This is a genomic window from Paenibacillus sp. CR_12 (assembly GCF_041953985.1).
GTDB classification, from domain to species: domain Bacteria; phylum Bacillota; class Bacilli; order Paenibacillales; family Paenibacillaceae; genus Paenibacillus_AQ; species Paenibacillus_AQ lautus_A.
In genome coordinates this window covers 346,029-403,699 of sequence record NZ_JAVFHO010000006.1, presented here as the reverse complement: position 1 = coordinate 403,699, position 57,671 = coordinate 346,029, and the positions used below count along the sequence as shown (strand labels likewise).

General features: G+C 53.5%; 51 protein-coding genes (2 of these 51 cut by a window edge). 33 read left to right on the top strand and 18 right to left on the bottom strand.

What is annotated here, in order from left to right; all coding sequences use genetic code 11:
• From RB297_RS23415 to RB297_RS23400, 4 genes are all read right to left on the bottom strand, one after another.
• Positions 1-652: the 5' portion of a spore germination protein gene (locus RB297_RS23415; RefSeq protein WP_375121577.1), read on the bottom strand. 458 nt of this gene lie to the left of the window's left edge; only the first 652 of its 1,110 coding nucleotides appear in the window; the start codon lies at positions 650-652; the stop codon falls past the left edge of the window.
• A gap of 30 nt (positions 653-682) precedes the next feature.
• The gene (locus tag RB297_RS23410; RefSeq protein ID WP_375121576.1) at positions 683-2,350 is read right to left on the bottom strand and encodes a spore germination protein; all 1,668 of its coding nucleotides are present in this window, start codon (positions 2,348-2,350) and stop codon (positions 683-685) included.
• Positions 2,351-2,583: 233 nt separating this feature from the next.
• Positions 2,584-4,776 carry a GH92 family glycosyl hydrolase gene (locus RB297_RS23405; protein WP_375121575.1) on the bottom strand — a complete coding sequence of 731 codons (2,193 nt, stop codon included), beginning with the start codon at positions 4,774-4,776 and terminating at the stop codon, positions 2,584-2,586.
• A 35-nt stretch (positions 4,777-4,811) separates the two neighbouring features.
• Complete coding sequence (locus RB297_RS23400) at positions 4,812-5,906, bottom strand: GntR family transcriptional regulator (protein WP_375121574.1); 1,095 nt, start codon at positions 5,904-5,906, stop codon at positions 4,812-4,814.
• 494 nt (positions 5,907-6,400) lie between these two features.
• Here RB297_RS23400 and RB297_RS23395 point away from each other — a divergent pair, with 494 nt between their 5' ends.
• Complete coding sequence (locus RB297_RS23395; protein ID WP_213580758.1) at positions 6,401-6,880, top strand: MarR family winged helix-turn-helix transcriptional regulator; 480 nt, start codon at positions 6,401-6,403, stop codon at positions 6,878-6,880.
• A gap of 205 nt (positions 6,881-7,085) precedes the next feature.
• The gene (locus RB297_RS23390) at positions 7,086-7,616 is read left to right on the top strand and encodes a cysteine hydrolase family protein (RefSeq protein ID WP_375121573.1); all 531 of its coding nucleotides are present in this window, start codon (positions 7,086-7,088) and stop codon (positions 7,614-7,616) included.
• Positions 7,617-7,637: 21 nt separating this feature from the next.
• Here the strand turns inward: RB297_RS23390 and RB297_RS23385 are convergent, their stop codons facing one another.
• The 3 genes from RB297_RS23385 to RB297_RS23375 are packed head-to-tail and all read right to left on the bottom strand — an operon-like array spanning position 7,638 to position 10,124.
• A complete protein-coding gene (locus RB297_RS23385) occupies positions 7,638-8,441 on the bottom strand; it encodes an alkaline phosphatase family protein (RefSeq protein ID WP_213580756.1) in 804 nt (267 codons plus the stop codon).
• Positions 8,442-8,498: 57 nt separating this feature from the next.
• Entirely contained in the window at positions 8,499-9,350 is an 852-nt protein-coding gene (locus RB297_RS23380; RefSeq protein ID WP_375121572.1) for an SMR family transporter, read from the bottom strand.
• A 3-nt stretch (positions 9,351-9,353) separates the two neighbouring features.
• Positions 9,354-10,124, bottom strand: a complete 771-nt coding sequence (locus tag RB297_RS23375) for a DeoR/GlpR family DNA-binding transcription regulator (protein WP_375121571.1) — start codon at positions 10,122-10,124, stop codon at positions 9,354-9,356.
• A gap of 192 nt (positions 10,125-10,316) precedes the next feature.
• On the opposite strand from RB297_RS23375, the gene RB297_RS23370 reads away from it, so the two are divergent.
• Entirely contained in the window at positions 10,317-11,276 is a 960-nt protein-coding gene (locus tag RB297_RS23370) for a metallophosphoesterase family protein (RefSeq protein WP_375121570.1), read from the top strand.
• Positions 11,277-11,366: 90 nt separating this feature from the next.
• Here RB297_RS23370 and RB297_RS23365 read toward each other — a convergent pair whose 3' ends face one another.
• Entirely contained in the window at positions 11,367-11,972 is a 606-nt protein-coding gene (locus RB297_RS23365) for a TetR/AcrR family transcriptional regulator (RefSeq protein ID WP_096775714.1), read from the bottom strand.
• Positions 11,973-12,031: 59 nt separating this feature from the next.
• On the bottom strand, positions 12,032-13,513 hold the full coding sequence (locus tag RB297_RS23360; protein ID WP_375121569.1) for an NAD(P)/FAD-dependent oxidoreductase: 1,482 nt from the start codon (positions 13,511-13,513) through the stop codon (positions 12,032-12,034).
• A 313-nt stretch (positions 13,514-13,826) separates the two neighbouring features.
• On the opposite strand from RB297_RS23360, the gene rlmN reads away from it, so the two are divergent.
• The 6 genes from rlmN (at position 13,827) to RB297_RS23330 (ending at position 19,623) form a co-directional block, all read left to right on the top strand.
• The gene (gene rlmN / locus RB297_RS23355) at positions 13,827-14,888 is read left to right on the top strand and encodes a dual-specificity RNA methyltransferase RlmN (RefSeq protein WP_375121568.1); all 1,062 of its coding nucleotides are present in this window, start codon (positions 13,827-13,829) and stop codon (positions 14,886-14,888) included.
• Between the two features lie 151 nt (positions 14,889-15,039).
• Entirely contained in the window at positions 15,040-15,510 is a 471-nt protein-coding gene (locus RB297_RS23350; RefSeq protein ID WP_015737927.1) for a hypothetical protein, read from the top strand.
• A 269-nt stretch (positions 15,511-15,779) separates the two neighbouring features.
• Positions 15,780-16,073 carry a DUF6509 family protein gene (locus RB297_RS23345; protein WP_009592692.1) on the top strand — a complete coding sequence of 98 codons (294 nt, stop codon included), beginning with the start codon at positions 15,780-15,782 and terminating at the stop codon, positions 16,071-16,073.
• Between the two features lie 505 nt (positions 16,074-16,578).
• Positions 16,579-17,520: a macrolide 2'-phosphotransferase MphI gene (gene mphI, locus RB297_RS23340; RefSeq protein WP_375121567.1), complete on the top strand. Its 942-nt coding sequence runs from the start codon at positions 16,579-16,581 to the stop codon at positions 17,518-17,520.
• A gap of 297 nt (positions 17,521-17,817) precedes the next feature.
• Positions 17,818-18,354, top strand: coding sequence for a GNAT family N-acetyltransferase (locus RB297_RS23335; RefSeq protein WP_375121566.1), 537 nt, complete (start codon positions 17,818-17,820; stop codon positions 18,352-18,354).
• A gap of 450 nt (positions 18,355-18,804) precedes the next feature.
• Positions 18,805-19,623: a GNAT family N-acetyltransferase gene (locus tag RB297_RS23330; RefSeq protein ID WP_375121565.1), complete on the top strand. Its 819-nt coding sequence runs from the start codon at positions 18,805-18,807 to the stop codon at positions 19,621-19,623.
• Between the two features lie 61 nt (positions 19,624-19,684).
• Here the strand turns inward: RB297_RS23330 and RB297_RS23325 are convergent, their stop codons facing one another.
• A complete protein-coding gene (locus tag RB297_RS23325) occupies positions 19,685-20,575 on the bottom strand; it encodes a LysR family transcriptional regulator (protein WP_096775721.1) in 891 nt (296 codons plus the stop codon).
• A gap of 123 nt (positions 20,576-20,698) precedes the next feature.
• Here RB297_RS23325 and RB297_RS23320 point away from each other — a divergent pair, with 123 nt between their 5' ends.
• The 6 genes from RB297_RS23320 (at position 20,699) to RB297_RS23295 (ending at position 27,738) form a co-directional block, all read left to right on the top strand.
• Complete coding sequence (locus tag RB297_RS23320; protein WP_015737922.1) at positions 20,699-21,775, top strand: branched-chain amino acid aminotransferase; 1,077 nt, start codon at positions 20,699-20,701, stop codon at positions 21,773-21,775.
• A gap of 233 nt (positions 21,776-22,008) precedes the next feature.
• Entirely contained in the window at positions 22,009-22,905 is an 897-nt protein-coding gene (locus tag RB297_RS23315; RefSeq protein WP_096775722.1) for an AraC family transcriptional regulator, read from the top strand.
• A gap of 109 nt (positions 22,906-23,014) precedes the next feature.
• Positions 23,015-23,998 carry an N-acetylglucosamine kinase gene (locus tag RB297_RS23310; protein WP_096775723.1) on the top strand — a complete coding sequence of 328 codons (984 nt, stop codon included), beginning with the start codon at positions 23,015-23,017 and terminating at the stop codon, positions 23,996-23,998.
• 75 nt (positions 23,999-24,073) lie between these two features.
• On the top strand, positions 24,074-25,390 hold the full coding sequence (locus tag RB297_RS23305) for a 6-phospho-beta-glucosidase (RefSeq protein WP_375121564.1): 1,317 nt from the start codon (positions 24,074-24,076) through the stop codon (positions 25,388-25,390).
• 199 nt (positions 25,391-25,589) lie between these two features.
• Complete coding sequence (locus RB297_RS23300; RefSeq protein WP_375121563.1) at positions 25,590-26,888, top strand: phytoene desaturase family protein; 1,299 nt, start codon at positions 25,590-25,592, stop codon at positions 26,886-26,888.
• Entirely contained in the window at positions 26,866-27,738 is an 873-nt protein-coding gene (locus RB297_RS23295) for an RNA polymerase sigma-70 factor (protein ID WP_375121562.1), read from the top strand. Before RB297_RS23300 ends, RB297_RS23295 begins: the two co-directional genes overlap by 23 nt.
• Before the next feature lie 183 nt (positions 27,739-27,921).
• Here RB297_RS23295 and RB297_RS23290 read toward each other — a convergent pair whose 3' ends face one another.
• The 3 genes from RB297_RS23290 to RB297_RS23280 all read right to left on the bottom strand — a co-directional run bounded on the left by RB297_RS23290 (position 27,922) and on the right by RB297_RS23280 (position 30,744).
• Complete coding sequence (locus RB297_RS23290) at positions 27,922-28,857, bottom strand: SDR family oxidoreductase (protein ID WP_096775727.1); 936 nt, start codon at positions 28,855-28,857, stop codon at positions 27,922-27,924.
• Entirely contained in the window at positions 28,854-29,951 is a 1,098-nt protein-coding gene (gene uxuA, locus RB297_RS23285) for a mannonate dehydratase (protein WP_375121561.1), read from the bottom strand. The genes RB297_RS23290 and uxuA overlap by 4 nt, the downstream gene beginning before the upstream one ends.
• Before the next feature lie 115 nt (positions 29,952-30,066).
• Positions 30,067-30,744, bottom strand: coding sequence for a GntR family transcriptional regulator (locus RB297_RS23280; protein WP_009592701.1), 678 nt, complete (start codon positions 30,742-30,744; stop codon positions 30,067-30,069).
• 87 nt (positions 30,745-30,831) lie between these two features.
• Here RB297_RS23280 and uxaC point away from each other — a divergent pair, with 87 nt between their 5' ends.
• The 15 genes from uxaC to RB297_RS23205 all read left to right on the top strand — a co-directional run bounded on the left by uxaC (position 30,832) and on the right by RB297_RS23205 (position 49,969).
• Positions 30,832-32,235, top strand: coding sequence for a glucuronate isomerase (uxaC, locus tag RB297_RS23275; protein ID WP_096775729.1), 1,404 nt, complete (start codon positions 30,832-30,834; stop codon positions 32,233-32,235).
• Positions 32,236-32,345: 110 nt separating this feature from the next.
• A complete protein-coding gene (locus tag RB297_RS23270) occupies positions 32,346-33,947 on the top strand; it encodes a response regulator transcription factor (protein WP_375121560.1) in 1,602 nt (533 codons plus the stop codon).
• Entirely contained in the window at positions 33,944-35,686 is a 1,743-nt protein-coding gene (locus RB297_RS23265) for a sensor histidine kinase (RefSeq protein ID WP_375121559.1), read from the top strand. The genes RB297_RS23270 and RB297_RS23265 overlap by 4 nt, the downstream gene beginning before the upstream one ends.
• A gap of 239 nt (positions 35,687-35,925) precedes the next feature.
• Entirely contained in the window at positions 35,926-37,611 is a 1,686-nt protein-coding gene (locus RB297_RS23260) for an ABC transporter substrate-binding protein (RefSeq protein WP_192570297.1), read from the top strand.
• A 91-nt stretch (positions 37,612-37,702) separates the two neighbouring features.
• Positions 37,703-38,743, top strand: a complete 1,041-nt coding sequence (locus RB297_RS23255; protein ID WP_375121558.1) for an ABC transporter permease — start codon at positions 37,703-37,705, stop codon at positions 38,741-38,743.
• A 52-nt stretch (positions 38,744-38,795) separates the two neighbouring features.
• Complete coding sequence (locus tag RB297_RS23250) at positions 38,796-39,731, top strand: carbohydrate ABC transporter permease (RefSeq protein WP_036659372.1); 936 nt, start codon at positions 38,796-38,798, stop codon at positions 39,729-39,731.
• Positions 39,732-39,893: 162 nt separating this feature from the next.
• Positions 39,894-40,910 carry an endo-1,4-beta-xylanase gene (locus RB297_RS23245; RefSeq protein ID WP_375121556.1) on the top strand — a complete coding sequence of 339 codons (1,017 nt, stop codon included), beginning with the start codon at positions 39,894-39,896 and terminating at the stop codon, positions 40,908-40,910.
• A 193-nt stretch (positions 40,911-41,103) separates the two neighbouring features.
• On the top strand, positions 41,104-43,182 hold the full coding sequence (locus RB297_RS23240) for an alpha-glucuronidase family glycosyl hydrolase (protein WP_375121555.1): 2,079 nt from the start codon (positions 41,104-41,106) through the stop codon (positions 43,180-43,182).
• 247 nt (positions 43,183-43,429) lie between these two features.
• Entirely contained in the window at positions 43,430-43,753 is a 324-nt protein-coding gene (locus RB297_RS23235) for a metal-sensitive transcriptional regulator (protein WP_375121554.1), read from the top strand.
• 285 nt (positions 43,754-44,038) lie between these two features.
• Entirely contained in the window at positions 44,039-44,239 is a 201-nt protein-coding gene (locus RB297_RS23230; RefSeq protein WP_213580740.1) for a cation transporter, read from the top strand.
• A gap of 36 nt (positions 44,240-44,275) precedes the next feature.
• The gene (locus RB297_RS23225) at positions 44,276-46,708 is read left to right on the top strand and encodes a heavy metal translocating P-type ATPase (protein ID WP_375121553.1); all 2,433 of its coding nucleotides are present in this window, start codon (positions 44,276-44,278) and stop codon (positions 46,706-46,708) included.
• Between the two features lie 83 nt (positions 46,709-46,791).
• The gene (locus RB297_RS23220; RefSeq protein WP_375121552.1) at positions 46,792-47,433 is read left to right on the top strand and encodes a nitrite reductase; all 642 of its coding nucleotides are present in this window, start codon (positions 46,792-46,794) and stop codon (positions 47,431-47,433) included.
• 469 nt (positions 47,434-47,902) lie between these two features.
• The gene (locus RB297_RS23215) at positions 47,903-48,334 is read left to right on the top strand and encodes a MarR family winged helix-turn-helix transcriptional regulator (protein WP_375121551.1); all 432 of its coding nucleotides are present in this window, start codon (positions 47,903-47,905) and stop codon (positions 48,332-48,334) included.
• Positions 48,335-48,351: 17 nt separating this feature from the next.
• Positions 48,352-49,104, top strand: a complete 753-nt coding sequence (locus RB297_RS23210; protein ID WP_036659355.1) for an SDR family NAD(P)-dependent oxidoreductase — start codon at positions 48,352-48,354, stop codon at positions 49,102-49,104.
• A gap of 106 nt (positions 49,105-49,210) precedes the next feature.
• On the top strand, positions 49,211-49,969 hold the full coding sequence (locus RB297_RS23205; RefSeq protein ID WP_096775741.1) for an SDR family NAD(P)-dependent oxidoreductase: 759 nt from the start codon (positions 49,211-49,213) through the stop codon (positions 49,967-49,969).
• Between the two features lie 70 nt (positions 49,970-50,039).
• Here the strand turns inward: RB297_RS23205 and RB297_RS23200 are convergent, their stop codons facing one another.
• From RB297_RS23200 to RB297_RS23180, 5 genes are all read right to left on the bottom strand, one after another.
• Entirely contained in the window at positions 50,040-51,077 is a 1,038-nt protein-coding gene (locus tag RB297_RS23200) for an LLM class flavin-dependent oxidoreductase (protein WP_036659353.1), read from the bottom strand.
• A 445-nt stretch (positions 51,078-51,522) separates the two neighbouring features.
• Positions 51,523-52,824 carry a serine--tRNA ligase gene (gene serS, locus RB297_RS23195; protein ID WP_375121550.1) on the bottom strand — a complete coding sequence of 434 codons (1,302 nt, stop codon included), beginning with the start codon at positions 52,822-52,824 and terminating at the stop codon, positions 51,523-51,525.
• Positions 52,825-53,154: 330 nt separating this feature from the next.
• A complete protein-coding gene (locus RB297_RS23190; protein ID WP_375121549.1) occupies positions 53,155-53,925 on the bottom strand; it encodes an ABC transporter permease in 771 nt (256 codons plus the stop codon).
• 24 nt (positions 53,926-53,949) lie between these two features.
• Positions 53,950-54,675 (bottom strand): ABC transporter ATP-binding protein, encoded by a 726-nt coding sequence (locus tag RB297_RS23185; RefSeq protein WP_375121548.1) that lies wholly within the window; start codon positions 54,673-54,675, stop codon positions 53,950-53,952.
• 87 nt (positions 54,676-54,762) lie between these two features.
• Entirely contained in the window at positions 54,763-55,287 is a 525-nt protein-coding gene (locus RB297_RS23180) for a PadR family transcriptional regulator (RefSeq protein ID WP_096775746.1), read from the bottom strand.
• Between the two features lie 210 nt (positions 55,288-55,497).
• Here RB297_RS23180 and RB297_RS23175 point away from each other — a divergent pair, with 210 nt between their 5' ends.
• The 3 genes from RB297_RS23175 to RB297_RS23165 form a co-directional block, all read left to right on the top strand.
• Positions 55,498-56,481, top strand: coding sequence for an aldo/keto reductase (locus RB297_RS23175; RefSeq protein WP_192570306.1), 984 nt, complete (start codon positions 55,498-55,500; stop codon positions 56,479-56,481).
• A gap of 197 nt (positions 56,482-56,678) precedes the next feature.
• A complete protein-coding gene (locus tag RB297_RS23170; RefSeq protein WP_015737894.1) occupies positions 56,679-57,434 on the top strand; it encodes a threonine/serine exporter family protein in 756 nt (251 codons plus the stop codon).
• 23 nt (positions 57,435-57,457) lie between these two features.
• On the top strand, positions 57,458-57,671 hold the 5' end (the start) of the coding sequence (locus RB297_RS23165) for a threonine/serine exporter family protein (RefSeq protein ID WP_009592993.1). 233 nt of this gene lie beyond the right edge of the window; the window shows 214 of its 447 coding nt (coding positions 1-214); its start codon is at positions 57,458-57,460; the stop codon falls past the right edge of the window.

The window sequence follows — 57,671 nt, the reverse complement described above, 5'->3', positions numbered from 1 at the left end:
TCTTGGGCGACTTCATGAACGCCATGGCAACAAACATGATCTCGTAACCGGTGAACGATAACAGTGATGGTTTAATGCCTTGCAGCACGGGCATGATGCCCGATCCAAGCACCGGCCTTAAATTTTTAAAGTCGAATATGCTGCTGCTCAGCATAATTGCAATAATGAAGAACAACAGCGTAATGGGCAAAATGATCTCGTACATTCTGGCGATGCAGTTGATCCCTCCTGTGGTCAAATACAGACCGATCCACATAAACGTCATCACGATGATCCATACGGGTGTGCCCTCAAGCAGGTATAGCCCCGTAACTTCCGCCATCACCCGGATTTCAAAAGCAGAAATGGTAATGAGATAAGCAATGACCAGCAAGCTCAACAGGAAGGCCACCCATTTACCAGTGATCTCGGGCACGAATTGAAAATAGGTTTTTCCCTGAAATCTGCGGCATAGCGTCACGACGATGAATCCGGCCAGCATGATGATCATGCCGGAGATTAGAATGGATATCCATACATCCGGGGTTTTGGCAGCCTCTACCGTCGTTCTCGGGAGCGTGAGAATACCGGCTCCCAGCATGTAGTTAATGATCATGACGGCAGCCTGGGAAGTGGTAATTTGGTCTTTGGGCTGTAAACTGGAGCTGCTCATGTTCCTCACCTCATTTCGTGCTTGGAATGATTAGTTTCGACGATCGGGATCCTGCGGTTTTAACAGTTGGGGGCGTTTCTTCATCACCTTCAAGGGGAAGCGGATGAGGAAATCCTTCAAGTCGTTGATACCGTAAGGTACCATGGGGCTTGCGTAAGGCACGCCAAAACTCTTCAATCTGACCAGATGACTGCACAGCAAAAGGAAGAACATCACGACGCCGAACAAACCGAGCACTGCCGCAAAGAACATCGCGGTAAACCGGAGGACGCGCAGTGTAATGCCGGCACTATAGACCGGGATCGTGAAGGAGGAGATCGCGGTTACAGCTACGACAATAACGAGAAACGGACTGACAATTCCGGCATTTACGGCAGCATCGCCAATAATCAGACCGCCCACGATGCCCATCGCAGGTCCAATGGGTTTCGGAAGCCGGATCCCGGCCTCCCGCAAAATTTCAATGGCGATCTCCATGATGAGCGCTTCGATGATCGAGGGAAAGGGCACGCCCTGCCTCGTCTCGATAATAGTCAACGCCAGCTTGGTGGGTATCAGCCCGGGATTAAACGAAATAAACGAAATGTACAGTGCGGGTGCCAGCAGCGCCAGAAGGGCGGAGAGAAAGCGCAATAAGCGGACAAAGGAGCCCGAGATCCATCTCTCGTAATAGTCTTCAGGCGATTGGAGCAGCATGCTGAACGTGACCGGCATGATTAACGCGTAGGGCGTGCCGTCAAGAAGGATGGCTACCCGCCCCTCCAGCAAAGCGCCGATGACCCTGTCCGGTCTCTCGGTATTTTGGATTTGCTGAAAAGGACTCATGACGTTTTCTTCAATCAATTGCTCGATGTATCCCGATTCCAGCGGGTCGTCGATTTCAATTTTCCGGATGCGCGTAACGACTTCATCCACCAGATTGGGGTCGGCGATGTCCTTCATGTAAGCGACGACCAGATCTTTTTTTACCCGGTTTCCGACCTCGGATCGGGTGAGCTGAAGACTTTCATTTTTTCCATGAAGCCTAAGCAGGCCTGTATTGTCTGACAATCTTTCGGTAAATCCGATACGGGGACCTCGAAGAAGGGCTTCCGATAGAGGCTCTTCTACGTTTCGGCTTTTTCCCTTCGCCGACCCCACCAAAAAGGCTCCTTGCATTCCATCCACCAATAAACAGGGCGTGCCTGCAAGAACGGCTTGTACAAGGTCCAATAATTGACGAACATGCTTAATCTCACATACCGGCAGCATCTGGCTGCTGATGTAGGCTATGATGGCATCGCTCGAATCATTAAAGTTGTCGTGCTCCGTTTCCGGAACCCCCTCCAGCATCAGGGGTCTTATAAGATGGGTGTCGATGAGGTCGCTATCCAGCAATCCGTCCACATATACGACGACCGCCCGCGTTCGCGTGCCCCGTATCGTAAATTCTCTGATTTCCACGTCCGCATTGTCACCGATCGCTTGGCGAACCGACGTGATATCCGTGTCGTAAAGTCCCGTTAGGGAAGCGTCTGGCGAAACGCTATCCTCCCTCACGGGTGAAGAGGGGATGTTGGGCTTTAGGGAAAAGCTTGAGTTGATTGACTTGTGAAACCATTTGGAGAACATCAGCATCACGACGGGGACAAAAAAGAGCAGAAAGGCTTGGAAAAATATCGTCCACTTCGGAATATAAGACGCAATGACGGACCACACCGATAATCACCCCGCAGTTTCTTAGCAATTGGGTCATAATGCGAATCATGTGTATTGTTACCCGAGGCGATCTTGAAAATTCCTGTATTTTCAATATTAGAGAAGGGGACCCACGGGTCTGCCTTCCAATGATGACGAATGGGCGCTGGAAAACTGGATACACAAAAAAAAGGCATCCCCCAGGCCGCTGTACCTGATGGGATGTCCTTATGATGCGAGTTAAGCTGAAGCTCTTACTTCTTCGATATCGAGAACGGCAGTTCCTCCGCACTGTAATGTCGGTAGCTTGGAGCCAATCCAAGACGGAAATCGAGGGATTTGCCTGCCAGAATATCCTCATGCGTAATGTACAGTTTAGTGTAATCCTGTCCCTCCAATTGCACGTTCGCCACGAAATTGGACTGCGGATTGTTGTTGTCGGTATGAATCAACATCTGTTTGCCGTTTGGCAGCTCAATGCTCACGCTGTCGAACAGCGGGATGCCGAGCACATACTCATTGCTGCCCGGACATACCGGATAGAAGCCCATGGAGCTGAACACATACCAGCCGGACATGCTGCCGTTATCCTCGTCGCCCGGGAAGCCGTCAAAGCCGCTGTTGAACAGGTTCGACATCAGCTGTTTGAGGATCACCTGGGATGATGCGGGCTGCCCTACATAGTTGAACAGATAAGGAATATGGAAGCTAGGCTGGTTGGAAATCGCCAGCTGGCCATAATCGATGGCGGCCATCTCGCTCATCTCATGAATTTCAAAGCCGTAGCCCCGGACGTCGAAGTCTGGCGCTTTGTTGCACAATTCGGTAATTTTGTCGAAAAAGCGTTCTTTCGAACCATACGCTTCGATCAAGCCTTGGAAATCCTGGAATACGGCAAAGCTGGTTTGCCAAGCGCTTCCCTCGGCATAATCGAGTCCCCAGCTCGTGTCGTTGAAATTCGGACGGAACTGACCGTTCTGATCTTTGGCCCGCATGAAGCCGGTCTCCGCATCAAATATATTCTGATAGTTGAGCGCGCTTTGTCTGTACTGCGCGGCTATGTCCGACCGGCCCAACACATCGGCCACGCGGCTGATGCAGTAGTCGCTGTATGCGTAATCCAGGGTGTGGTTTACGCTCTCATGATAGCTGCTCGGAACGTAACCGTACTTGATGTAGTCCAGCGTTCCTTGACGTCCATAACAATTCTGTCCGCTCTGCGTGGTGGCTGCGGTCAGCATGGCCTCCAGCAGTTCCGGGAGCAGATGCTGGGCGAGTCCCTTAGCCGCCGCATCCGCGATGACCGCGTCAATAAGCGTGCCCGGCATCAGTCCGCGCTCATCCGGGGACAGCCATTTTGGCAGGAAGCCGGTCTCGCGGTAAGAATTCAGGAAACCTTCCAGCATTTCCTCGTATTCCTTCGGCGCGATGATGGAATAGAGCGGATATACGGTCTTGTAAGTATCCCAGAAGCCGTTATTGGTATAGAGCACGCCCTTCTTGACGGATCGGGCCGTTGTGTCGTAATGAACCGGCTCCATATCGGCATCGAGCTCATAGAACTTCTGCGGGAACAAGAACATGCGGTAAAGGCAGGTATAGAAAGTGCGCATATATTCCTCGTTCGGGTGAGTGACCCGGATTTTGTTCAGGTAATGATTCCAGGCTTCCGCCGCCAATTCTTTCTGTTCGTCCAAGGTTGTGTCGAGCTCGCGAGTCAGATTAAGCTCCGCTTGCTCCTGGCTGATGAAAGAGGTCGCCAGCTTAACATCCAGGGTGCCCTTTTCACAGTCCTTGAAGCGAATGACGACATGCTGGTCCGCATTGACGAAAGCGACCTCCGGGAAGAACTGGCCTTCGGCGTCGTAGTAACCGGTCGCAGAGAGATCCATGTCCTTGCTGAAGCTCATGGCCACGTACATGCGGAATCCTTTATCGTGACAGTCTGCGAAGTTGCTGACATAACCGGTCATTTTGCGCTGGGCAGCATCCACCCGGAACTCGCTTTGGCTTTGGACGTTTAGCACAAGGCCAGCCTGCTGCCCGGAATTGTATTTCATGCGCAGCGACGCGCCATAGCAGCTCGGTACCAGCTCCGTGGTGATGTTGTAGCGCTGCTGCTTCACTTTTAGATAATGAGGCTTGAATATCGCTTCCTCCGGCCGGTACGAGCTTTGGCAGGTGAAGACGGAACCCCTGATTTTGTCGTCTGCGATCGGAGTCATCAGGAAGTGGGCAAAGTCGCCCATCCACGGACTCGGCTGGTGCGTCAGGCGAATGCCTTGGAAGATGCGGTCATTGGGGTTGAAGAACCAGCTTCCTTCGTTTTTGGTCTGCACGACATAGTGGTTCATACCGAACGGCACACCCGTGTAAGGGAGTGCATTCCCGTTGGAAAAGGTATATTGGTTGTTGGTGCCCTGTCTGGTATCGACATAGTTCAGCATGTAAAAGTCTCCTTTGTTATTGAGGAATAGGCGGATTATAACTTCTTCACGGTCTGGCGTTCCATGAGCCGAACGGGAATCACCACATTCTCAAGAGGGTGTTCCAGAGGGTGCTCTATGAGGGATATGAGGTTCCGTGCAGCCTGATATCCCATCTGTCCAAAGTCCTGCGATATGGTGGTCAGCTTGGGTTCAACGAAGCTCGCGAGATGAATGTCGTCAAAACCGACCACGGAGAAATCGTCCGGAACGGACAAGCCCAACTCCTTGGCGATTTGAATGATTTCGATCGCAATGAGGTCATTCTCTGCCACAATCCCCGTAATTCCTTGGTTCACGACGGACTGAATAAACTGAATATAGTATTCTCTGCCGTTGTCGTGGTCATGGGTTAAGTAACGGTCGGTCAAGTCATTGACGCTGTAATCGATCAGGCTGTAATCATACAGAGCCTTCAAGTAACCGAAATACCGCTCCCGGATGGAAGAGGAATTCTCTACCTTCAAGGAGGAGATAAAGGCGATTTTTTTGTGATTGTTCTCGATCAGATGTTTGGAGGCTTGGTATCCGCCGCCAAAGTTATCGGAGACGACCGACAGGAAGGGGATGCCTTCAATGCACTTGTCGATCGTCACAAGCGGGTACTTTGCCAGGTGATATTGATACAGAATGCCAAGGTCCGAGATGCTGCTGATCGGGTAGAGGATCAATCCGGAATGGGCGCTTTGAAGCGCAGACTCCAACAGCTTGCGCTGCCCGACAATCGTGTTGGACTGAATGTTCAAGCTATAGTCGGTCGTTGCGAGATATTCATTGATGCCTTTCTCGTAATCGCCTAGTCCCGGATTATGGGCGAACGGGAGAATCAGCAGAATCTCTTTGCCGGTCTTGCTCAATGGTCGGTGATCAACCTTAGCGTCGCTTACGAAGCTCCCCTTGCCCTGGATCCGGTAAATCAGCTTGGCATTCTCCAGCTCGTTCAGCGCTCTCTTCGATGTAATCCGACTGACCTTATATTCCTTGGAAATCTCGGCTTCGGTCGGAAGCTGGTCTCCAGCCTGAAGCTCCCCGGATTCAATCTTGGCTGTTAGAGCGTTGACGATATGTTGATATAGTGGAATTTGTTCCATATGAGATCACCTCGCTAAATTTGATATATCATTTTTCAGGGGGGATGTCAAAGTTTAAAGATGCATTTGAATAAGATGATACGGTTGTTATGGTTGAGCATACGGAAAGGCTGGATTGGAAATTCCCGATATGTGTCAGACGGGATTATTAAAGTATGGTTGTTATTATAAGGATAGTCTCCCTGGTTATACTTCGGAATGAAACGTCCGCCGAGCCGCTAAATAGAGAAGATGAGCACTGAAATATCGATTAAATGGTATGTCATTTGATCAAAAATCAGGGATATTTGATATATCAAATTTAAGCTGTATGTATCAGCGGGTAGGACCTGCATCCGGCACATTTATTATTCCCATAATCATGCTGACCCTTGGCATATTGCATCTTGGCAGCCTTGATGCTGGCTGGTATCAGCTTTATGTACATGATTTGACAGCATATCATTTGAGTGATAAATTGACTGTGATTACGATAGAGGAGGTCAATGGAATCAATGAAGCAATTGGGATTTCATCAGGAGAACCGGTTAGCCATGCTGTCATGGATTCGGATCACCCGGTTTCAGCAGATCGGCAATCACATCTCGAATGAGTTTTTGCAGCCTTTCTGCATTACCGTTGCCCAATTCGACGTGCTGATCCAGGTCATGGCCCACCAACCTCTATCTCAGCAGGAGCTGGCCGAATATCTGTCCATCAGCGGCGGCGGCGTTTCCCACATGGTGAAACGGCTGGAGAAGCTGGGCCTCATTGTCCGCAAGCAGGATTGGAAGGTGAAGTACATCTCGCTAACCGAGAAGGGACAAGCCTTGCTGGAAGAAATTATCCCGCTGCTGTCGGATTTTCAAACCTCCATGTTTGATGTTTTGGATGACCAAGAATTACAGCAGCTTTACAAGACCATGAGAAAGCTCCATCAGTATAACTTAAAGAAGAAGTCGGCAAACCCTCGGATTCGCGTCGAAGAAGAGTAGCGGAGAGGAACCATCACTGCTCTTATAGCGATACCCGGATGGGCGATCAGCCATGATAAGGAGTCCCCTTAAGAGCGGATTCCTTTTTTTGCGTGGAAGGGAACTCCCTCCTTAAGAATGAGACACAAATTTTGATATACAAGTCGGGAACAAACGTTCTATAATGGAAAGGGATGATTATGATCTGTACGGGAGGTTGTTATAGTTGAAGAAGAGCGCGCTGTTGGTCATTGATGTGCAGAATGAGATGTTTCAAGTAAATGATCCGGTGTACGAAGGAGATCGATTGCTCCACAATCTCAAGCAGCTGATCGCAAAAGCCAGAAGCGGCGGCATTCCTGTTATTTACATCCAGCATAATGACGAAGGGTTGAAGGCAGGTTCGGAGGCGTGGAAGATTAATCCTGAGATCACGCCTGCGATGTCGGATACCGTCATTCAGAAGACAAGACCGGATTCCTTCTACCATACGACGCTTGAGGAGGAATTGAAGAGGCAGGGCATCGAGCATGTAATCCTTGCGGGCATGCAAAGCGAATTATGCGTGGATACCACCTGCCGGAGAGCATCCAGTTTGGGCTATGATGTCACGCTGGTGTCCGATGCCCACAGCACCTGGAACAATTCGGCTTTAACGGCGCAGCAGATCATCGATCACGAGAATGCAACGCTAAGATGGTTTGCGGACATCAAGACAACGGAAGAAGCCCTTTGTACAGAAGAAGCCGGCGCGTAAACGCCGGCTTTTTATTTGGAGTTAGAGTATGCCTTCGGGCACTTTTCCCTCCCAGCAAGGCTGAGCGGGCAGTCCCAGGACGTGACCGATGACGACGGTCGTGTCCATGATGCCGATCGGTGCTTCGATAAGGCCGGGCTTTACGCCTGGGCCCGTAATTCCCCAAGTAATGGTCATATCCATGGGGTGATCACTTCCGTGATCGTTAGGATGTGCGCCTCCTCCGCCGTGATCCGTGACCGTAAGGATCCAGGTGTCTTCCAGCAGCTGCTGATCTTTGAGTGCTTTGACTATCATGCCTACGTACTGATCGGTTACGGCAATTTGCTCCAGCTGCAGATCCGTACCGAATCCGTGCTTGTGGCCGGCGCCGTCGGGGTGATCCAGCTGAATGAACATCAGCTTGAAATCGGGCTGTTGATGAATATAATCGACGATGGCCTCCGCCAGCTCGGGGTCCGGTTTGGATTCCATATGAACGTTAATCGTATTCTCAATGATTCCCGTGTTGATCGGTGCCCAGCAGCTGAATGCAGACAAGGGGGCATCCGGCCATTGCCGGCGAGCCAGCTTGAACAGCGAGGCATAGGGGAAGTCCTCCGGAATCCTGCCGTGGATCGCCCGGTCATTATCAAGACCATGTCGATCCGGTTTTACGCCGTATAAAAGCGAGCCCCAACATTCGGCACTAATGCTCGGATATACGGTCTGAGCATCGTAAGAGTATGCTCCTGCCTTCAGCAGAGCGTGAATATGCGGAGCATCCGCGTTTTGAATGAACCCGCCTGCTCCATCAATTCCAAGAATAACGACACGGTTAGCCATCGATAGATCCTCCTCGGTATGAACATTTTGATCTTCGTGAATTCATGCAGCCGATTCCTACCCCCATAGGGCAATCGTGATGATGCCTATCGTGATGAGCGCTGACATGACGATTCGCCGCCAGCCTTGCTGTTCGCGCAGCACGATGATGCCCAGAACGGTGCCGAACACCGTGCTGATTTCACGGACCGGGGCAATGTGCGCAAGCGGGGTGAGCCGCATGGCAAACAGGAACAGCAAGTACGAACCCGGTGCCAGGATGGAGCCCAGCAGAATCGTGCGCCAGTTCACCGACCATTCCCGTTTCAGCTGCCTGGACAGCGCCACGGGAACGACCAGGGCGACGAAGTAACTGATGTTGGATAACTGGATCAGCGAGACGGGGGAGACCCCTGCATCCAGAATGGCTTTGTCGGTCAGGGTATATCCGGAAATGCAAAGCCCGACCAGACAAACATATAGCAAGGCTTTGGGGTTTACGCTGGATTGGCCCCTGAGCCTCAAACCCGATAAAGCGAACAGCGAAAAAATGATAAGACTCAGCCCCATATAGCCTGCCGTGCTTAATTGTTCATGAAACAGCACGAGGCTGCACAGCGAAGTCAACATGGCGCCAAGCCCCCGCATGAAAGGATACACTTGAGACATGTCGCCATGGGTATAGGCTTTGGAGAGCAGCGTGATATAGCAGCCTTGAATGGTCATGGACAGCAGCATAAGACCGTAAACGGGCAGTTCCAGCCGCAGCCCCGACATCTCCACGATAAAATAAGGCATCAGAAAGACCAACGTGACGGAGTGGATGCACCACAGAAATACCGATTTATGAATGCTTCGCTTCGTAAACAGATTCCAAAGGGCATGGGTCAGTCCGGAAGACAGCACCAGCAGCAGTGACAGCAGCTCCATCGGCTATTGTCCTATGAGCACTTCGATGCCGCGGGCGGACAGATTATCCATCCATTCCCGTGAGCATCCTTGATCCGTGATGACCATGGAGATATCATCCAGCTTGGCGAGCTTCGAGAACGTGGTTACCCCAAGCTTCGTATGGTCCGCGAGAACGATGCCTTCCTCCGCACGTGCAAGCATTTTTCGCGAGATATAAGCTTCGTCCAGATCATAATCGGTAATGCCATCGGTTAACGAGATCCCGCCAACCGAGATAAACGCTTTATTCACCTTGAACTGCTCCAGCAGCATTTCGGTAAGAGGTCCGGTTGACGCTTGCTTGGTCCGGTCCATATCTCCGCCGATAAAAATAATCCTCCCCTGAAACATCTCCATCGCGAGGTTCATTATAGGCAGCGAATGGGTGATGACCGTGACATCAGGCCGGTCTTTAAGATAGCGCATGACCTCAATCGTGGTCGTCCCGTTATCGAGCAAAACGGTTTCGCCATCCTTGACAAGGGAGGCGGCGAGTTTGCCGATCGCGGCTTTTTCTTCCGCGCATGTCTGGGAACGGCTGGTGAAGGACGGCTCGATATGCCCGGATCGCGATTTGACGGCGCCGCCGTAAACCTTGCGCAGTTGGCCTTCTTTTTCTAACCGGTCCAAATCCCTCCGGATCGTTTCGGCGGATACCTCCAGCTGTTCTGCCAAGGCGTGGACCTTCACCTTGCCTTCAAGCTCCAATTGATTCAAAATCTTCCCTCTGCGCTCCTCATAGGTTACGGACATAAATGCATTCGCCTCCATGTGATATATGACTGATGATGACCGAAGTTGTGGATTCGATCTTATATTAGGATGGATAATTGACAATGTCAACAAAAATCATTGACTTCGGGGCGTTTTCTCCTCTAATATACACATAAAACCACAACAACCAACATGAAAACCACATGTCCAAGTAAAAGGAGGCAATGTGCGATGAAGCCGATTCTTCGATTCGGAGACGATCATACCTTCAAGATCGTGCAGTTTACAGATATTCATTGGAAGAATGGGGAGCCGGAGGATCAGATGAGCCGGCGCTGCATGGAGACGGTGCTCGACCTGGAGCAGCCCGATCTGGTGGTGTTTACGGGCGATCTTATTTATTCCGGCGAAGCCGACACCGGTTATAGAAAGTGCCAGGATCCGGCGCAGGCCTTCAAGGATGCCGTGTCTGCGGTGGAGTCCCGCGGAATCCGCTGGGCCTTCGTATTCGGGAACCACGATACGGAGGGCGAGGTCACGCGCGAAGAGCTGATGGATGTCGCCATGCAGCACGCTTATAATTGCGCAGAGCACGGCTCGCCGGATATTCATGGCGTAGGGAATTATACGCTGCCTTTATACGGCAGCAACGGGGAAGAGACGGCGGCCGTTTTGTACTTCTTCGACTCAGGGAGAGAGTCCGAACACCCTGCCGTTCCGGGGTACGATTGGATCCGGCGCGACCAGATCCGGTGGTATGAAATGGCGTCCCGGGCATACAGCGCCAAGCATCAGGGGAACCCGCTGCCGTCATTGGCTTTTTTCCATATCCCGCTGCCGGAGTATCGCGAGGTGTGGGAGCGGAAGACGTGTTATGGCAGCAAGTTTGAGAGGGTGTGTTGCCCGGAGGTGAATACCGGGCTGTTCGCGGCGATGCTCGAGCAAGGGGATGTGATGGGCACGTTCGCAGGACATGATCACATCAATGATTATTGGGGCGAACTGCACGGCATCCGCCTCTGCTACGGCAGAGCGACCGGGTATGGCACATATGGCCGCGAAGGCATGCTCCGGGGGGCAAGGGTCATTCGCCTGCATGAAGGACAGCGGCAGTTCGACACCTGGATCACGCTGAGCGACGGCTCGCAGATCCGGGAGCAGGAGAAGCATGAACCAGGGACGTCTGACTGATACACAACGCGCACGGCAGTAACAAACACACCTCTTATGAACATGGCGGTTATGAACCCGACCACTTCATGAGAGGTGTGTTTGTTTGCGTTATTTTCCCTGTCCGTTCGTAAGCATGCGCAGCAGCAGCTCCGCTCTAGGAGGCGCATAGCTCGGATCCTCCTGGGATTTCAGCGTCATTAATCCCGACAGCACGGATAAATAACAGGCCGCCAGTTCTCTCAGATCGCCAGCCGCGATCTCTCCTGCCTGCTGTCCGGCTTCGAACAGCGGCATGAGCTGATCCACGAAGGCATGGATGGAATAGCTCTCGATAATCCGTTTGGCCTCTTCCGGCACGCCATCCGAAGTGCGTGCTTGCTGAATCAGCATGAAGTGCGAATTATCGTCCTCTTGAAGAATCATGGAGGTCAGCAATGTAATTTTCTCAAGAGGGGTACCGGGCACGTCATAGATGTCGGAGAGCGCGTGCCGTGCCTCATCCATTGACCATTGTACGAGCGTAATGAACAACTCGTCTTTGGACTTGAAGTAATGATAAAGCAGGCCGTGACTGACCCCGGCTTCGCCGGCGATCATGCTCATTTTGGTTCCGAAAATACCTCTTTTTGAGAATACTTTGATGGCTGCTCGCATGATTTGTTCTTTTCGTTCGTCGCGTATTTGATGCAGTTGTTCTTCATTTAACGGGGCCATTTCTTGTCAATCCCTCACCATGGTATTCTCTTGCTGATATCCACAATAACGCATTTGGATTATTCGGGCAATCCCATGGTTAAAGGCAGGAATTCCGTATTAAAAGCGGGGATGATCTGCTCCAATAGCTCCTCCAGCGGCATGCCGGCCTCTTCCAGCACTTGATGGAGCCAAGCGTTGCCCTGTCCGGAACAATCCGCATTCACGATGGCGGCGATGCTTTTAGCATTAAACAGATCATTAGGCGAAGCGAACAGGCCGGTGACCATCATGTACTGCTCAAATACGGCCATGTCGTGGTGGCTGTAAGCCAGTTCCTGGCATATGTCGAACAGCCTCTGGGCAAAAGAAAACCCTTGGGCGGACAGTCGGCCTTCGTATTTCACGCCTGCCCATCTTAGATCGGCCGCTGCACTAAGCCACCATGCAGGTTCTATGGCGGATTGAATCTCCTGAAGTGCCGAACGCTCGAATCCCTGTTCAAGCAGGACTCCTTCCTGCTTAGACTGCAAGCAGCGGTCCAGCGTGTCTGCCTGGATAGCCGCCACCGTCATGCCTTGGCCGAATATCGGATCGAAGCTGCAGAAGGCATCGCCAAGCACTAGAAGACCGGAGGGCCAGTCCTCCATCTCCTCGAAATGCTGTCTCACGCACTCTTCGATCCGGTAGCCTCGCGGACTCGAGACAGGCTCCAGCTGCTCAAGCAAGTTTCCGATGGCGGGTCCGAATAGATCTTGGGCTTCCTGATTGTACAGGTCGCTTTCGGTTGTCGGATAAGATGCCCCTCCCGCTCGATACAGCACGATCTCCGCAAGCTGATTCTCGATCGGATTGAAGACGGCCGTGCCGATGCCGAGAGCGGGGTCTCCTTCGTTCACGATGGTGCTCCACGCCGCATGGATTTCCTCAGGCACCTTATAATGCCGCGTGCTGTAGCCGAGAGAGATGTGCAGCCGTTCAGCCTCCGGTATCGCGTAACCGAGGTCCTGCAGCCAATCAGCCAGCTTGGACCCGCGACCGCTTGCATCCACGACGATATCCGCATTCATATGAAGGAGCGCCGGCTCCTTGACGTTCCTGTCCCGGAACACAACGCCGGTAACGGCCTTCTTGCCGGCGTCAAACAGCAATTGTTGCGCCGTCAGTTTCGGTAAGAGAGTAACGTTTGGCAGTGTAGCCACTCTGTTGCGAAGGGTCCACTCCAGCAGGGATCGGCTGCATCCCGCATTAGGCTCATCGGGCAGTTCCAGCGTGCCGAAACGGTTGGTCATTTTAACGGACTTTTGCGCTCGGGGGTGAGCACCCTGCTGAAGCAGTTCCTCGGTTATGCCGGGGAACCATCGTTCAACGATCATTTTGCCGCGTTCAAGAAAACGGTGGGGATGATAAGCCTGCGGCGTACCGGCTCGATTCTCCGGACCTGCGGGAAATTCATCCCGATCGGCGATGACCACCTCCTCATAATGCCTCGATAACACGTTGGCGGCGAATAGTCCGGCTATGCCTCCACCAAGAATCAGCGCTTTTCCTTTGGAATCCATTTGATTACCTCCAATGTAGATTGATTTAATCAGTCAATCTTAAACAAAAAAACAATCTGGTTTTCTGATTTTCTGATTTGGACGAAGGTGACGGACTGACTGGGAGTGAGCTCCCTAAGGGGAAGTTGTAGTTCTTTCCGTCTCCCTAAATTATGATTGATTAAGTCAGTCAATAATAAGATAAAGGGATTTCCTGGATATGTCAATCCCGTTTTGTGTCAAAGAAGCGTGAATTGCCTATAACTCCCCTTGTGTTCCCCTCGGAATTTTGGGACAATAAGGAGTGGACTATGAATAGAAAGAGGACCAATCAATGAACAAACCATCCATTTATGGATTAACATTAGATCAGTTGACGTCTTATCTAGGCGAGCGTGGACATAAAAAATTTCGGGCAACGCAGGTGTGGGAATGGCTGTATCGGAAGCGGGTAACGTCTTTTTCCGATATGACGGATGTGCATCCGGAATGTCTGCAGCTGCTCGAGGAACATTATACGATCCTGACCTTGGAAGAGCATACCAAGCAGGAGTCTCTGGACGGCACGGTTAAGTTTCTGTTCAAGCTGGTGGACGGCAACCTGATTGAGACCGTATTGATGCGGCATAAATTCGGATTGTCGGTGTGCGTGACCACACAGGTCGGGTGCAATATCGGCTGCAGCTTCTGTGCCAGCGGGTTGCTGAAGAAGAGCCGGGATTTGTCCGCAGCGGAAATCGTGGAGCAGGTCATGCAGGTTCAGCTTCACTTGGATCGGAGAGGCAGCAGCGAGCGGGTCAGCCATCTCGTCGTAATGGGGATCGGGGAGCCTTTTGACAATTATGAGAACATGTCAGATTTCATTCGCGTGATCAAGGATCATAAAGGGCTTGCGATTGGCCCGCGTCATATTACGGTATCGACCAGCGGGCTGGCTAACAAAATCGTCGAGTTCGCGGACAGCGATCTGGGCGTGAACCTCGCCATTTCCCTGCATGCGCCGAACGACGAGATCCGGACCCGCATCATGAAGATCAACAAAGCGATTCCGATCGAGAAGCTGATGGCAGCGATTGATTACTATTTGGAAAAAACGAATCGCCGCATCACGCTGGAGTACATTCTGCTGAAGGATGTGAACGATCAGCGGGAGCATGCGCTCGAGCTGGCCGAGCTCGTGGGCGAGCGCCGCAATCTGGCGAACGTGAACCTCATTCCGTACAACCCGGTGGATGAGCACAGCCAGTACCAGCGCAGCACCAAAGAATCGATCACCGCATTTTACGATACCTTAAAGAAACAGGGCATCAGCTGCAGCGTGCGGCTGGAGCATGGCACGGATATCGACGCAGCCTGCGGACAGCTGCGCAGCAAGCAGATCAAGAAGGCTCAGTAACAAGCAGGCAACGGGCATCCCCTTGGAGGCATTACCAACGCACCATGGGTTGCCGAGAAGTAAGGGCGTATCCATTCGTATGGGTATGCTCTTCTTAAATTGGGGCAGGTAGGTGGCCTATACGAATCCATCGCGAGAGGAATGAGCAGAAATGCCGGAGATTCATCCAATCATCAAAAAGCTGCAGTACAAGGACCTCGGCCAGCCGGTTCTGATGCTTAACGCACCGCAGGCCTATCAAGAGGTCATCAGTTCCCTGCAGGGAGATGTTCATACGGAGCCTGTGCAAGCACCTTACGACTTCGTGCAGGCCTTTGGGACAAGCAATGAAGAATTACGGCGGCTGGCCGAGATTGCAGCCGGCTCCGTGGCAGATAACGGCCTGCTCTGGCTGTGTTACCCCAAGAAAACGTCCAAGACGTACAAGAACTCCGATTGCAGCCGGGAGAGCGTTACGGGCATCCTTGCCGACGAAGGCTATGAGCCCGTTCGGCAGATCGCCATCGACGAGGATTGGTCCGCCTTGCGTTACCGCAAAGCGGAGCTGATCAAGACGATGACCCGATCGTTCGCCGCAACCGCGAAGGGGAAGGAACGGACCGGTCAAGAGGACGGCAAGTGATCGGCTTCAGGGATATTTTTATAACCCGAATCAGCAAAATGACCCCTGCGAGGGTCATTTTGTCTTCTTAATACTGCTCTTCTTTGGTGGTCTTCTTTTTTACCGTAAGTGAGTTCGGTGCGGCTCGTTAAAGGTATGCGCTGATAGAATCGTAAATTGGGGAACGGCGCTGATTTTTCCGGCAGAGGCAGCCTTTGAGCAAATAGAAAGAGTGTAAGGATGGGCGCCCTCTTGTGTATAATAAGCAGAGTGATAGAAAGGGTGGGAATATGTTAACGATCAAAGAATACAGCGTCGAGCTGGTGAAGGACCCGTTTGGAATCCTGACCGGCAAACGCTTTGAGTTTGTATGCGATTTGGACGTGCCGGAGGATGACGAGCTCTATTCGGAGCATGGCGTCTACCTGCGAGTGATCTACCTGGATGATGAGGATGCTTCGCGTATCGTCAAATACGATTTCTATGAGCGCACAACGGATCAGTATCTGGATTTTGATATGGAGCCCGAGGAAGAGGAAGAACTCACGGCTTTTTGCAGGGAGCATTTGCAGGAAGAAGCCTAAGGCATGATGATGCGGTTAGAAAAGCGTCATTGAGGGCTTCATTGCTCATCCCGTGTGAACTTGCGTGTTATGCGTCGCCTTAAAAAGGCAGCAAACTGCTCAAGAAGTTCTTGCAAAGATTTCGTGGTTTTGGTAAAGTTATACACAACTTAGGATGAACGGAGGGTTACGTATGTTGGATTATTCCCGATTGAGATCTTTTCGCGGCTAATGAAATAGCGCTAAAGAGACCTGCACAGTTGCAGGGTAATCGGGATGGGTCCGTCATTTTTACGCAACCCATTTTTATGATATGTCTATAGGAGTGCATGTTTTTTCATGTGCGGGATAAGAGGTGTCTTCACCTTCCCATATTTGAACGTGTATTCGAGTAGGCATTTCCAGGAACGGTGGACGGTAAGGTCCCGTTTCGGTTACCCAGCACAGGCAGCTCGTTGCCTGTGCTTTTTTGTTGTGATAACGGCCTATTACGATATCAATGAAATATGGAAGGGATGGATTCCTTATGACAATAGCTAAGCCCAATGACGATTATACGCAAGTGATCCAAGAGATGCTGGAGATAGCCGGTAAGCACGGGGTGGATTTGAATCCCGAAGGCATTGAGATGAATGAATCCGGGATGGACTTTCTCGTTGGATTTGCGGAGGAGGCCAAGACCGGGGCAAGGTGGATCCTGCGGAAGCCGAGAAGAACGGATGTGCTGGACAGGGCGGATAATGAGGCGCGGGTCCTGAAGCTGATCCAGTCCCATCTGCCGGTCGACGTGCCGGATTGGCGCATATATACGCCGGAGCTCATCGCCTACCCGTTGCTCGGCGGGCAGCCTGCCGCTTCCGTCAGCATGGAAGGATATGCATTTAATATGGATGCCGAGAATCCGGGTGAGCCGTTCGTTCACTCCCTGGCTGAGGCACTGGTCGCCCTGCACGGAATCGACCACGATGCAGCCCGAGCCGCAGGCCTGCGGGTAAAAAGCCCCCAAGAAGTTCGCGAGGAGACTGCCCGAAACATGGACGACATCAAGGACCGCCTAGGCGTTTCCGAAACGCTCTGGGAGAGGTGGCAGAAGTGGCTGGGAGACGATTCTTACTGGCCAACGCATTCCGCGCTGATCCACGGAGATCTTCATCCGCCGCATATCCTGATTGATGAGCGCGTGCGGGTTACCGGGCTGCTGGATTGGACGGAGTCGGAGGTAGCCAGTCCCGCCAAAGATTTCGTGCTGTATTACGCCATATACGGCGAGCCTAATCTTCGTGTCCTGTTGGATCGGTATGAACAAGCGGGAGGAACGGTATGGCCGCGCATGTTCGACCATATTGTCGAGCAGCATGCGGCTTATCCCGTGCTGATCGCCCAGTTCGCGCTCCTTACGGGTCAGGAAGAATATATGACGATGGCGCGGAATGCGCTGGGCTTGACGGAGCAAGCTGGTTCGAATTAAGAGGACGGGGACGGGCGAGGTGCCCGATCCGATCCACCCTGATTCCGCAGAAATTAAGGAGCCAACCGACGCATACATTCGGTTGGCTCTTTGCATGATATAAATAACAGAATTCAACATAATTTTGGATGAGCCGTAGGACATATAATGAAATCGTGGTGAAATAAGGAGTAGGTTTAACGTATTTTACTCCATTTCGTAACGCAATTTACATACCTGTAAACCTCTTGGAAGAGTAAATATGTTATCCTAGACATACTAAACTTACATACATCATTCATTAAGGAGGGATTGACCGTGAATATTGAGGTACGTTTATGCCCGAAGGAACAGTCATTTATTCTGCATAACATATATCCGCTGTACTTGCATGACATTGCTGAGATATGGGGGGTCCGTCCTAACCAATTCGGTGTATTTGAAAAAGAGGATGTGCCGACCTTAAGCGAGCAGAGCAAGCAGCTCGATGTGTGGTGGGAGCAGCCGTCGGTTCTTTTTCCTTATCTGATATCCGTAGATGGCATTGCGGCAGGGTTGGCCCTGGTGGCGACCACGCCCTATATTCCATCGCCGAATATCCAGTACTACTTGAATGATTTTTTTGTGCTTCGGACTTTTCGAAGACAAGGTGTAGCCCAACGAGCGGCTGAGCTTGTGTTCGATCAGTTCCAAGGCGCATGGGAGCTTCAGACGAATCCGACCGAGCGCAATATGAGCACCCAGATTTTTTGGCGCAAAACGTTAAACACGTACACGGGCGGACGGTATACGGAGCATGATGGCGTCCATCCGGAGAAGGGGGATATGCTGGTCTTCCGTTTTAATAACAAATAAGACGGGGACTTAAGCATCCTAGTTGGAATAGGGCTTGACAGCCGGATGATGCCGGGATAAACTGAGTTAAATTTTTCGGAAAATGCTTGGATGAGGACGCCAAGATCGCAAAGGACGCTGAATCAGAGAACTGCTGGGCGGTGCGAAGCAGTCAGCGGCGATGAATTGGCCATCACCTCGGAGCAGATCCGCCGATTTATGTTGAGGCGTATCCGGGTTTACCCAGCCGTTACCATGGGGCATCATTGATGGATGATGACAAGAGTGCGTGCCCGGCTAGCCGGCACGAATCAGGGTGGTAACGCGGAGACAAGGCTCCGTCCCTACAGGGGACGGGGCTTTTTTGTGTTCTCTGGGATCCCGGAGACGCCAAAAGGCGGCGGGGCCGTGCCGATCGGTCCACCACTTGGGTCGGCAGGGAAAGATCATGGGAAGAGAGAGGGATGAATCATGTTAACGAAGCTGATGCCACAGGACGAGGCGCTGTGCCGGGAAGAATTTATTCGGGATGAGGTATCGTACAACCTGATCCATCTCATTGCGGGGTCGCCGCAGCGCATAGGCCTGAAATCGCCGGACGGACGCATGATCTATGCGCAGTCGCCCCGCGGGAACGCCTGGTTATGGATATCCCGGGACGTTGCCATGGATCGGCGGCAGCTTCTGCTTCGAGAATTGGTCAGCGAGCTGGGGGAAGCAGCCCTGCCGGGCGTAACGGGAGAACCGGGCGTGGCCGAGCAGTTCGCCAGCTGCTACGCAGAGGAGCGCCATGGGGCCTACCGTCATCAGATGACGATGGAGTCTTACCATGCCCCCGCCGTCAAGAGCCCTTTAGGCGTCGAGGGGAGGTTCAGACGGGCCGCTAAGGAAGATACGCAGCAGGTGGCCCGGTTTCTGGTCGGATTCTCGGAGGATGCTTATGGGGTCCGAGCGAATGCGGCAAGCCAGGTCGAGACCGCCCAACGACTCATTCAGCAGGGCGGGTTATATGTATGGATGGCCGGCGGCCACACGGTGTCGATGGCCAACATTGCGCACCGGTCGCCAAGGCACGGCCGCATCAACGCGGTGTACACGCCCAAGGAGGAACGAAAAAAAGGGTATGCCAGCGCATTGGTTGCAGACCTTGGATCTATCCTGCTGCAGGAAGGATTGGTTCCCATGCTGTACGCCGACCAGGCCAACCCGGACTCCAACCGGCTGTATCAACATATCGGATTTACCCGATGCGGGACGATTAGCGACCTCAAGTTTGTCCACAATGGATAACGAAGACCCGATGCGGCAAGGCTTGGACAAAGCTGGGGAAGACGAGGGGCCTCAACAAGTGTTATTCTATAAAGGTAGCTAAAAAATGCCGGGCCCGATTGGACAGGACATGATCCCTGAGCCAAACAATGCCCACGTCCGATTGGAAATCAGCGCTTGTAATGGACAGCGTCCGGATGTTAGGAATCGCGAAGGAGGACATGACCGACTCGGGCAAAATGGTGGCGCCAATGCCTTCGGCTACCAAAGCGACGATAATGGCAACGCTGGAGCATTCGCATATGACGCGCGGCTCAAGCTCGCCACGTTTGAATTCTTGAATGACCCGCTCATGCATCCCGATCGTCTGATCGGTTTTTAAGGACAGGAACGGATATTCCGCCAGCTCGCGCATCGAGATTTCCGAATGGGAGGCAATGCTCTCCCAGCTGCTTGGAATGACCGCGACGAACGGGTCGGAGGGCAGGGGCTGAACGGCATAACGCTCGGGCCCGAAGCTGGATTCGAACGGAAGCCGGGTCACTGCGAGCTCGATATTACGCTTGTCGAGCTGATCGGCCAGCAGGGAGTGGTCGCCTTCCCGAATCTTGAAGGTGACCTCGGGATATTGCTGCCGGAAGATATGGATGCGCTGAGGCAGGAGCGAAATGCAGGAGACGACGGCACCGATGGAGAGCATGCCGCGGACTCCCGCGTGGATCTCTTTCACCTCGGTCAGCGTTTCATTGAACTGGTTCAGCAGGGAGGCGGCCCTGCTCTGCAGCAGCTCGCCTGCATGGGTGAGCTGAAGCTGCTTGCCGCTGCGTTCAAACAGTAGGACGCCGAGTTCTTCCTCCATCAGCTTCAGCTGACGGCTTAATGGAGGCTGCTCCATGTTAAGCTGTTTAGCCGCACGCGTGATCTGTCCTTCCTGGGCGATCGTCAGGAAATAACGCAGCTGCCGAATGTCCATTTTTCATACCTCCTCTCCATACCTTAAAGGTATGGTATCCCTATAAATCAGATATTTTTAATATAGGGCATCGATTGATATGATTCAACTAATAACGTTTGCAAAATAAGGAGATGTGTGCACATGACTTACGCGATATCCGTGGAATTAACGACCACCCCGAAGGAGAAGCCGAGCCATCATAAACAGGCTTTCGGCACGGTATTTACGGATCATATGTTTATTCTGGACTACGATGCCGGCAAAGGCTGGCACGACCCGCGCGTCGTCCCGTACCAGCCGATCGAGCTTGATCCTGCCGCCAAAGTATTTCACTACGGCCAGACCGTATTCGAAGGCTTGAAGGCTTACCTGACGGAAGATCAGCGGATCCTCATGTTCCGTCCGAACAAAAATATTCAGCGGCTGAACCTGTCCAACCAGCGCCTGAGCATTCCGACATTGGACGAAGGGCTTGTGATGGAAGCGCTCAAGCAGCTCGTGCTCGTGGATCGCGACTGGATTCCTTCCGAGCCGGGCACATCGCTCTATATCCGTCCGTTTGTCATCGCAACCGAGCCCGTGCTCGGCGTAGCGCCGTCGCTGCAATACAAGTTCATGATCATCCTGTCGGTGGTCGGTTCGTATTATGCGGAAGGCATCAATCCGGTCAGCATCTACGTGGAGCCGAAATACGTGCGTGCCGTTGCCGGGGGCGTGGGCAATGCCAAGACGGCCGGCAACTATGCGGCAGGTTTGAAGGCGCAGGATGAAGCCACCCTAAAAGGATATTCGCAGGTGCTGTGGCTCGATGGCGTGCACCGCAAATATATCGAGGAAGTCGGCAGCATGAACGTGTTCTTCAAGATCGGCGATAAGGTGATAACGCCTGCGCTGAACGGAAGCATCCTGGATGGGGTTACCCGGAACTCCGTCATCCAGCTGCTGCAGCATTGGAACATCCCCGTGGAGGAGCGGGCCCTTTCCATCGATGAAATCGTGGAGGCTCACCGCAGCGGCTTGTTGACCGAGGCTTTCGGCACCGGCACGGCAGCGGTGATATCGCCGATCGGTTCACTGGAATGGCAGGAGGAGCAATTGGTGATTGGCGAGGGAGCGACCGGCGAGCTTTCCAAACGCGTTTATGATGCCATCACGGGCATCCAGCTCGGAACCGTTGAGGATCCGTTCGGCTGGACGGTTGAACTTCCATTATCTTAATGCACCTGTAAGGATCCGCCCCAGGCATACTTGGGGGCGGGTCCTTTTTTTTTTCACGGGCAAGAATAAGGTTTCCGTGGTTTACCTTCGATCTCGCCAAGAAAGGCCCCGCAGCTTGCGGTTTATCATATGAGCGTAAACGTCGATCCATGTTTTTCTTAAGAGAGGCGCTCATGTTACGATGTGAGTACATCGTTGACACGTTATTTACGAGGCATGGAGGTGCAATTGAAGTGAATCGTCCGCAAAGCGTCGTTCCGGACGCCATAGATTTTACGAACGCTGCCTTTCCGTTTACCGCGTCGACCACGCACGGCATATTCGCCGGAGCCCAGCGCCTGCATTGGCATCATGCGTTGGAGCTTAACTATATTCAAGGCGGAACCGGTTTTATTCTGATCAACGGGATGAAGCTCCCGTTTCGGCAGGGGGATATCATATTCATCAACAGCAATGATTTGCACCGCGCGTATGAGACCGAGAACCTGGTCATGGACGTCATTATGTTCGAGCCTTCCCTGCTGTCCATCGATCTCAAGTTCGATCCGGACCTGATGGCTCCCTTCCGCTCGCTCGGAAACGTAGACAGGCAATCTCCGGTGCACGATGAACTGGCCCGGCTGCTTCGGCGCATGATGGAGGAGTATGAAGCCCGGGGGACCTCTTATATGAGCCTGATCCGTTCGGATCTCATTCGTTTCCTGAGCTTGGCGAACCGTCATCTGTCGTCTCCGGCTCAGGAGCACAGGCCGATCAAGGGCAGGGGGATGCACGCGTTAAAAGAAGTCCTGCGCACGATGGAGCTTCATCTTGACTACGGCTGGACGCTGCAGGAGCTGTCGGATTTAACGCATCTGAGCCCTTCCCGGTTCAGCGCCCTGTTCCAGCAGGCGGTCGGAACCTCACCGCATCATTATCTGATTCAGCTGCGCTTGACCCATGCGGTGCACCTGCTGGAGACGACGGACCAGAAGATTATCGAGATCGCGGAAACCTGCGGGTTCCGGAATCTGTCCAATTTCAATCGTCTGTTCAAGCAGCATGTCGGGTCTTCGCCAAGCGAGATCCGGGAGCGCGCTTATGCAGGCAGTCCCATGATCCCCTCCGCCACGAGTTCCAAGAAACAGTAAGATAGTATCACTCCTTGATCGTATAACAGTAGATGGCAACCTGTGGAAGCGGTATCTTAAACATATACCACCACATGACGCCGCCGTTAGGCGGGTAGGAGTGAAGTCCATGAGTTTGTATCTGGGTGTGGATGCCGGCGGCAGCAAAACACACGCCGTCATCTGCGATGAACAAGGGAACATCCTTGGCAAGGGAGCGTCCGGCAACGGCAATCACCAAATTCACCGTGAGCATGCGGCCCGTAACATTGAGGAGGCCTGCAACCGGGCGCTTCAAGAGGCTGGAGCTGCCAAGGAAGATATCAGTTATGCCTATTTCGGCCTGGCCGGAGCCGATCGGGAAGCCGATTACGAGATCCTGCGCCCGATGATCGGGGCGCTCGGATATCCGAGACATGCTATCGCATGCGATACCATCATCGGGATGAGGGCGGGAACGAGCCGTCCGTATGGCGCCGCATTGATCTGCGGTACGGGCTTCAACAGCGCCGCCCGTAACCGTGCGGGGGAAGAGCTGCAGTATGGCGGCTTCGGTTTCTTGTACGGAGATGGATATGCAGGCGGATCAGGGTTTGCAACCCTGGCCTTCCGGGCGGTTATTCGAGCCTGGGATGAGCGGGGACCGGCAACCTTGTTGACGTCGCTCGTTCTGGAGCAGATGGGATATACGTCCGTCGAACCGATGTATGAGGATGTCCTCTACGGCAGGACGAAGGTTCCGCCAAGTCTGGTGAAGACGCTGTTTCAGGCGGCTGAAGCGGGCGACGAGGTGGCTACCTGGATTCTCGAGAACGAAGGCGAGGAGCTGGCCAATGCGGTATGCACGCTGATCCGGCGGCTGGACATGGCGGACGAAGCCTTCGACATCGTTTACATCGGCAGCGTGCTGAACAGGCCGAACAGCTCGATCCTGACGGATGCAATCGAACGGATCGTTGCGGTCCGGGCACCCCATGCATCCTGCGTAAGGCTGACATCCGATCCGGTTTCCGGCGCGCTGCTGTGCGCGATGGATGCCGACGGTCATGCCGTTGATGTTGAGACGGAGGCCAAACTGAAAGCATTTACGTTTGAGCAGGCAACCACAGTCTGATCAGCAGATTGTGGTAAAAGAGCGCAATAGATCCGGATCGAAACGGATTGATATCATACCTTGGAGGCGATTAACGTGGCAGCAGGATTGAAGATAGCGGTCATCGGGGGAGGTTCCTCCTATACCCCGGAAATTGTAGAAGGTTTCATTCGCAATTATGAGCAAATGCCGATTCGCGAACTATGGTTCGTTGATATTGAAGAAGGTAAGCATAAGCTGGAGATCGTGGGCAATTTGGCCAAACGCATGGTCAAGGAATCGGGTCTGCCGATCGAGGTTCACCTGACGCTGGATCGGAGGCAGGCGATTGCGGGTGCCGATTTCGTGACGACCCAGATGCGCGTCGGCTTGCTGGCGGCACGCAAGCAGGATGAGCATATTCCGATTAAACACGGCGTCATCGGCCAGGAGACGACGGGTCCGGGAGGCATGCTGAAGGCGCTGCGAACGGTACCGGTGATTCTGGACATTTGCCGCGATATCGAAGAGCTGGCACCGAATGCGTGGATGCTGAACTTCACGAATCCGGCAGGCATCGTCACCGAGGCGGTTGCGAAGCACAGCAAGGTCAAATCCGTCGGTCTGTGCAACTCCCCGATTAACTTTCAGAAGTTCCTGGCGGCGGAGTACGGCGTGTCGGAGAGGGACGTTCTGGCCGAGTTTGTCGGGATCAACCATCTCCATTGGGTGACGTCGGCGATCGTCAACGGCGAAGAGAAAATGCCGGAGCTGCTGGACGGCGGGAAATCGTATACGGCGAAGAACGTGCCGACCTTCGGCTGGGACGCGGATTTTATCCGTTCGCTTGGGGCGATTCCGACCTATTATCTTAAATATTTCTACATGACCGATACGATGTTCGCGGACATGAAGGCCTCGCTGGAGAAGGACGGAACCCGGGCGGACGTGGTCAGCCGGGTAGAGGAGGAGCTGTTCGAGCTCTACAAGGACGAGAATTTGGCCGTGAAGCCGAAGCAGCTGGAGCAGCGCGGCGGCGCATATTATTCCGAAGCGGCCGTCAACCTGATGACGTCCATTTATAATGACCGCCATGATATCCAGACATTGAATGTCGCAAACGGCAATATCTACGACTTCCTGCCTGCGGATGCCAGCATCGAGATCAACTGCGTGGTTACGGGCCAAGGGCCAATACCGTTGGCGCCGCAAAAGGTTCCTTCCCATGTGAAGGGACTGATGCATGCGGTGAAAGTGTACGAACAATTGACGATCGAAGCTGCCATTACCGGTGATCGCGGCATTGCGCTGCAGGCGCTGGTGCATCATCCGCTGGTGCCGTCCGTGACCGTAGCGAAGCAGCTGCTCGATGAAATGCTGGAGGTGAACAAAAAGTACTTGCCGGCTTTTTTTAAGCCGGAGGCTGTGCTGTAAGGCGGAATGAAATCAAACGTGCGGTTATGATATAACAGCCATGCAAACCCCTCTTCGTAATTGAAGAGGGGTTTTATTCGTAGGAGTTCCGAAATCGAATCATGGATAATATGAATGTTCGGATGGGATCTTCCTTCTTGTCACATCTCGATGCCCTCGCCCGTCATACCCGTATAAAACGAAAAAGGGATGATGACGGATGCTACAATATGACGTTGCCGTTGTAGGTGGAGGCGTAGCGGGTTTAACAGCAGCAATCTATGCGGCTAGAGCCGGAAAGCAAACGATACTCGTTGAAAAGCAGGAACGTTTGGGGGGGCGGGCCATGACCCATAAGAAGAAGGGAGCCTACTTCAATCTGGGCGGGCATGCCTTATATCATGGAGATGCCCTTTTAACCTTTCGCGAATTAGGGCTCCAATTGCCGGGGGGTCGACCTTCGGTTGACGGGTACGGGATTTGGAAAGGGAAACTAAGTCCGTTACCCATGGGCGTGAAATCTCTATTCACCACCCCTCTATTATCCTGGAGGGGCAAGATGGAGCTCGGTGCTTGGCTTGCGAAATTAGGTAAACTGGATACGCAGCTGTACGACAACATGAGTGTGCGCGAATGGATTGAAGGCAACGTGCAGGATCCCATGGTACGAAATTTATTCTATTCGCTATTGCGTACGGCGAGTTATGTGGTAGCCCCTGACCTGCAGGCGGCCGGTCCCGTACTGCAGCAGCTTAAGCACGCGCTGAAGGGGGTATTGTATCTGGATCGGGGCTGGGGGGCCATGGTCGATGAATTAAAACAAAAGGCTCTGGAGCAGGGAGTTCAAATCGTAACGAAGAATAAAGTCATTTCGGTTGATCATCACGAGGGAAAGGTACGGCACGTCCTTTGCGGCGATGGCATGAAAATAGAAGCCAATCATATTATTCTTGCCACGCCTCCAGCTGTCGCCCACGAACTGGTGCCCCATGCAGAAGAAACCGCTCTGCATACGTGGAAGGAGCAGGCGGTCGAAGTGACAGCGGCTTGCTTGGATGTAGCCCTGCGTCGTCTTCCGGAGCCGAAGCAGCAGTTTGTGTACGGCCTCGATCAAACCGTATTTCTCTCGAATCAATCCCGAGCGGCTTACCTGAGCGAAGATGGCGCGCAAGTCATAACCTTGCTTAAGTATCAGGGCAAGGAGAAGGATGCAAGAAGGGATCTGCAGGAGTTAGAAGAAACCTTAGACTTGGTGCAGCCGGGTTGGCGCAACGAGCTCGTTGAGAAACAATACCTTCCTAACATCACGGTTTGCCATGATTTTATGCATCTGAAACGCCAGGAGAACCCGGGTCCAGCCGTCCCTGAAATCATCGGGTTGTATGTAGCGGGAGAATGGGCAGCGCATGGCGAACTCTTGGTTGATGCTGCAACTGCAAGCGCCAAGCGGGCCGTACAGCATATACTCTCGCTTGAAAGTGAGGAAAGGACCCCGAATGAGCACAGAGTCATTGTATGAAAGCTATCGATCCGCTCTTTTCTCGTTAGCTTACCGGATGCTGGGAAGTGTGATGGATGCGGAAGATATCGTGCAGGAGGCCTTCATCAGCTATAACCAATTGCCCCATCCGGAGGACATTCGCAATGAGAGAGCGTTTCTGTACAAAATCGTAACGAATCGCTGCTTGGATTTGCTGCGCTCTTCTGCCAAAAAGCGCGAGCTGTACGTCGGTCCCTGGCTGCCGGAACCCCTGATCGAGAATATGGCGTCAGAGACGGACCCTTCTCTTATCGTAGAGCAGCAAGAGTCCATTTCTACAGCATACCTGCTGCTGCTTCAGCAGCTTAACGCGGTGGAAAGAGCCGTTTTTCTTCTCCGCGAGATTTTCCATTATTCCTATGACGAAATTGCTGAAATCCTGGGAAAAAGCAGTGCAAATTGCCGTCAAATCTTCCGCCGTGCTAAGGGCAGCATTCATTTTGATCCTGATCAGAGACCATCGATCTCGGTGGCGGAGGCGCAGATCAAGGATTTTGTGGATTCCCTTTTACAGGGAAACACGAATAAGCTGCTGGAGCTGTTAAGCGAAAATGTCGTGCTCTACTCGGACGGCGGCGGTAAAGTCAGAGCGGCGCAAATACCTGTGGTTGGAGTCCATAAAGTGATCCAATTGCATCTGAACCTGCTTAAAATGTATGAAGGACAATATGTGTACTCTTATCTTACCGTCAATGGTCTGCCGGGAATACGGATCCGGTTGGATCACGGTGTCCAATTTATTTATTCTTTTGCTTTTAAAAACAATCGAATCGAGACGATGTATACCGTGGCAAATCCGGATAAACTCAGACATATACAGTTGCCGTGATACAAAAAGCAGGGCTGATTTAAGATCATAGGATCTTAGTCGGCCCTGCTGCTGTATAAGGCTGAGGAATTCTCAGGAGATACGCCTCGCGGAGTCACTCCAGCATTTCATCTGCTTACGCATCATGGTCCAGCCAGTCAAGCTTATGACTGACAGGCTGCTGCTCTGCAGCATAGTACTCCGTTATACGCCTGAATATGCCATGAAGCCGCCGTCCACGGGAATTACCGTTCCCGTGACGAAGCCGGAGGTCTGATCGTCCACGAGCCAGAGCAGGGTGCCCAGCAGATCCTCCGGCACGCCGAAACGCCTCATGGGGGTATGGGAGATGATTTTATGAGAGCGCTCGGTTAATGTACCGTCGCTATGAGTCAGCAAATTGCGGTTTTGCTCGGTCAGGAAGAAGCCCGGCGCAATCGCGTTCACGCGAATGCCCGATTCCGCAAGATGAACGGACAGCCACTGCGTGAAGTTGTTGATGGCCGCTTTGGCTGCGCTGTAAGCCGGCACCTTGGTCATCGGGCTGGGTGCGCTCATGGACGAGACATTCAGCACGACGGCCCCGGGACGCCCCAGCATCCCTTCCGCGAAGACTTGCGTCGGTATCAGCGTGCCGATGAAGTTCAAATCGAACACGCTGCGGAAGCCCGGCACGCTTAACCCGAAGAAGGTTGTCACATCGGGCTGCCCCACATCCTCCGGACGGAAAATCTCGTTGGTTGTATTCGCGTCTTTCCGGTTGCCGCCGGCTCCGTTAATCAGGATATCGCAGGGTCCGAAAGACTCGCGCACAGCTTTTTCCGCTTGCCGGACGCTTTCCACATCCGTTACATCGCAGGGAACGGCAATCGCCGTACCGCCGGCAGCCGTAATTTCATCGGCCACCTGCTGCCCTTTCTCGGCCGTACGGTTCAAGACGGCCACCTTGGCACCTTGCCGCCCCAGCTCAAGAGCCATCGCCCGGCACAATACGCCGGAGCCGCCCGTAATGACAACCGTCTTCCCGTTTAATGACGGATGAATGGGAAGGGATGGCGTCGCTTGCGGTGCGGATTCAACAGAAGCTCCGCTTGATCCGGCTTCGGATGTACCTGCTGCATGGATATTTACCTCACTCATTGTACGGCCTCCTTCAGCTCGGCTGGACTTCCCGCGCGCTCCCGGCTGTAAGCGTCCCACAGCCCCCAGAGATACATAATGCCCAAGGCGCGGTCATACAGGCCGTAACCCGGACGGCACTGCTCCCCCCAGATATGCCGCCCGTGATCGGGCCTTACGTATCCGGTGAAACCGTTGTCATGATAGGCCTGCACAATGCCGGAAATATCGACGGTGCCGTCCTCGGTACGATGGGACGTTTCGATGAAATCGCCGTTCTCGTAGACGCGTACGTTCCGGATATGCGCAAACGGAATTCGGTCGTGGAATTCATGGATCATGGAGACGATGTCATTGTCCGGATTGGCGCCAAGCGAGCCGCTGCACAGGGTCAGGCTGTTCGCTGGGCTATCGTACAGCTGCAGGAATCTCCGGAGATTTTCCTGGCTGGTGATGACCCGCGGCAGGCCGAAGATCGGCCAAGGCGGATCATCCGGGTGAATGGCCATTCGGATGCCGTTCTTCTCGGCAGCCGGGATGACGGCGCTCAAGAAATATTCGAGGTTGCTCCACAAGTCCTCCTCGGTAACGCCGCTGTACGCTTCGAACAGGGAGGTCAGATGCGCCAAACGCTCCGGCTCCCAGCCCGGCATGGTAAGCGCGCTGTTCCGGTTGATCGTCTGAACCAGCTCCATCGGATCGATGCCGTGGATTTTGGCCTTCTCGAAGAAGAGGGCCGTCGAACCATCGGGGGTCTGTTTATGAAGATCGGTTCTAGCCCAATCGAACACCGGCATGAAATTGTAGCAGATGACTTTGACGCCGACCTGGCCCAATTTCTCAATCGTCCGGATGTAGTTGGCTATGTATTGATCCCGGGAGGGAAGGCCGAGTTTGATGTCCTCGTGCACATTCACGCTTTCCACGACGTCAATATGAAGCCCGTACGCTTTGGCCTGGTCCGCAATTTCCTCAATTCGCTCCATCGGCCATTCCTCGCCGACAGGAATATCGTGAAGTGCCCATACGATGCCCTCCACGCCGGGGATTTGTCTAATCTGATCCAGCGAGACCGTATCGTTGCCCTCGCCGAACCATCTGAATACCATGCGCATTTCTTCACCGTCCTTTACAAGTTTAAGGAGTTAACGCACTGCTGGGAATTTTGCAGTTACGAGTGTAACGCCAAGATGAAGCCGTGACGAATAAGGGTCTTTCGCGGGTAACGGCTTATTTGAAATAATCGGGATGCTTCTCTTTCAGCACGGCCAGATTGGAGATAATCAGGCTCAGATGCTGCTGCATTTCACGTTCGGCATGATCGGCGTCATGACGCGAAATCGCGTCCGCGATCTCCCGATGCTGCTCGTACAGGTTGGTCCAATTCGGATCGGCAGACAGCCATAACATTCGGCTCCGGTTCAGATGAGCGTTCATCTGCTGCAGCACGTTCCATGTGCCGACCTTGCGGCAGCCTTCAAACAGAATACGGTGGAAGGCCTCATCCAGCTCAAACATGTGCTTGCCGTCATGCTTCTCGATGCTCTCGCGCTGCTCGGACAGATTTCGCTCCAGCTCGGCGAATTTCTCCTCGGGGAAGCTTTCGCAGGCAAGCCGGACGACGGCCTTCTCGAGCTGCTCGCGCATGAAGCGCGCTTCTTCGACCAGCTCCGAATCGATGAGCGAGACGCGCGTGCCGCGCTGGGGAAGCACGACCACAAGGTCTTCCTGGGCCAGGCGGACGAAGCTTTCCCGCACCGGCGTCCGGCTGACTTCGAAGGAAAGGGAAACCTCCTTCTCGGACAGAGCCGTTCCCGGGGGCAGCTCGAGACTGACAATCTGCTGCTTCAGCCGGGAGTACACGATATGTCCGGCCGATCCTGGCTGTAATCGCAAAGATTCTACCACTGCATCACCTCCTAATGTATTCCATACTACCATACTTGTATGGTAGTATGGAACTGAAAATCGAAATAAGAATCGGAGGGGAACCACATGAGCCGTTTGGACACGGAGAATCTGCTGCTGAACAGCAACAGCGCGAAGAAACTTTATTATGATTATGCGGAAGGGATGCCGATATTCGATTACCACAACCATCTGAACCCGAAGGATATTGCCATCAACCGGCAGTTCGATAACCTGACGGAGCTATGGCTGGAGGGGGACCATTACAAATGGAGGGCGATGCGCTGGCTTGGCGTCGACGAAGAGCTGATTACAGGCAGCGCCAGTCCTGAAGCGAAGTTCATGGCCTGGGCGGCATGCGTTCCGCGATTGGTCGGCAATCCGCTCTATCACTGGACCCATCTGGAGCTGACCCGCTATTTCGGGATTCAAGAGCGGTTGACCGCGGAGAATGCCAAGGAGATCTGGGACGCTTGCAATGAGCAGCTGAAGGCTCCTGCCTTGCGGGCAGGCGGAATTTTGGAAAAATTCAAGGTCAACGTGGCCTGCACGACGGATGATCCCGTCGATTCGCTGGAGTTTCACCGGGCAATTCGGGATCAAGGGGAATTGTCCACCGTCGTGGCCCCTGCATTTCGGCCGGACCGGGTACTGGATATCGCGAACGCGGACTTTCCCTCCTATGCACGGACGCTGGGAACAACGGCCGGTATAACCGTGGACACCTATCAGGGATTGCTGGATGCCCTGCAGGAGCGGATCCAATATTTCCATGACCATGGCTGCCGCCTGTCGGATCACGGCTTTGGCGCTTTTCCTTATGAACAGGCAGACGTTAAAGAAGTTGCGGACATTTACGGCAAAGCCATCGACGGAGGCAGCTTAACCCCGCTCGAGGAACGGAAATACCGCACCCATACCCTGCTCAAGCTGGGGGAGATGTATCATGCCAAGGGCTGGACCATGCAGCTGCACATTGGGGCGATTCGGAACAATAATGCGCGCATGTTCGCGAAGATCGGCAAGGACAGCGGGTATGACTCGATTCTCGATTTCCATCTGGCGGAAAGCCTGAACGGATTCCTGAGCAGTCTCGACAGGAATGATCAGCTGCCGAAAACCATTGTGTACAGCCTGTATTCCTCGCATTACGAAATGATCGCTACCACGATCGGGAATTTCCAGTCGGCCGGTGTCGAGGGCAAGCTTCAGCTCGGTTCCGCTTGGTGGTTCCACGACCAGAAGGAAGGGATGCTGAAGCAGCTCACCGCGCTGTCTTCCATGGGGTTGATCAGCACCTTTGTGGGCATGCTGACCGATTCCAGGAGCTTTATGTCGTTCCCGCGGCATGAATATTTTCGGAGAGTGCTGTGCCGTCTGTTCGGAGATTGGATCAAGGAAGGGGAACTGCCCGCGGATTATGAATATATCGGTGCCATCATCCAGGATATTTGCTACCACAATGCCGAGCGTTATTTTCAAATTCATTGACAATTGCGTACAGAGCATGAACAATAGATTTACTATATGAAAGCGTTTGCTGATGAACAGATAAGATCTGTGACAAGCAGATGTGCGCGAAAAGGCGAGGGGGACATACCGTGCAAGGGAACCGGGCGATATTGGTGGATGACGAGGTGTTTACGCGCAAAGGGCTTCTGAAGCTGATTGATTGGGAAGCCTGCGGCTTTCACATTGTGGATGAGGCGGATAACGGGGAAGACGCGCTGGAACTGATTGAACGGCTTCGGCCGGATGTGGTCATCACCGATATCCGCATGCCGGTGCTGGATGGACTCGAGCTGATCCGACGCGTCGTCACGGACGATATCGTGAAGCCGTATTTCATTATTGTAAGCGGATACGATGACTTCAACTATGCCCAGCAGGCTGTCCGTTACGGGGTGCATGATTTCATTCTGAAACCGATTGACGAGACGGAATTCAGTCAGGCGCTGGTCCGGCTCAGCGAAAGGCTGGAGTCGGACCGCGAGGCACGCTCGCGGGAAGAGAAGCTGTTGTCGGGCGCCTTGATGGAATCGCTCATTATAGGGGAGGCGGATGAGAGTCTGCTGCAGGAATGGGAGCGGCGTCTTGAACTCCGGCCGGAAGACCGTCTGTTCTATGTTTTTGTCGAACGGAACGACCATCCGCCGGCTTCGGCTAACGACAATGACGGAGGCGACTTCAAGGACAGGGTGGAATCGGCGCTTCTTGCGATCTCGAATGGAGAACAGCCCTTCTATCTGCATGAGCACCGCAACCGGATCGGCATCATCGTTCCGGGAAGCATCCTGCAATCGTTCCAGGGGTGTCGGCGGGGATTTGCTAGGCGCCTTCAGCAATCGCTCGCCGATTCGAAGCATGAAAGAATCTTCGTCTATTTTGGCCGGCCGGTTTCACGTCTGTCCCTCGTTCAGGATGCCTACGAAACGGCCAAGCAATCCCTCCTATACAAGTACATCTACGATGAGAGCGGCATCGTGATCCATGAAGAAGCCGCGGTGCATGATCTGCAATACATCGGACTGGAGGAGCGTCTTTACCAGCAGCTGCTGGAGCAGATCGAGGAGCTGCATTTCGAGAAGCTGGAGGAGACGATTCGTTCGCTGTTCGAATCCTTCCAGGAGAAGCTGTATGCTCCCGAAGCGGTGAAGACGGCGATCAACCAATGCGTGCTGGGCGTGGTCCGTGTGCTCAGCAGCATGGACGGGGATCAAAGCCGGCTGTCCAGTCTCGAGCCGATGACCGAGTGGCATGACCGCAACTTGTCGCTTCAGGGGCTGAAGCGGCTGTTCACGGATTTTGCGATTGAGAGCGCGAACTATATCGGACAGCTGCGCAAGGAACAGCACAAAGGCGGAATCCAGAAGATCCGGGCTTATATCGAGGCCCATTATCATGAGAATATCAGTCTGAAGGGCATCGCCGGGAAGTTTTACATGAACCCGGTTTATCTGGGTCAGCTGTTCAAAAAAGCGTACGGCATGTATTTTAATGATTTTTTGCTCCAGCTGCGCGTGAACGAAGCCAAGCGTTTGCTGCGCCAGACGGATCTGCGCATCTATGAGGTGGCGGAGCGGGTCGGCTTCGGCAATCCGGACTATTTCGTGACGCAATTCGAGAAGATTGAGCGGATGACGCCAAGCGAGTACCGGAACCGCTTGATGAAGGAGGCAGCGTCCGAAGGGACGAATGCATGAAGCCGAGCCTGAATAATGTCCGTCTGCGGGACAAGATGCTGCTGCTTTATTTCCTGGCCGTCTTTTTGCCGATCCTGATTACCAACCTCATCTTCTACAATGTGACGTCCGGCAGCGTAAGGGAGCAGCGGATCCAGGATATTACCGTAGCGCTTGAACAGATGAAGAACGAGTTCCGCCGTGAAGTCGAGGACGCCCTGGAGATCTCCTCGGTCTTCTATACGGACGTTCAATTGAACGAGATCGTGGAAACGGTGTACGATCATCCAGCCGATTATATCGAGGCGTATGATACTTATCTCCGCCGCATATTGAATTCGGGCAGCGCCGTATACAATTCGGTCAGCGAAATTGCGGTATATGTCGACAATCCGACCCTGCTGTATTCCGGCGGCATCAATTATATCGATGGCCAGGTGAAGGAAGAGGCTTGGTACAAGGCGATTGCGGGCAAGAACGTAACCCAGCCGATCGTGATGCGTACGGGCAAGAACGGCCAATTGGACAGCTTTAGCATCATCCGGAGCATGAATTATTTCAGCTCCCAGGATGACCACACCAAGTATCTCAAGATCGATATGCGGATGCCTTCGATCCGCCAGATCATGAGCAATCTGAATGTGCAGGGCAAAGTGTATCTGCTGAGCGGGGCAGGAAATATCGAATACACCACGGATCCGAAGGTCGATGTCACGCAGGGCGCTGTACCGTACAGCAGCATCGCGCATGGCGACAGGTTTCTGGAGTTTCATACCGATACGTTCACGACCAACAATTTGAACACCTGGACGATCATGGCGGTGACGCCGGAGGATGTGGTGCTGCGCGACGTGCATCAGTCCTTGCGGTTCGTCATTGTGCTGACCTGCCTGAATTTTCTGCTTCCGAGCCTGGTGATTGTTTGGATCAGCCGTTCCCTTAACGTACGACTTGTACGGATTCTCAAACATATGAAGAAGGTGAAGAACCAGAATTACGACACCATCCAAGAGGCTGAGGCACGTGACGAGATCGGTCAGCTGACGGGTGAATTCAACCGGATGACCTTGCAGCTCAAGAGTCTGATCAATGACGTGTACGTGGCGGATATCCAGAAGAAGAATTTGGAGCTGCAGCGGCGGCACGCGCAATTGAATGCGCTGCAGAGCCAGATTAATCCGCACTTCCTCTTTAATGCCCTGGAGACGATCCGCATGCGCAGCCTGATGAAGGATGAGGATGAGACGGCAAGGATCATTCATAATATGGCGAAGATCTTCCGCAATTCGCTCGTTTGGAAAAAAGACATGGTGACGCTCAAGGAGGAAGTGGAGTTCATCCATTGTTTCCTTGAAATCCAGAAATACCGATTTGGCGACAAAATCGATTATTCGGTTCATGCTCCAGCCGAAGAGGGTCACCTGCAAATACCGAAAATGGCCATCGTCACGTTTGTGGAGAATGCCAGCATTCACGGCATCGAGCCGCTCAAGCACGGGGGGCGCATTGAAGTTCGGGTTGTGCGCGAGGGCCAATCCCTGATCTGTACCATTCAGGATAACGGGGCAGGCATGCCCGCGGAGAAGGTGGAACGCATCTACCGTTATCTCGAGACCGAGGACGAGATGGGAGAGCGGATCGGCATTCAGAATGTGATTTACAGGTTAAAGCTGTACTACGGCAGCCGGTTCCGGTTTGAAATTGACAGCTCGCCTGGACAGGGCACACGGGTCAAACTGTCCATTCCCATTGAAATATAAGGACGGCAAATCCTGCTGTGGCATTCCGAATCGGAGTGACCCTAGCAGGATTTGTTCGTTAGTCGGCGGAAGTGCAGGGGAGAATCCTGGCTGCGGAGCTGCCATTTTTCACGGCTAAGGATAGGGTTCTATAGTTTTCAAAGTATCACCTAAAGATTGACGGGTGAAAATCGTCCCAGAGCTCTCTTATAATGAAAGTGCTTACAAACTAACGAGACCGAAAGGGGTAGGTCAAGAGCATGAACAAGAAATTTTGGCTGAGCTGTCTGACCGTGGTTATGATGGTATCGCTTCTGGCAGCATGCGGCGGCAGTAAAGAGGCAGCGGATAATACACCGGCAGCCGGCGGCGAAGGCGAGAAGAAAGAAGAGAAGGTCACCTTCACCTATTTCAACGCGGCAGCCGGTAAAGACAAAAATACGAACGAAACTACCATCGGTAAAATTTTCGAAGACCAAACCGGCGTGAATTTTAAAATGGAGCATTTGGTAGGAGACGAGAACACCAAGGTCGGAACCTTCATTGCCAGTAACGACTATCCCGATGTGATTGTGCCGGGGAGCTCAATCGATAAGCTGGTCGGGGCGGGCGCCTTCATTCCGCTCAATGACCTGATCGATAAGTACGGCCCTAACATCAAGCGGGTGTACGAGCCTTATTACAACCTGATGAAAGCCGAGGACGGCAACATCTACTTTCTGCCGCTGAGTGCGGTTGTTGGAGAGTACACGTCGGCTCCGAATATCGAGCAAGGAGCATTCTGGATTCAACGCCGCGTCCTGAAGGAAGCGGGTTATCCGAAAATCAAGACCTTCGACGAGTACCTGGCCCTGATTCGCGACTACGTGAAGAAACATCCGGAGGAAGGCTTGACCGGATATCTGGCACTGACGACGCAGGATAAATTTTTTGCCCTGACCAATGCCCCGATGCACTTGGCCGGCTATCCGAACGACGGCGGCATCATCATCGACATGGAGACTCACGTAGCGAATGATTACGCGGACGACGACATTACGAAGCGGTACCTGCAGGAGCTGAACAAGCTGAATGCGGAAGGCCTGTTCGATAAATCCTCTTTCGTGGACAACTATGATCAATACCTTGCCAAACTGACTTCCGGTAAGGTGCTTGGCTTCTTCGATTATCGATGGCAGGTAGGCCAAGCGATGAACAATCTGCGCGAAACAGCCAGTAAATCGGGTAACGACGATCTCGAATATATGGCGCTGCCGATCGTATACGATGAGAATACCAAGGATCAGTATCTGGATCCGCCATCCTTTGTGAACAACCGCGGCGTCGGGATCTCCGTCAGCGCGAAGGATCCGGAGCGCATTGTGAAGTATTTCAACAACCTGCTGACGGACGAGAACCAGATTCTGTCGAACTGGGGCATCAAGGACGAGACGTATTCCGTCGATGAGAACGGCCGCTTCTACCGTACGGAAGAGCAGATTGCACAGACCAATACGGAAGCCTTCCGCGAATCGTTCGGTTTCAAGTACTTTGAATACAACTGGCCTCGTTACGGCAACGGATCTACGCTTCCTGACGGTAATTCCGTGGGTGCGGGACGCCAGCCTGAGGTTGCCAAAATGTCCTACTCCGAACCGGACAAGAAATTGCTTGAAGCATACGACATCGATTCCTTCTCGCAATTGTTTGCGGCACCGGACGACCGTCCTTGGTACCCGGCTTGGAGCATTCCGATCGATCAGGGCTCGCCGGCCCAAATCTTCACGCAGAAGAAAAGCGATTTGCAGCGTAAATACTTCCCGAAACTGGTTCTTGCCAGCCCTGCAGAGTTTGACGGCATCTGGAACGAATACGTGGGCGAGTTCGGCAAGCTGGACGTGAAGGGATACGAGGATCTGATCACCGAGGAAGTAGCCAAGAAAATCGCAAATGCCCAAGGACAATAATAGATGAAGGAGAGGCGAACAAGGGCGGACCGCCGAAATGGCCCAGATCCGTCCCTCCTCTTCTAGGGCTGGATAGGAAGGAGAAGAAACCGTGGATAAGGCGAACCCGATTGGACCTGCAGAGACCACGGCGCTACGTGAAACGCCGGCGGTATCGAAAGGTTTCTTCAATAAACAACGAAAAAACGATACTGGTTTGAATCATGAACGGCCATCAGGCGAAAAAAGCTTCTTCCGGAAGCTGCTGCAGCAGAAGGCGCTGGTCTTCATGTCGATTCCTTTTTTGATATGGTTGTTTGTCTTTAAGTACATGCCGCTGTGGGGCTGGACCATCGCGTTTCAGGATTTTAAACCGGCGAAGAAGATATTCGATCAGGAATGGGTAGGCCTGCAGCATTTTACCTTCCTGTTTCAGGACGAACACTTCCTCCGGGTCATGCGCAACACGCTCGCCATGAGTTTCATCAACCTCGTCTTAGGGTTCGTGACGGCGATTGTGTTAGCGATTCTGCTTAATGAACTGCGTAATTTGATGTTCAAACGGGTCGTGCAGACGATCAGTTATTTGCCCCATTTCATCTCTTGGGTTGTGGCTGCGAGCATTATTTCGACGGCCTTGTCCGCAGACGGCGGGATTATCAATGAACTCCTCATGTGGTTCGGGATCATTAAGGAGCCGATCCTATGGCTTGGGGAAGGAGAATATTTCTGGGGAATACTCGGTGTTTCGGAAGTATGGAAGAATGTCGGCTGGAACACCATTATATATTTGGCGGCCATGACGATGATCGACCCCTCGCAGTACGAGGCGGCGGAAATCGATGGCGCCGGGCGCTTTCAACGGATCTGGAACATCACCTTGCCGGGTCTGAAGCCGGTATTCATCATCCTGCTAATCATGAATATCGGCAACCTGCTCGAATCCGGTTTTGAACCGCAATACTTGCTTGGCAACGGCATGAACGTGGATTATTCCGAGAACCTGGATATTTTCGTGCTGAAATACGGTATTCAGATGGGCAACTTCTCGCTCTCGATTGCAGCCGGCATGTTCAAGACGGCCGTCAGCTTCATACTCTTGTTCACGGCTAACCATATCGCGAAGAGACTGGGCGAAGACCGATTGTTCTAAGCGAAAGCTTGCGAGAACCGTTCTCTATCAGAAAACGTACAGGAGGATTCATATGGCGAAGATTTCAGATGCACCGCGAGCCCATGCCCGGTTCAAGTCTCCCGCGGACCGGTTATTCGATACCTTTAATATAGTCTTCATGATCTGTCTCATGATTGTCACGCTGTACCCGTTCATCAATACGCTCGCGGTTTCCTTCAACAATGCGACGGATTCGGTGAAAGGCGGCATTTATTTATGGCCGCGGGATTTCACGTGGGAGAATTATAAATATGTATTTAACGAAGCCACGATATTCCACGCTACCTTCATCTCGGTTCTGCGTACGCTGATCGGTACGATCACTTCCGTATTCTGCTGTGCCATGGTGGCCTACACGATCAGCCGTCCGGAATACGTGCTGCGCAAATTCGTGTCGATCGCCTTCATTTTGACCATGTATTTCAGCGGCGGTTTGATTCCGAACTTCCTGCTGATTCGCGAATTGGGCATGCTGGGCACCTTCTCGGTGTATATCATTCCGGGCCTGATCGGCGTATTCAACGTCATCGTCATCCGCTCCTTCATCGAGGGATTGCCTGAGGGGATCCTGGAATCGGCCCGGATCGACGGCGCCGGCGAATTCACGACCTTCCTGAAGATCGTGCTTCCGCTGTGCGTGCCCGTGCTTGCCACGGTATCGCTGTTTACGGCAGTATCCCAATGGAACTCCTGGTTCGACGTATTCTTGTACAACTCCTCGTACGGCGAGCTTAGCACCCTGCAATACGAGCTGATGAAGATACTCCAGAATTCCAACTCCTCGCTGAATTCGGGCAACGATTATGCAAGCCAGTTTGCAAGCTCGGAAAGCGGCGCGAATCAGGTCACGCCGACCTCCATTCGGGCGACGATGACCATAGTGGCCAGCGTGCCGATCATTCTGGTGTACCCGTTCCTGCAAAAATACTTCGTGCAAGGGATGACCCTTGGCGGGGTGAAAGGTTAAGCTGCGGGAACCGCTAAAGATGCGCCGTGCGCACTGCTCCATGGTGCACACGGTGCGTGGTCCGCGGCATGTCTGGATGTCCGTCGACCAACGGATGCCGCCGCATCACGATCATCAACGATCAATTTTGCTATTATCTTTAATTCTAAGGAGGGATTGGATATGTCCAATACGCAGCGAAGTGAACCCAGGCTTAAGGAGATGTTCGCGGATGACTTTCTCATCGGAGCGGCCGTGAACCCGAGGACGATCGAAACGCAGGAGGAATTGCTAGCGTACCATTTCAACAGCATTACGGCGGAAAATGAAATGAAGTTTGTCAGCGTGCACCCGGCGGAGGATACGTACACGTTCGAGGACGCGGACCGGCTTGCCGCTTTCGCCCGGAAGCATGGCATGAAGATGCGCGGCCATACGCTGGTATGGCATAACCAAACGACCGACTGGCTGTTCGAGGACAAGAACGGGGGCCTGGTGGATAAAGACACGCTGTACGAACGGCTTAAGTCGCATACCGACACGGTCGTGAAGCGGTACAAGGACGATATTTACGCCTGGGACGTCGTGAATGAGGTAATCGCCGATGAAAGCGCCGAACTTCTTCGTTCGTCCAAATGGCTGGACATTGCGGGCCCCGACTTTATCTCCAAGGCATTCGAGTATGCGCATGAAGCCGATCCGTCGGCCCTCTTGTTCTATAACGATTACAATGAGTCCCACCCGAATAAACGGGACAAAATCTACACGCTGGTCAAGTCTTTGCTGGATCAAGGAACTCCTGTTCACGGCGTTGGCTTGCAGGCCCACTGGAATCTGTACGATCCGGATCTTGACGATATCCGGGCGGCGATCGAGAAGTACGCGTCGCTCGGCCTGCAGCTTCAACTCACGGAGCTCGATGTGTCGATGTTCCGGTTCGACGACAAGCGGAAGGATCTGACCGAGGCGCCGGAGGAGCTGCTGGAGGCTCAAGCGAAGCGGTATGAGGCGATGTTCGGCATATTGAAGGAATACCGGGATTATATTACGTCCGTGACCTTCTGGGGTGCTGCCGACGATTACACCTGGCTGGACAATTTCCCGGTACGGGGGCGGAAGAATTGGCCTTTCCTGTTCGATGAGCGGCATCAGCCGAAACTGGCGTTTCATCGCTTGGTGGAGCGTATGGTCAAAGTGTAAGGATTTTAGGGGGTTGAACCCATCATTTTAGATAACGACAGCAATAATATAGGCGGCTGAAGCGCCATCAGCTTGTCATCTAGCCGGTCCTTGTGACCGGCGTCTGCATGTTAGCCCTTAAGGAAGCAGGAGTCGAAAACAGTGAGATGCTGGGGAGAAACGTTAACCTTGGCCCAAGAAAGGGGAAATTACGTTGAACAGCGCTTTATATCAAGCGTGGCTGCAGTATGCGCCCATTAAGGACGAGGAGCTTGCTGCCGCGTACAGCCGGCTGTTAGGCACCGTGGTTGCGGATTTGCAGCAGTCGCGGGTGGCAAACGCTGCGATCCAGGAACTGAGGAATGCATGTCGATCCATGCTCGGCATCGTACCGTCCATCACATCCGAGGCCAAGGCTTCATCCTATTTCGAGGTGCGTATTCATGCGGCAGACGCCGAAGAGGGCACGGAACAGATTGGGGAAGATTCGATGGGCGCGGGGAAAGCCCGGCTGGGTGCAGAGGGTTTTCGGCTGGAGCATTCAGGCCATGGGCAGCAGGAGAAGCTGATCCTGACCGGCGGAGCCGGGAAAGGCGTGTTATACGGGGTGTTCCATTTATTGAGATTGCTGGCATCCCACCAGCCGTTGACCGGTTTGAACATAATCGAGCAGCCTGTGAACGGAGTGCGGATGATCAATCAATGGGATAATGCCGACGGCTCGGTTGAACGGGGGTACTCGGGCAACTCGATTTTTTACGAAAACGGACGGTTCACCGAAAATTGGGATCGCGTAAGAGACTACGCCCGTCTGTTGGCTTCCGTGGCCCTGAATGCCATCTCCATTAATAACGTCAATGTGCATGAAATCGAGACGAAGTTCATTACCGCGGAATATTTGCCGACGATTGCAAAGATCGCGGATATCTTCCGGGAATACGGCATTACGCTGTACCTGAGCATAAACTTCGCCGCTCCGCTGCATATCGGCGGCGTACCCACGTCGGACCCGCTAGATCAAGAGGTTCGGCAGTGGTGGAAGGATACGGCGGATGAGATCTACGATCATATACCGGACTTCGGCGGCTTTGTGGTCAAGGCGGATTCGGAGCACCGTCCGGGCCCGTTCGCCTATGGCAGAGACCACGCCGATGGCGCCAATATGCTGGCCGAAGCAGTGGAACCGCATGGCGGGCTTGTCATCTGGCGCTGCTTCGTCTACAACTGCATGCAGGATTGGCGGGACCGCAGCACGGACCGCGCACGGGCGGCCTATGATCATTTTACCCCGCTGGACGGACGGTTTAAGGACAATGTGCTGCTGCAGATCAAGAACGGTCCGATGGACTTCCAAGTAAGGGAGCCGGTATCCCCGCTGTTCGGCAGCATGAAAGAGACCAATCAGGTGCTGGAGTTCCAGATCGCCCAGGAATATACCGGACAGCAGCGCCACGTATGCTATTTGGTGCCGCAGTGGAAAGAGGTGCTGGATTTCGATACCTACGCGAACGGAACGGGGTCCGAGGTTAAGAAGATCGTGGACGGTTCGCTGCACGGCATGAGATACAGCGGGATCGCCGCCGTTTCCAACATCGGGAATGATGAGAACTGGACGGGTCACACCTTGGCGCAGGCGAATCTGTATGGATTCGGCCGGCTGGTCTGGAATCCGGATATGTCCGCCGAAGGGATCGCGGAGGAATGGACGAGGCTGACCTTTGGCAATGATGAGACGGTGGTCGCCGTGGTGTGCGGCATGCTGATGCAATCGTGGCCGATCTATGAAAGCTACACGTCGCCGCTCGGGGTGGGCTGGATGATTACGCCGCATACGCATTACGGACCGGATGTGGACGGTTATGAATATTCAAGATGGGGCACCTACCATTTCGCGGATCGGGACGGTATTGGGGTGGACCGCACGGTGGCGACGGGCACGGGGTACACCGCACAGTATTTCGAGCCGAATGCAGCCCGATATGATTCGCTGGAGGATTGTCCTGACGAGCTGCTGCTGTTCTTCCATCATGTGCCGTACTCGCATGTGCTGAAATCCGGTAAAACGGTGATTCAGCATATCTATGACACGCACTTCGAAGGTGCGGAAGCTGCGGCCGGGCTCCTGAAAGCCTGGACATCGCTCGAAGGCAAGGTCGATCTGGAGCGTTTAACCCAAGTCACCGAACGGTTAGCTGACCAGGCCGAGCATGCCAAGCACTGGCGGGATGTGATCAATACGTATTTTTACCGGAAATCCGGCGTGCCGGATGCGCAGGGGCGGACGATTTATTAAGGGAGCTCAGGTTTTTCCGTATGCGGAAATATAGGGGGGTGCCCCATCAGGCTGCTGGCCTGATGGGGCACCTTTTTTCATAGGCCGAAAATTATCGCGGGTACAAGCATATACTGTAGATGACATGTCCCCACGGCAAAATGTTCCGCAATCTCATTCCATAAGCCGGGCTTTATAGGGTGGGGGGCTATATGATATACTAAGGTTAGAATTAAGAAGAAGTAACGTGATCAAGGGGGGAATGGGTATGACAACCGAGAACCATGTACATGATGCATGCGCAGTAACCGGTGAACGGAAGAGCCATCATTCGGACAAAACGAAAAACAATCTCATCAGCCGGTTGAACCGAATTGAAGGGCAGATCCGCGGCGTGAAGGGTTTAATTGAGAAGGATACGTACTGTGACGATGTGTTAAACCAGATCTCCTCGATTCAGTCGGCCTTGAACGGCGTCAGCAAATTGCTGCTCGAGCATCATATGAAGAGCTGCGTGGTGGAGCGCCTCCAGGAAGGCGACGATGAGGTCATTACCGAGCTGTTAACCACCATGAACAAGCTGATGAAGTAACGAAGGTTTCCTGCTGGGGCTATCCGATTACGAGGAATATCCATGGAGCTGCCGCCTTTGGAAGGTGGCAGCAATTGTTTGTTGAAGTTGATAAATACCGCACGGTTATGCGGTTTAATCATAGCGCGGCCATGTTTTTCAAAAAAAATGAGAAAACCCATTGACTAATTATAGGGTAGGGGGGTATACTAACATCAAGAAATGAGAACAACGAGTTTGATAACTTATTCGGGCTTGGCTGTAACAGAGCCCTAATAAATCCAATACCTAAAGGAGAGATTGATTATGGAACAGGTAACAATAAAAGTAGAAGGCATGTCCTGCATGCATTGCGTGAATTCCATCGAAGGAGCTTTAAAGAATGAGAACATCGAGGGACATGTGGATTTGAAGGCAGGCACGGTCTCCGTGAAATATGACGCAGCCAAAGTCAATTTGGATCAAATCAAAGAAATTATCGAGGAACAAGGATATAACGTAGTTTAACCAAACGGCACGAGGATGAAGAGGGGTGAGGAGAAGATGGGAGCAGAAGCAACAATGGAACAGAAGAAAACGTCGCTGCAGTTAACGGGTATGACATGTGCCGCCTGTGCGAATCGGATTGAGAAGGGTCTTAGCAAAATGGAGGGCGTCCAGGAAGCGAATGTGAATTTTGCGCTGGAAAAAGCGTCGGTTACATTTGATCCGAGTGTGGTTACCGTCCAGCAGATGGAAGAGAAAATCGAAAAGCTGGGTTACGGAACAGCAAAGGAAACGGTGGACCTTCAGCTGATTGGCATGTACTGCGCGGCCTGTGCTACGAAAATCGAAAAAGTGGTTAGCCGGATGCCAGGTGTTAATCAGGCCAATGTCAATTTTGCACTGGAGACGGCCCGGGTGGAATTCAATCCCGCCGAGGTCAGCCTTAGCGATATTCAACAGCGCGTGGAGAAGCTCGGGTATCAGGCGGTTTCCAAACAGGAGACGCTTGATCAGGAAGGTCACCGCAAGGAGGCCATCACCAAGCAAAAGCGGAAGCTGCTCCTGTCAGCGATTCTGTCGCTGCCGCTGCTCTGGGCCATGGTAAGCCATTTCTCCTTCACCTCCTGGATCTGGATGCCCGATCTGTTCATGAACCCTTGGTTCCAGCTGATCCTGGCAACGCCGGTACAGTTTTTTATCGGGAAACAGTTCTATGTGGGAGCTTATAAGGCTCTCCGCAACAAAAGCGCCAATATGGACGTTCTGGTCGCACTCGGTACCTCGGCAGCCTATTTCTACAGCCTGTATTTAACGATCGATTGGGCCGCTGCCGGAGCAAACGCTCACCATGGGCCTGAAATGTACTATGAAACGAGTGCGGTGCTGATCACGCTGGTCATTATGGGGAAACTGTTCGAATCCCTGGCCAAAGGCCGTACCTCGGAGGCCATTAAAACCCTGATGGGTCTTCAAGCCAAAACGGCGCTGGTCGTTCGTGACGGTCAGGAGATGACCATCCCGGTGGAACAGGTCCTGGTGGGTGATTTAGTACTGGTAAAGCCGGGTGAGAAAATTCCGGTGGACGGTAAAGTCGTGGAGGGCACGTCGGCGGTAGACGAGTCGATGCTGACCGGTGAGAGCATTCCGGTTGAGAAAAAAGCGGGCGATGCCGTCATCGGCGCCACGATTAACAAGAACGGACGCTTGACGCTTGAAGCGACGAAGGTGGGCAAAGAGACAGCTCTAGCCCAAATTATCAAGGTGGTTGAGGAGGCGCAGGGCTCCAAGGCCCCGATTCAGCGGGTGGCCGATGTCATCTCCGGCATTTTCGTTCCGATCGTGGTCGGGATTGCGATTGTTGCTTTCCTCGTATGGTACTTCTGGGTAACGCCTGGTAATTTCGCGCAATCGTTAGAAATTGCCATTGCGATCCTGGTTATTGCATGTCCGTGTGCGCTGGGTCTGGCTACGCCGACCTCGATCATGGCGGGTTCGGGCCGTGCCGCAGAGCTGGGCGTTCTGTTCAAGGGCGGGGAGCATCTGGAGTCCACGCACAAAATCGACGCGATTATTCTGGACAAAACAGGAACGGTCACGAAAGGCAAGCCTGAACTGACCGATGTGGAAGTCGATAACATCGATCAGGAGCTGTTCCTGCGTTTGGTCGGAGCTGCCGAGAAGAGCTCCGAGCATCCGCTTGCCGAAGCGATCGTGGCCGGGATTGAGGCGAGAGGGACGAAGCTTCCGACTGCCGAGCATTTTGAGGCGATTCCGGGCTACGGCATCCAGGCCAGCGTGGAAGGACACGAAGTTCTGGTCGGTACTCGCAAGCTGATGGCACTGCATAACGTGCCGATCGATGCGGTCCTGGCCAGAATGTCGGAGCTGGAAACCGAGGGTAAGACTGCTATGCTTACCGCGGTAGACGGCCGATATGCCGGTCTTGTGGCCGTAGCGGATACCATCAAGGAGACGTCTAAGGCTGCTGTAGCACGGCTGAAGCAAATGGGTATCGAAGTGATCATGATTACCGGCGACAACGAACGCACGGCTCAGGCCATCGCCAAGCAGGTTGGCATTGACCATGTGCTTGCCGAGGTACTGCCGGAGGGCAAAGCGGATGAAGTGAAGAAACTCCAGCAGCAGGGCAAGAAGGTCGCCATGGTCGGCGACGGCATTAACGATGCCCCGGCCCTTGCGGTTGCCGATATCGGGATGGCCATCGGCACAGGTACGGATGTGGCCATGGAAGCCGCCGACGTTACGCTGATGAAGGGCGACCTGAACAGCATTCCGGACGCCATCTACATGAGCCGCAAGACGATGAGCAACATCCGTCAGAACCTGTTCTGGGCCTTGGGTTATAACTCGCTCGGCATTCCGATTGCCGCCATCGGGCTTCTGGCGCCTTGGGTGGCCGGGGCTGCCATGGCACTTAGCTCCGTATCGGTCGTGCTGAATGCCCTTCGTCTGCAGCGGATGAAGGTATAACGGGAAGCAGGCCTTTTATATAGAGTATGTTGGTAACCAAGCAAGAAAACGATATTAGGGTGACTTGATGGGAGTGTAGACATTTGGCCATGCAAAAATTTGCTGTGACCCCCGGCTTTGAAGTGGGCGGAACGCTGTTCCGCCCGGATCAGCTGGCCGTATTGGGGTCCATCGTAGGCGATGATGCCCGCATCGAGATGACAACCTTCAAGCAGCTGTACGTGGAGATGGATGAAGAGCGGGTGGAGGAAGCCAAGGCGAAGCTGGAAGCCGCCGGACTGGAGGTACATCCCGCCGGCTTCGTCTCCAAGAGCCTGATTACCTGCAACTTTTGCCGGGGGGCGGAGGATTCGGGACTGGATGTTGCCAAGATGCTGGATGAAGCTATCGCCGACCATACCGTACCCAATCCGCTAAAGATCGGGTACGCAGGCTGCGCGCTCGGCACCAGCGAGCCGCTGCTGAAGGATATTGCCGTTATTAAGATGCGAAATACCTACGATATCTATGTAGGCGGGGAGCCGAGAGGCTTGAAGGCTTCGCTGGCGAAGCAGCTGCATGCGGATTTAACGCCGGATCAGCTGGCCCCGATCATTCTGAAGCTGATCGCCATCTACCAGGAGCACGGCAAGAAAAAAGAGAAGTTCTCGCGTTTCGTTGAGCGCATGACACTGGATCATCTCCGCCAATCCACGCTGGATGCGCGGATGGATACGGCAGGATGAACGAAGGACAATGAAAGGCATCACCTCAGGGTGGTGCTTTTTTTGTCGGTGGAGGCTGGACGCTGGAGTTCTTCCCATCCGTCGGAGTCCAGTTGGGCGCCACCATGACATCTTCTTTATTCCTCAAGGTAACATGTGTAGTTTAGAGGGTTACTCCGAAGCAACGATGGATATACTTTCAAGAGCACCTGCGGGTGCTCTTTTTCTATTTGGCAGATTTGTAGTGCAGCAGCATCTTTGCCCAGCTTGGCCAATTCGAATCATTTTTAATATAGACGGGTTTCCATCGGGCGTAAATGTGGGAATAACCACCAAATCGGGCATTTTATCGTGGTTGACGAGCAATGTGAAAGGGTATACAATTTTAATTGTTAAAAGCTTTTAACTATTTAAATTCGTAATATATAAGTGTGGGACTTCGTTAAGCATCGAGGTGATGAAACTGGATAAGCGGGAGCATTTATCTAACATGGTAGCCCGTCAGATGATGACGCTTGTGGCGAACTATGCCAAGATTCTGGACAATGATTTGACCGGCCCCCAGTATTACGTGCTTCAGACCTTGGCGTATGAGGGGCAGCAGACCAGCTCGTATTTTGCCAATGCCCTGAATGTTACGCTGTCGGCTGTCACCAACTTGAGCAACAAGCTGGTGAGCAAGGGTTATATTGAACGGGTAGCGTCGAGCGAGGACAGGCGTCAAGTCTATCTTAGGATCACGGAGCAGGGATGCGAGGTGGAAGCCCGGATGATTGCGAAGTACCGTGAATTGAATGAAGGCTTATGGTCGGATTTCTCGGATCAGGAGATGGATGTCTTGATCGCTTCGTACGAGAAGATGATCGAGCATTTGCAGCTTAAGATCGGGCAGTCCCATATGGACAGCCAATCCAACGACTAACATTAGGAGGTATTTATATGGGAAGATTAGACAATAAAGTAGCGATTATTACGGGTGCGGCTGGAGGCATGGGTAAAGCTGACGCTCTTTTGTTTGCGCAAGAGGGGGCCAAGGTTGCGATTACGGACCTTCAGGAGGACAAAATCAAAGACGTCGTCGCTGAGATTGAAGCGCTCGGCGGCGAAGCACTGGGAATCAAGCATAACGTTGCTTCCGAAGAAGATTGGGTCCGCGTCGTGGACGAGACGGTTCAAAAATTCGGCAAAATCGATATTCTGGTCAACAATGCCGGTGTCTCCAATGCAACGCCGTTCATGGATTTGACGGTCGAAGGCTGGGAGAAGACGATGTCGATCAACGTCACGAGCATATTCCTCGGCCAAAAATATGTCATTCCGCACATGATCGAAGCCGGCGGCGGCTCCATCGTCAACATCTCCTCCATTGCCGGCCTGACGGGCGGAAGCGGCGCCGGTCCTTACACGGCAAGCAAAGGCGCGGTACGCATGCTGACCAAAGCCACGGCCGTTGACTTTGCGAAGCATAACATCCGCTGCAACTCGGTTCACCCGGGCTACATCGAAACGCCAATGACCGTGGATCTCTTCAAGGACGAAAAAATGATGCAGTGGTTCCAATCCCAGACGCCGTTGCCACGACTCGGCAAAGCGGAAGATATCGCGCGCGGCGTGCTGTTCCTGGCATCCGACGAGTCCTCTTATATTACGGGCGTCGAGTTGCCGATCGACGGCGGATATTTCGCGAAGTAAGCCGGACATTCATTCAGCTTGTTCATAAGCTGTCGATGTTTTGAATCATAAGGACACAAGCTCAGTCAGACGTTATATTTATTTTCATCAAGGGGAGTGTTGTTTCATGTCCGATAACCAACAGATTGCTGTCATTACCGGCGCGGCCAGCGGGATCGGCAGAGCCGCCAGCCTGAAATTGGCAGAGAGCGGTGCCGCGGTTGTGCTCGTGGATTTCAACAAGGAAGCCGGCGAAGAGACGCTGCGATTGATTAAGGAGCAGGGCGGAGAGGGAATCTTCGTACAGGCGGATGTGACAAAAACCGAGGATGTACAGAACTATGTGAACAAGGCGGTTGAAGCTTACGGCCGAGTCGATTTCTTCTTCAATAATGCAGGTATCGTGCAGAAGTTCTCCATGCTGGACGATATCGACGAGAACGAATTTGACCGTCAAATGTCCGTGAATGTGAAGGGCGCTTTCCTTGGCATGAAGTATGTTTTGAAGGTCATGAAGGAACAGGGCAGCGGACATATCGTGAACACGGCTTCCACGGCGGGCATCCGCAGCGAACACAGTGCCGCCGCATATTCGGCAAGCAAGCATGCGGTTGTGGGCTTGACCAAGGCGGCTGCCTTGGAATACGTGAAGCAGGGCATTCGCGTGAACGCCATCTGCCCGGGCGGCGTTCAGACGCCGCTGACCGCAGCGGTGGCCAAGTCCTTCATGGAAGGCGGCTACGTGCCTGAGGAAGTGGGCAACATGCGGATGGGCCGTCCGGCTGAGGCGGACGAAATCGCAAACGTGGTTGCCTTCCTGGCTTCCCCGGGCTCCAGCTACATGACGGGCTCGCTGGTTACGATTGATGGCGGGCTGACGCTGTAATATCCGGATTGAAAAAAAGACCAGTCAGGCACCGGAGTTTCGGGCTTGACTGGTCTTTTTGGCATGACGTTTATTTAATGCCGACGACTTCCGCCAGCAGCTCATAAGAACGGAGGCGCGCTTGATGATCATAGATCGCGGCCGCGACAATGATTTCGTCCGCGTCCGTCGACTGCTGGAACTGCTCCAGTTGCGCGCGGACGGTTGCGGGACTGCCGATGGCGGAAAAACTGAGCTGGCGCTTCACGATGGCCTGCTCCTGCAGGTTCCACAGATCATCCATGCTGTCCACCGGCGGACTCAGCTGGCCGGTGCGGCCCCGGATGATGTTCAGGAACTGCTGGTAGGGCGAGGTAGCCAGGCGCTGCGCTTCCTCATCCGTGTCGGCGCAGATCACGTTCACGCCGATCATGGCATACGGCTTGCTTAGCTCGGATGAAGGGCGGAAGCTGGTCCGGTACAGATCGAGCGCAGCCATTAGATAGTCCGGAGCAAAGTGGCTCGCAAAAGAGAACGGAAGCCCCAGCTGACCCGCAAGCTGCGCACTGAAACCGCTGGAGCCGAGCAGCCAGATCGGAACATGCAGGCCTTCCCCCGGAATCGCCCGGATGCGCATGGACGAGCCGGAGGTAGGCTGGAAGTAATTCCGCAGCTCGCCGAGGCGGTCCGGGAAGTCCTGGCCGTCGCTGCCCGGGCCGCGGCGGAGCGCCCGGGAGGTTAGCTGATCCGAACCCGGCGCACGGCCAAGACCTAGATCGATCCGGCCGGGATACAAGGATTCTAGGGTGCCGAACTGCTCGGCAATGACAAGCGGAGCATGGTTCGGCAGCATAATGCCGCCGGATCCGACGCGGATCTTGCTGGTGCCTCCGGCCACATGGCCTATGACCACCGAAGTGGCCGAGCTGGCGATCCCCGGCATGTTGTGATGTTCGGCAAGCCAGTAGCGGTTATAGCCCCACTTCTCGGCATGCTGAGCCAGATCAAGCGTATTCCGCAGCGACTGTGCAGCTGTGCTGCCCGCTGTAATCGGCGCCAGATCGAGGATGGAAATCGGGATATCGCGAAGCGTTTTGGACGCTGTATGGTCAAGATTTGCTTCTGTCATACGGTATGACCTCCTTATTCGTGCACGGCACGGTAAGTATTCTATATAGAGACGGGCACCCGGTTGAACGGACGCCGGACATGAAATCCATCTATCGAAAAATGGTATCTCTATATAACGAACATTATATACCTACTTAATCCATAAGAAAAATGTACATCGATGTCTTTCACAGAAGCCAGACCGCGTTTAGCGGAAATTTTTCTTGCGATGATCGAAAGGTCCGGCTTTGCTGAAAGCTATTAGATTCGAAATCGGCATGCAGCTCATCCATATAGTATATGCTTTTTAAGCTGGTCTAAGTATCGCTAAACCCTATTCATGCATTTTTAATGAAGGAGTTTCGATGCACAGCTTCTCACATAATATGAGTTTAAAAAAACCAAACAACGCAGCCATCAAATGGCTGCGTTGTTGAACGTTAGATAATAAGCTGATGGTGTCCTTATTCCGCTCCGTTGGGCAGCTCAATCCGCTCCATCCCGTTCATGTAAGGCCTGAGCGCCTTCGGAATGAGGATCGAACCGTCGGGCTGCTGGTGGTTCTCCAGCAGCGGGATGAGAATTCGCGGCGAAGCCACGGCCGTATTGTTCAGGGTGTGACAGTAGCGCAGCTTGCCTTCCGCGTCCCGGTAGCGGATGTTCGAGCGGCGCGCCTGGAAGTCGAGCAGATTCGACGACGAGTGGGTCTCCCCATAAGCTCCGCGGCTTGGCATCCATGTCTCGATGTCGTATTGTTTGTATGTTTTCTGCGACATGTCCCCGGTACAGACGGCAACGACCCGGTAAGGCAATTCGAGCTTCTGCAGCAGTTCCTCGGCATTGGCCGTAATCTCTTGCAGAAGCTGCTCCGAGGCCTCCGTGCTGGCTTCGCAGAGAACGACCTGTTCCACCTTCGCGAACTGGTGCACCCGATAGAGGCCGTGGACGTCCCGGCCGCCCGAGCCAACCTCGCTCCGGAAACAGAGCGATGCTGCTGCCAGGCGAATCGGCTCCGCTACATCGACGATTTCCCCGCTGTAGAACGATACCAACGGCACCTCCGAGGTACCGACGAGCCATTTATCTTGCTCCGTAATTTGAAAGGCCTGATCCTGACCGAGCGGGAAGAAGGCGGTATTCTGCATGGCCTCCGTCCTTACGGTTAACGGTACGTCCATAAGGGTGAAACCCTTGGCTACCAGCATATCCACCGCCAGCTGCTGAACGGCCCGATGGAGCATTGCGCCGATGCCTGTCAGGTAGTAGCTGCGCGTGCCAGCGGTTTTGACGCCGCGGGGAATGTCGACCATGCGGTGCAGTTCCCCGAGCGTGACATGGTCCCTGAATTGATAATCAAACACGGGGAGCTCGCCTACTCGTCTGATCTCCACGTTGTCCTCATCCGAGGCTCCCACAGGCGTGTCCGGCGACACGATATTCGGTACGAGTATAAGCAGCTCGCTATAAGCTTCGTTAACCTCCCGGTATAACGTTTCCTGCTGGTCTAGTTCCTCGTTGATGGTTTTGACCTGCTGTTTTTGCCGTTCCGCTTCATCCGGTTTGCCTTGCCGCACCAGGGCACTGATCTCCTGCGAGATGGCATTACGCTGCTGACGCAATGCTTCCACGGCCAACAGCAGCGTACGCCGCTGGTCATCCAGCCGGACAAGCTCGGCAACCGAAAGGGCGATGCCTTTCCGGTCAGCCACCTGCTGCAATTCTTCCTGATGATCCGCGCTCTCCCGGATCCATTTCATATCTAACATAATCACCGCGCTCCTTTGCCCTAAAAAAATAAAAAAGCGTCCTAGTCCATATGGGACGAGGGACGCTTATGCGCTCGCGGTGCCACCCAAATTGATTGAACCGTAACCTGACCAAGGAACATGTCGGCCTGCGTTCAATCCACTTTGATTCCGCGGTAACGGGCGGGTCCGGTTAACTTAGGGGGACGGTTGATCGGGTATAGATCGAATCCCCTTGACGAGAACGCCTCAGAGTTGGAAGCTCATCATCGGCCTGATACTGATATTGTTGTTCAGTATACCGCATGAGATGTCTTTTATACAAGGGGTTAACCGGATTTTTGTACGCCGTTACGTCGACGCCGCTTTCTTCGCGGATCCCTGCCTCCACCTGACAGGCTGCTCTGCGTCCCAGCGGAAGGTCCACGCCGCCGCTCCGAGAATGAGGATCGTAAAGCCGGTCAGGATGAGGAGCGGCATCCATATGCCGACGAAATCTCCCTGCGGATGGACTGCGATCGCCATGGCATCGACCAGATGGTGAAACGGCTGCAGCTGCCCCAGGGTGACGACCCATGATGGGGCATGTTCCAAGGAGTAGAAGGCCTCGCTGGTCAGCAGCATCGGAAAGCTCATCAAGTTCGAGATCATGTTGACATTGCCTTCGTCCCTGGACAGATTGGCAGCCAGAAAACCGAGCGCGGTAAAACAGACGGAGCCGATCAGCAGTACGAGCAGCATCAGCGCCAGTCCCGTGAGGCTCAACTGCACCCCAAGCAGAAGCAGGCTCATGAGAATCACGCAGGCGCTGACGAGCAGTGCCAGCACGGTTCGTGCCCCTGTCATTGCGGCAATGAAGTAGACGGTTCGAAAGGGCGTCGCCCGCAGCAGCTTGTAGATGCCCCGGTTGCGCTGGGCCATGACGTTAAAAGCGGTGACCATAGTGGCCCCGAACAGGATGTTGGTTGTCAGCACGCCTGCGAGAAGTCGGTGGGAGTAGGCCGCATCATGGAAGTAAAGACCCAATCCGACCAGCATGGCGATTGGAAAAACGATGTTCCAAACCAGGGTGTGGGTATCGCGGAACATGCTCCGCAGCATCGTTGCCATAATCATACGCATATCGATTCCTCCTAAGGTTTCTTTTTACTTGCATTCTCCATTTTCGAGTTCCTCGGTCAATTGGATATACAGCTGTTCCAGGCTGTCCGTGCCGTAACGGCTGAGCAGCTCATCCGGCGTGCCGGAGGCATGCACCTTTCCACCGCAGATAAGCACCAGCCGGGTGGCGAGTTTATGGACCTCCTCCATGTCATGCGAGGTGAATACGATGGAGGTGCCGGTATCCGCCAATGAACGGATCAGCTCCCGGATATCCCGGCGGGCCCGCGGGTCCAGCGCTGCGGTGGGCTCGTCGAGGAACAGCAGCTTGGGGTCGTGGACCAGCGTCATGGCAATGGCGAGCCGTTTCTGCTGCCCCCCGGAGAGTCTGAGCGCATCGGTCCTGGCAGCCTCCGCAAGTCCGCATCGGTCCAGGTGCCGGATCAGCTCCGCGCCGCGGAGACGTTTGCCGTAGAAAGCCGCGAACATGCGCAGATTCTCCATGGCGGTAAATCCGGGAAAGAAGGGTGTGGACTGCAGCTGAAGCCCGATGTGCGGCGAAGGATCGGATGTCCAGTAGGTGACCGTACCGGCATCGGGGCAGCGCAGACCCAGCACCAGATCCAGCGTCGTTGATTTCCCCGCGCCGTTCGGCCCGATGATCGCCAGCACTTCGCCTTCCCGTATGTTCAGAGTCACATCCCGTACGACCGTCCGCTGCCCATAGGTTTTTCTTAATCCCTTCGCTTGAATGAGTGTAGTTAACGTCATTTTCGTTGCACGCTCCTTATTTGTCCAATGTTATATATCCAATATTGGATATTTGCCGGAAATGAAAGCCGCAGCAGAAGCTGAGGCTTATTCTTGAACGATTGCGATGATCTTGTGGAGAAAGGCGATATCCTGTTCCAGGATCGAAATCGCATTATCGAAGGTGGCAAGGGCGATCTTGGATAAGCCGTACTGGCCCTTGATTTCCTTACCCGAACGCCACTGGGCCAACGATTCCTCCACTTGCTTGAGATTCTGCTCCAGCAATTCCACCGCTTCCTCCTTAGGAATGTCCTCGATCCAGACCAAACCGAGCGAAAAGTCGGATTTGACGGTGTGGGGAGGAAGCGTCAACGTCTCGCGGATCATCTGCTGGAATAGCTTCTCGCCTTCATCCGTGATGCTGTAAATTTTGCGGAGTCTCGCGCCGGTTCGCTCTTCGGCAGTGGCTGCAATCAACCCGTCGCTTTCCATCTTGTTCAGCGCGTAATAGATCGAACCGGACAGGATATTCGTCCACAGGTCCATACGGCTGGCCTGAATGAGCTGCTGGATTTCATATCCGTGCATAGGACGCTGGCGAAGAAATGAAAGCAGGATGAGGTTGGTCATGTAGGATCACTTCCTTAGGATGTGTGTGAAGAATGATGAATTCCATTACTGAATATCCAACGTTGGTTATTTGATGGTTGTAATTATAAAGACGATGGAATCATTTGTCAACGATTCCCGATGAAATAGATATATTGAATGAAAGCGATTTAACGTTTAGTCTAGTAGTGTGAACTAGTATGGCAGTTGGATGAGGAGGCTATAACGTCGATGAATTACAGACAATTGGGAAATACGGAGCTTCACATTAGCGAGGTCAGCTTCGGCACATGGGCGATCGGAGGCTCATGGGGGCAGACCGATGATCAGGAAGCCTTGAAGGGATTGGACCGCGCCATCGGCGAGGGCGTAAACTTCTTCGATACGGCCGACGTCTATGGAGACGGGCATGCCGAGGATTTGCTCGCGCGCGCAACCAAAGGGAAAGAAGATACCGTGCATGTGGCCACCAAGTTTTGCCGCGCCGGTGATATTCATGATCTTCAGACCTATTCCGAGGCGTCGATCCGCCGTTATTGCGAGGGCAGTCTGAAGCGGCTGCAGCGGGAGCGGATTGATCTTTACCAGGTTCACTGCCCTCCCTTCGAGGTGTTGAAGGACGGACGGGTGTTTGAAGTGCTGGACAAGCTGCAGGCCGAGGGGAAAATCCGGCATTATGGCGTCAGCGTGGAAACGGTGGAAGAAGGATTGTTCTGTCTTGGGGTACCGGGGGTGAGGTCCCTTCAGGTGATTTTCAATCTGTTCCGCCAAAAACCGCTGGCCCAGCTGCTCCCGAAGGCCAAAGCGTCGGGCGTCGGCATATTGGTGCGCTTGCCGCTCGCCAGCGGTTTGCTAACCGGAAAATTTACGGAGAGCACTACCTTCAGCGAGGGGGATCACCGGAATTTCAACGCGAACGGCGAGCAGTTTAACGTAGGCGAGACTTTTGCCGGCCTCCGATTCGAAAAAGGTGTCGAGCTCGCCAGAGAGCTCGCCTGGATTGCCGAGGGCCGAGGCGACATGGCTCGTGCATCCATGCGCTGGATTCTGGATTGCCCGGAGGTCACTGCCGTGATTCCCGGCTTCCGCAACGTCCGCCAGATCGAAGACAACCTGGGCACGCTGGACGTGCCTTCGTTCAGCATGGAAGAGAAAGAACGCCTTGCGCTTTTCTATCAGGAGCAGGTAGCCACGCACATCCGCGGCGCCTATTAAGCCGATTTCGAGAATAATAGGAGAGAAGCCTCCCGGTCATCGGGAGGCTTCTTGTTTAGGGCGATGAGATGGAATCAAACGAACGGAAGCTGCTGCAGCGCTGCTTTAAAGCATATCCTATGCTTTATCATGGAAATGATACTATAATATAGGCAAAGATTCTGAATCGGAATGTGTTCAGCGGGAGGATTGTCGATTTGAATGATTTGTTGAAGCGGGAGCATGACATTATCAAGGTCTGCTTGTTAGCAGGCAAAATCATGCTGCAGAGCGGCGCGGAGACCTATCGGGTCGAGGATACGATGATGCGGATCGCCGCGGCTTTCGGCGTTGAGAACAGCCACAGCTATATGACCCCGACGGGCATTATCTTCTCGGTGGAGGAGCCGCAGCATATTACGCGGCTTATTCGTATTTCGGATCGGACAACCAATCTCCATAAGATCGATCAGGTCAACAGCGTGTCCCGGAGCGTCAGCCTCGGCGAGCTGACGATGGAAGAGGCTTACCGGGCCCTGGAGCGAATCGAGCATGAGCAGGCCATTTATCCCACATGGGTGCTGATTCTACTGTCAGCGATCGCAAGCGGGTGCTTTCTCATCATGTTTCGCGGCATCTGGCCGGATTTCGTACCGGCGGCCGTTGCGGGCGGCCTGGGCTTCTCCTGCTTCGTGTTCATGCATCGGGTCATTCCCGTCCGGTTCTTCGCCGAATTCTCGGGTGCGCTCGTCATCGGCATAACCTCCGTTTGGATGGTCAGATTCGGATTCGGCCATCAGCTGGATACGATCATCATCAGTTCCGTGATGCCGCTGGTACCGGGCTTGCTGATCACGAATGCCATCCGCGATCTGATGGCGGGGCATCTGATATCCGGCTTGTCCAAAGGGGCGGAGGCTTTTGTTACGTCCTTTGCCATCGGCGCGGGCATTGCGTTTACTTTGTCATTCTAAGAGATGGGAAGGGTGGAGGGATAATGGTGGCAACCTTTTATATACAGCAGCTTATTACGAGTTTCGTTGCTTCGGCGGCCTTCGGGATCATCTTTAACGTACCCAAGAAAGCATTGCTGCAGTGCGGGTTTGCCGGCATGGTGGGCTGGCTGCTCTACATCATGCTTCAGGATATGAGGGTTGAGCCGGTGACGGCCACCGTAGTCGCGGCTTTTTGCGTGACGATGATCAGTCATT

Coding starts and splice junctions, on each gene's coding strand:
- RB297_RS23395 (WP_213580758.1), top strand. CDS start 6,401: ATGAAGCAATTGGGATTTCATCAGGAGAACCGGTTAGCCATGCTGTCA.
- RB297_RS23230 (WP_213580740.1), top strand. CDS start 44,039: ATGGAACAGGTAACAATAAAAGTAGAAGGCATGTCCTGCATGCATTGC.
- uxuA (WP_375121561.1), bottom strand. CDS start 29,951: ATGCGCATGGTATTCAGATGGTTCGGCGAGGGCAACGATACGGTCTCG.
- RB297_RS23375 (WP_375121571.1), bottom strand. CDS start 10,124: ATGTCCGTAACCTATGAGGAGCGCAGAGGGAAGATTTTGAATCAATTG.
- RB297_RS23310 (WP_096775723.1), top strand. CDS start 23,015: ATGAGTTTGTATCTGGGTGTGGATGCCGGCGGCAGCAAAACACACGCC.
- RB297_RS23295 (WP_375121562.1), top strand. CDS start 26,866: ATGAGCACAGAGTCATTGTATGAAAGCTATCGATCCGCTCTTTTCTCG.
- RB297_RS23175 (WP_192570306.1), top strand. CDS start 55,498: ATGAATTACAGACAATTGGGAAATACGGAGCTTCACATTAGCGAGGTC.
- RB297_RS23260 (WP_192570297.1), top strand. CDS start 35,926: ATGAACAAGAAATTTTGGCTGAGCTGTCTGACCGTGGTTATGATGGTA.
- RB297_RS23245 (WP_375121556.1), top strand. CDS start 39,894: ATGTCCAATACGCAGCGAAGTGAACCCAGGCTTAAGGAGATGTTCGCG.
- RB297_RS23325 (WP_096775721.1), bottom strand. CDS start 20,575: ATGGACATTCGGCAGCTGCGTTATTTCCTGACGATCGCCCAGGAAGGA.
- RB297_RS23350 (WP_015737927.1), top strand. CDS start 15,040: ATGCCGGAGATTCATCCAATCATCAAAAAGCTGCAGTACAAGGACCTC.
- RB297_RS23385 (WP_213580756.1), bottom strand. CDS start 8,441: ATGGCTAACCGTGTCGTTATTCTTGGAATTGATGGAGCAGGCGGGTTC.
- RB297_RS23265 (WP_375121559.1), top strand. CDS start 33,944: ATGAAGCCGAGCCTGAATAATGTCCGTCTGCGGGACAAGATGCTGCTG.
- RB297_RS23250 (WP_036659372.1), top strand. CDS start 38,796: ATGGCGAAGATTTCAGATGCACCGCGAGCCCATGCCCGGTTCAAGTCT.
- RB297_RS23185 (WP_375121548.1), bottom strand. CDS start 54,675: ATGACGTTAACTACACTCATTCAAGCGAAGGGATTAAGAAAAACCTAT.
- RB297_RS23345 (WP_009592692.1), top strand. CDS start 15,780: ATGTTAACGATCAAAGAATACAGCGTCGAGCTGGTGAAGGACCCGTTT.
- RB297_RS23320 (WP_015737922.1), top strand. CDS start 20,699: ATGACTTACGCGATATCCGTGGAATTAACGACCACCCCGAAGGAGAAG.
- RB297_RS23215 (WP_375121551.1), top strand. CDS start 47,903: ATGGTAGCCCGTCAGATGATGACGCTTGTGGCGAACTATGCCAAGATT.
- RB297_RS23400 (WP_375121574.1), bottom strand. CDS start 5,906: ATGGAACAAATTCCACTATATCAACATATCGTCAACGCTCTAACAGCC.
- RB297_RS23300 (WP_375121563.1), top strand. CDS start 25,590: ATGCTACAATATGACGTTGCCGTTGTAGGTGGAGGCGTAGCGGGTTTA.
- RB297_RS23225 (WP_375121553.1), top strand. CDS start 44,276: ATGGGAGCAGAAGCAACAATGGAACAGAAGAAAACGTCGCTGCAGTTA.
- RB297_RS23330 (WP_375121565.1), top strand. CDS start 18,805: ATGTTAACGAAGCTGATGCCACAGGACGAGGCGCTGTGCCGGGAAGAA.
- RB297_RS23370 (WP_375121570.1), top strand. CDS start 10,317: ATGAAGCCGATTCTTCGATTCGGAGACGATCATACCTTCAAGATCGTG.
- RB297_RS23290 (WP_096775727.1), bottom strand. CDS start 28,857: ATGAGTGAGGTAAATATCCATGCAGCAGGTACATCCGAAGCCGGATCA.
- uxaC (WP_096775729.1), top strand. CDS start 30,832: ATGAGCCGTTTGGACACGGAGAATCTGCTGCTGAACAGCAACAGCGCG.
- RB297_RS23380 (WP_375121572.1), bottom strand. CDS start 9,350: ATGGAGCTGCTGTCACTGCTGCTGGTGCTGTCTTCCGGACTGACCCAT.
- serS (WP_375121550.1), bottom strand. CDS start 52,824: ATGTTAGATATGAAATGGATCCGGGAGAGCGCGGATCATCAGGAAGAA.
- RB297_RS23365 (WP_096775714.1), bottom strand. CDS start 11,972: ATGGCCCCGTTAAATGAAGAACAACTGCATCAAATACGCGACGAACGA.
- RB297_RS23235 (WP_375121554.1), top strand. CDS start 43,430: ATGACAACCGAGAACCATGTACATGATGCATGCGCAGTAACCGGTGAA.
- RB297_RS23360 (WP_375121569.1), bottom strand. CDS start 13,513: ATGGATTCCAAAGGAAAAGCGCTGATTCTTGGTGGAGGCATAGCCGGA.
- RB297_RS23210 (WP_036659355.1), top strand. CDS start 48,352: ATGGGAAGATTAGACAATAAAGTAGCGATTATTACGGGTGCGGCTGGA.
- RB297_RS23190 (WP_375121549.1), bottom strand. CDS start 53,925: ATGCGTATGATTATGGCAACGATGCTGCGGAGCATGTTCCGCGATACC.
- rlmN (WP_375121568.1), top strand. CDS start 13,827: ATGAACAAACCATCCATTTATGGATTAACATTAGATCAGTTGACGTCT.
- RB297_RS23200 (WP_036659353.1), bottom strand. CDS start 51,077: ATGACAGAAGCAAATCTTGACCATACAGCGTCCAAAACGCTTCGCGAT.
- RB297_RS23180 (WP_096775746.1), bottom strand. CDS start 55,287: ATGACCAACCTCATCCTGCTTTCATTTCTTCGCCAGCGTCCTATGCAC.
- mphI (WP_375121567.1), top strand. CDS start 16,579: ATGACAATAGCTAAGCCCAATGACGATTATACGCAAGTGATCCAAGAG.
- RB297_RS23205 (WP_096775741.1), top strand. CDS start 49,211: ATGTCCGATAACCAACAGATTGCTGTCATTACCGGCGCGGCCAGCGGG.
- RB297_RS23405 (WP_375121575.1), bottom strand. CDS start 4,776: ATGCTGAACTATGTCGATACCAGACAGGGCACCAACAACCAATATACC.